Annotated in this window: 71 protein-coding genes and 3 pseudogenes (1 of these 74 cut by a window edge); 49 read left to right on the plus strand and 25 right to left on the minus strand. The window is 53.4% G+C overall.

Annotation, left to right across the window (positions count from 1 at the left end):
- The 23 genes and pseudogenes from L383_RS18340 to L383_RS18255 form a co-directional block, all read right to left on the minus strand.
- A protein-coding gene (locus L383_RS18340) for a MalY/PatB family protein (RefSeq protein ID WP_023332826.1) crosses the window boundary here: on the minus strand, positions 1-580 show its 5' end (the start). The gene continues 593 nt to the left of window position 1, outside the view; 580 of the gene's 1,173 nt are visible here — the first part of the coding sequence; the start codon lies at positions 578-580; its stop codon lies off the left edge, out of view.
- A gap of 48 nt (positions 581-628) precedes the next feature.
- Positions 629-2,035 (minus strand): annotated as a pseudogene (malX, locus tag L383_RS18335) (maltose/glucose-specific PTS transporter subunit IIBC); the annotation flags it as partial.
- Positions 2,036-2,079: 44 nt separating this feature from the next.
- Complete coding sequence (locus L383_RS18330; protein ID WP_023332828.1) at positions 2,080-3,360, minus strand: site-specific integrase; 1,281 nt, start codon at positions 3,358-3,360, stop codon at positions 2,080-2,082.
- Between the two features lie 32 nt (positions 3,361-3,392).
- Positions 3,393-3,641, minus strand: a complete 249-nt coding sequence (locus L383_RS18325) for an excisionase family protein (RefSeq protein ID WP_022650951.1) — start codon at positions 3,639-3,641, stop codon at positions 3,393-3,395.
- Positions 3,642-3,749: 108 nt separating this feature from the next.
- On the minus strand, positions 3,750-3,914 hold the full coding sequence (locus L383_RS26065; RefSeq protein ID WP_023332829.1) for a hypothetical protein: 165 nt from the start codon (positions 3,912-3,914) through the stop codon (positions 3,750-3,752).
- Between the two features lie 9 nt (positions 3,915-3,923).
- The gene (locus L383_RS18320) at positions 3,924-4,163 is read right to left on the minus strand and encodes a DUF4222 domain-containing protein (protein WP_023332830.1); all 240 of its coding nucleotides are present in this window, start codon (positions 4,161-4,163) and stop codon (positions 3,924-3,926) included.
- Positions 4,163-4,381 (minus strand): TraR/DksA family transcriptional regulator, encoded by a 219-nt coding sequence (locus L383_RS0123765; protein WP_032628885.1) that lies wholly within the window; start codon positions 4,379-4,381, stop codon positions 4,163-4,165. Before L383_RS0123765 ends, L383_RS18320 begins: the two co-directional genes overlap by 1 nt.
- 1 nt (position 4,382) lies before the next feature.
- Positions 4,383-4,808, minus strand: a complete 426-nt coding sequence (locus tag L383_RS18315) for a hypothetical protein (protein ID WP_023332831.1) — start codon at positions 4,806-4,808, stop codon at positions 4,383-4,385.
- Positions 4,809-5,126: 318 nt separating this feature from the next.
- A pseudogene (locus L383_RS26275) lies at positions 5,127-5,345 on the minus strand (hypothetical protein).
- Positions 5,342-6,307, minus strand: a complete 966-nt coding sequence (locus L383_RS18305) for a DNA cytosine methyltransferase (RefSeq protein ID WP_023332833.1) — start codon at positions 6,305-6,307, stop codon at positions 5,342-5,344. Before L383_RS18305 ends, L383_RS26275 begins: the two are co-directional and overlap by 4 nt.
- On the minus strand, positions 6,304-8,121 hold the full coding sequence (locus L383_RS0123775) for a phage N-6-adenine-methyltransferase (protein WP_082197294.1): 1,818 nt from the start codon (positions 8,119-8,121) through the stop codon (positions 6,304-6,306). The genes L383_RS18305 and L383_RS0123775 overlap by 4 nt, the downstream gene beginning before the upstream one ends.
- Positions 8,118-8,270: a DUF1317 family protein gene (locus tag L383_RS24805; protein WP_006809793.1), complete on the minus strand. Its 153-nt coding sequence runs from the start codon at positions 8,268-8,270 to the stop codon at positions 8,118-8,120. Before L383_RS24805 ends, L383_RS0123775 begins: the two co-directional genes overlap by 4 nt.
- Positions 8,271-8,281: 11 nt before the next feature.
- Entirely contained in the window at positions 8,282-8,992 is a 711-nt protein-coding gene (locus tag L383_RS18300) for a hypothetical protein (protein ID WP_032628887.1), read from the minus strand.
- Positions 8,993-9,003: 11 nt separating this feature from the next.
- Positions 9,004-9,669 (minus strand): hypothetical protein, encoded by a 666-nt coding sequence (locus L383_RS18295; protein ID WP_032628890.1) that lies wholly within the window; start codon positions 9,667-9,669, stop codon positions 9,004-9,006.
- Between the two features lie 3 nt (positions 9,670-9,672).
- A complete protein-coding gene (exoX, locus tag L383_RS18290; protein ID WP_032628892.1) occupies positions 9,673-10,329 on the minus strand; it encodes an exodeoxyribonuclease X in 657 nt (218 codons plus the stop codon).
- Entirely contained in the window at positions 10,313-10,468 is a 156-nt protein-coding gene (locus L383_RS26070) for a hypothetical protein (protein ID WP_162876078.1), read from the minus strand. Before L383_RS26070 ends, exoX begins: the two co-directional genes overlap by 17 nt.
- 464 nt (positions 10,469-10,932) lie before the next feature.
- Positions 10,933-11,139 carry a cell division protein FtsZ gene (locus L383_RS18280; protein ID WP_001752704.1) on the minus strand — a complete coding sequence of 69 codons (207 nt, stop codon included), beginning with the start codon at positions 11,137-11,139 and terminating at the stop codon, positions 10,933-10,935.
- On the minus strand, positions 11,136-11,294 hold the full coding sequence (locus L383_RS26075) for a hypothetical protein (RefSeq protein ID WP_023330205.1): 159 nt from the start codon (positions 11,292-11,294) through the stop codon (positions 11,136-11,138). The genes L383_RS18280 and L383_RS26075 overlap by 4 nt, the downstream gene beginning before the upstream one ends.
- Complete coding sequence (locus L383_RS18270) at positions 11,291-11,539, minus strand: DUF7446 family protein (RefSeq protein ID WP_022651079.1); 249 nt, start codon at positions 11,537-11,539, stop codon at positions 11,291-11,293. The genes L383_RS26075 and L383_RS18270 overlap by 4 nt, the downstream gene beginning before the upstream one ends.
- 140 nt (positions 11,540-11,679) lie before the next feature.
- Positions 11,680-11,832, minus strand: a complete 153-nt coding sequence (locus L383_RS25840; RefSeq protein ID WP_023330206.1) for a hypothetical protein — start codon at positions 11,830-11,832, stop codon at positions 11,680-11,682.
- A 59-nt stretch (positions 11,833-11,891) separates the two neighbouring features.
- Positions 11,892-12,080 carry a hypothetical protein gene (locus tag L383_RS18265; RefSeq protein WP_023330207.1) on the minus strand — a complete coding sequence of 63 codons (189 nt, stop codon included), beginning with the start codon at positions 12,078-12,080 and terminating at the stop codon, positions 11,892-11,894.
- 610 nt (positions 12,081-12,690) lie between these two features.
- A complete protein-coding gene (locus tag L383_RS18260; RefSeq protein WP_023330208.1) occupies positions 12,691-13,380 on the minus strand; it encodes a hypothetical protein in 690 nt (229 codons plus the stop codon).
- A 14-nt stretch (positions 13,381-13,394) separates the two neighbouring features.
- Positions 13,395-14,099 carry an XRE family transcriptional regulator gene (locus L383_RS18255; RefSeq protein ID WP_032628895.1) on the minus strand — a complete coding sequence of 235 codons (705 nt, stop codon included), beginning with the start codon at positions 14,097-14,099 and terminating at the stop codon, positions 13,395-13,397.
- A gap of 110 nt (positions 14,100-14,209) precedes the next feature.
- Between L383_RS18255 and L383_RS18250 the strand changes: the two genes are divergently transcribed.
- From L383_RS18250 to L383_RS25855, 21 genes are all read left to right on the plus strand, one after another.
- Positions 14,210-14,437: a transcriptional regulator gene (locus tag L383_RS18250; RefSeq protein WP_016042179.1), complete on the plus strand. Its 228-nt coding sequence runs from the start codon at positions 14,210-14,212 to the stop codon at positions 14,435-14,437.
- 29 nt (positions 14,438-14,466) lie between these two features.
- Positions 14,467-15,009, plus strand: coding sequence for a toxin YdaT domain-containing protein (locus L383_RS18245; protein ID WP_023330210.1), 543 nt, complete (start codon positions 14,467-14,469; stop codon positions 15,007-15,009).
- Positions 15,010-15,094: 85 nt separating this feature from the next.
- Complete coding sequence (locus tag L383_RS24525) at positions 15,095-15,787, plus strand: GIY-YIG nuclease family protein (protein ID WP_023330211.1); 693 nt, start codon at positions 15,095-15,097, stop codon at positions 15,785-15,787.
- On the plus strand, positions 15,787-16,650 hold the full coding sequence (locus tag L383_RS18240; RefSeq protein ID WP_023330212.1) for a hypothetical protein: 864 nt from the start codon (positions 15,787-15,789) through the stop codon (positions 16,648-16,650). The genes L383_RS24525 and L383_RS18240 overlap by 1 nt, the downstream gene beginning before the upstream one ends.
- Positions 16,647-17,336, plus strand: coding sequence for a replication protein P (locus tag L383_RS18235; protein ID WP_023330213.1), 690 nt, complete (start codon positions 16,647-16,649; stop codon positions 17,334-17,336). Before L383_RS18240 ends, L383_RS18235 begins: the two co-directional genes overlap by 4 nt.
- A 1-nt stretch (position 17,337) precedes the next feature.
- Positions 17,338-17,682 carry a winged helix-turn-helix transcriptional regulator gene (locus tag L383_RS18230; RefSeq protein WP_023330214.1) on the plus strand — a complete coding sequence of 115 codons (345 nt, stop codon included), beginning with the start codon at positions 17,338-17,340 and terminating at the stop codon, positions 17,680-17,682.
- Positions 17,679-17,876: a hypothetical protein gene (locus tag L383_RS18225; protein WP_016066205.1), complete on the plus strand. Its 198-nt coding sequence runs from the start codon at positions 17,679-17,681 to the stop codon at positions 17,874-17,876. The genes L383_RS18230 and L383_RS18225 overlap by 4 nt, the downstream gene beginning before the upstream one ends.
- The gene (locus tag L383_RS26280) at positions 17,873-18,382 is read left to right on the plus strand and encodes an ead/Ea22-like family protein (protein ID WP_023330215.1); all 510 of its coding nucleotides are present in this window, start codon (positions 17,873-17,875) and stop codon (positions 18,380-18,382) included. The genes L383_RS18225 and L383_RS26280 overlap by 4 nt, the downstream gene beginning before the upstream one ends.
- Positions 18,383-18,384: 2 nt before the next feature.
- Entirely contained in the window at positions 18,385-18,750 is a 366-nt protein-coding gene (locus tag L383_RS18220) for a hypothetical protein (RefSeq protein ID WP_023330216.1), read from the plus strand.
- A gap of 3 nt (positions 18,751-18,753) precedes the next feature.
- On the plus strand, positions 18,754-19,668 hold the full coding sequence (locus L383_RS26085; RefSeq protein WP_023330217.1) for a hypothetical protein: 915 nt from the start codon (positions 18,754-18,756) through the stop codon (positions 19,666-19,668).
- Between the two features lie 246 nt (positions 19,669-19,914).
- A complete protein-coding gene (locus tag L383_RS18215) occupies positions 19,915-20,352 on the plus strand; it encodes a recombination protein NinB (protein WP_023330218.1) in 438 nt (145 codons plus the stop codon).
- On the plus strand, positions 20,352-20,522 hold the full coding sequence (locus tag L383_RS18210; protein WP_023330219.1) for a NinE family protein: 171 nt from the start codon (positions 20,352-20,354) through the stop codon (positions 20,520-20,522). The genes L383_RS18215 and L383_RS18210 overlap by 1 nt, the downstream gene beginning before the upstream one ends.
- A complete protein-coding gene (locus L383_RS18205; RefSeq protein ID WP_014170199.1) occupies positions 20,515-20,805 on the plus strand; it encodes a DUF1364 domain-containing protein in 291 nt (96 codons plus the stop codon). The genes L383_RS18210 and L383_RS18205 overlap by 8 nt, the downstream gene beginning before the upstream one ends.
- The gene (rusA, locus tag L383_RS18200; protein WP_023330220.1) at positions 20,802-21,164 is read left to right on the plus strand and encodes a crossover junction endodeoxyribonuclease RusA; all 363 of its coding nucleotides are present in this window, start codon (positions 20,802-20,804) and stop codon (positions 21,162-21,164) included. Before L383_RS18205 ends, rusA begins: the two co-directional genes overlap by 4 nt.
- Positions 21,161-21,277, plus strand: a complete 117-nt coding sequence (locus tag L383_RS26285) for a hypothetical protein (protein ID WP_023330221.1) — start codon at positions 21,161-21,163, stop codon at positions 21,275-21,277. The genes rusA and L383_RS26285 overlap by 4 nt, the downstream gene beginning before the upstream one ends.
- Positions 21,277-22,086 (plus strand): antitermination protein Q, encoded by an 810-nt coding sequence (locus L383_RS18195; RefSeq protein ID WP_023330676.1) that lies wholly within the window; start codon positions 21,277-21,279, stop codon positions 22,084-22,086. Before L383_RS26285 ends, L383_RS18195 begins: the two co-directional genes overlap by 1 nt.
- A gap of 365 nt (positions 22,087-22,451) precedes the next feature.
- Entirely contained in the window at positions 22,452-22,757 is a 306-nt protein-coding gene (locus L383_RS18190; protein ID WP_129318762.1) for a phage holin family protein, read from the plus strand.
- Positions 22,744-23,184 (plus strand): lysozyme, encoded by a 441-nt coding sequence (locus tag L383_RS18185; protein ID WP_023330224.1) that lies wholly within the window; start codon positions 22,744-22,746, stop codon positions 23,182-23,184. Before L383_RS18190 ends, L383_RS18185 begins: the two co-directional genes overlap by 14 nt.
- Positions 23,181-23,654 carry a lysis protein gene (locus L383_RS25640; RefSeq protein ID WP_023330225.1) on the plus strand — a complete coding sequence of 158 codons (474 nt, stop codon included), beginning with the start codon at positions 23,181-23,183 and terminating at the stop codon, positions 23,652-23,654. The genes L383_RS18185 and L383_RS25640 overlap by 4 nt, the downstream gene beginning before the upstream one ends.
- 189 nt (positions 23,655-23,843) lie before the next feature.
- Positions 23,844-24,530, plus strand: coding sequence for a Rha family transcriptional regulator (locus tag L383_RS18175; RefSeq protein ID WP_006811069.1), 687 nt, complete (start codon positions 23,844-23,846; stop codon positions 24,528-24,530).
- 137 nt (positions 24,531-24,667) lie between these two features.
- On the plus strand, positions 24,668-24,829 hold the full coding sequence (locus L383_RS25855) for a hypothetical protein (protein WP_023303625.1): 162 nt from the start codon (positions 24,668-24,670) through the stop codon (positions 24,827-24,829).
- Here the strand turns inward: L383_RS25855 and L383_RS18170 are convergent.
- Positions 24,812-25,276 (minus strand): retropepsin-like aspartic protease, encoded by a 465-nt coding sequence (locus tag L383_RS18170; protein ID WP_023330226.1) that lies wholly within the window; start codon positions 25,274-25,276, stop codon positions 24,812-24,814. The genes L383_RS25855 and L383_RS18170 overlap by 18 nt on opposite strands.
- Before the next feature lie 217 nt (positions 25,277-25,493).
- On the opposite strand from L383_RS18170, the gene L383_RS18165 reads away from it, so the two are divergent.
- Positions 25,494-25,709 carry a hypothetical protein gene (locus L383_RS18165; protein ID WP_023330227.1) on the plus strand — a complete coding sequence of 72 codons (216 nt, stop codon included), beginning with the start codon at positions 25,494-25,496 and terminating at the stop codon, positions 25,707-25,709.
- A 57-nt stretch (positions 25,710-25,766) separates the two neighbouring features.
- Here L383_RS18165 and L383_RS18160 read toward each other — a convergent pair whose 3' ends face one another.
- A complete protein-coding gene (locus tag L383_RS18160) occupies positions 25,767-26,102 on the minus strand; it encodes a hypothetical protein (RefSeq protein ID WP_023330228.1) in 336 nt (111 codons plus the stop codon).
- A gap of 27 nt (positions 26,103-26,129) precedes the next feature.
- Here L383_RS18160 and L383_RS18155 point away from each other — a divergent pair, with 27 nt between their 5' ends.
- The 27 genes and pseudogenes from L383_RS18155 to L383_RS26295 all read left to right on the plus strand — a co-directional run bounded on the left by L383_RS18155 (position 26,130) and on the right by L383_RS26295 (position 50,466).
- Complete coding sequence (locus tag L383_RS18155; RefSeq protein WP_023330229.1) at positions 26,130-26,702, plus strand: terminase small subunit; 573 nt, start codon at positions 26,130-26,132, stop codon at positions 26,700-26,702.
- Positions 26,699-28,270, plus strand: a pseudogene (locus tag L383_RS0123800) (terminase). The gene L383_RS18155 and the pseudogene L383_RS0123800 overlap by 4 nt, the downstream one beginning before the upstream one ends.
- 4 nt (positions 28,271-28,274) lie before the next feature.
- Positions 28,275-29,678 (plus strand): DUF4055 domain-containing protein, encoded by a 1,404-nt coding sequence (locus tag L383_RS18150; protein ID WP_023330232.1) that lies wholly within the window; start codon positions 28,275-28,277, stop codon positions 29,676-29,678.
- A 1-nt stretch (position 29,679) separates the two neighbouring features.
- Positions 29,680-30,783, plus strand: a complete 1,104-nt coding sequence (locus L383_RS18145; protein ID WP_023330233.1) for a phage minor head protein — start codon at positions 29,680-29,682, stop codon at positions 30,781-30,783.
- A gap of 125 nt (positions 30,784-30,908) precedes the next feature.
- The gene (locus L383_RS18140) at positions 30,909-31,661 is read left to right on the plus strand and encodes a DUF6651 domain-containing protein (RefSeq protein ID WP_023330234.1); all 753 of its coding nucleotides are present in this window, start codon (positions 30,909-30,911) and stop codon (positions 31,659-31,661) included.
- Between the two features lie 17 nt (positions 31,662-31,678).
- Positions 31,679-32,815: a major capsid protein gene (locus tag L383_RS18135; RefSeq protein WP_023330235.1), complete on the plus strand. Its 1,137-nt coding sequence runs from the start codon at positions 31,679-31,681 to the stop codon at positions 32,813-32,815.
- 38 nt (positions 32,816-32,853) lie between these two features.
- Complete coding sequence (locus L383_RS18130) at positions 32,854-33,084, plus strand: hypothetical protein (RefSeq protein WP_023330236.1); 231 nt, start codon at positions 32,854-32,856, stop codon at positions 33,082-33,084.
- Between the two features lie 2 nt (positions 33,085-33,086).
- A complete protein-coding gene (locus L383_RS18125) occupies positions 33,087-33,569 on the plus strand; it encodes a DnaT-like ssDNA-binding protein (protein WP_023330237.1) in 483 nt (160 codons plus the stop codon).
- Position 33,570: 1 nt separating this feature from the next.
- Positions 33,571-33,924, plus strand: a complete 354-nt coding sequence (locus L383_RS18120; protein ID WP_023330238.1) for a hypothetical protein — start codon at positions 33,571-33,573, stop codon at positions 33,922-33,924.
- Between the two features lie 2 nt (positions 33,925-33,926).
- The gene (locus L383_RS18115; RefSeq protein ID WP_023330239.1) at positions 33,927-34,526 is read left to right on the plus strand and encodes a hypothetical protein; all 600 of its coding nucleotides are present in this window, start codon (positions 33,927-33,929) and stop codon (positions 34,524-34,526) included.
- The gene (locus L383_RS18110; protein WP_023330240.1) at positions 34,516-34,965 is read left to right on the plus strand and encodes a phage tail terminator-like protein; all 450 of its coding nucleotides are present in this window, start codon (positions 34,516-34,518) and stop codon (positions 34,963-34,965) included. The genes L383_RS18115 and L383_RS18110 overlap by 11 nt, the downstream gene beginning before the upstream one ends.
- A gap of 46 nt (positions 34,966-35,011) precedes the next feature.
- Complete coding sequence (locus tag L383_RS18105) at positions 35,012-35,944, plus strand: phage tail tube protein (protein WP_023330241.1); 933 nt, start codon at positions 35,012-35,014, stop codon at positions 35,942-35,944.
- A 43-nt stretch (positions 35,945-35,987) separates the two neighbouring features.
- On the plus strand, positions 35,988-36,323 hold the full coding sequence (locus L383_RS18100) for a hypothetical protein (protein WP_023330242.1): 336 nt from the start codon (positions 35,988-35,990) through the stop codon (positions 36,321-36,323).
- 121 nt (positions 36,324-36,444) lie between these two features.
- Positions 36,445-37,236 carry a phage tail tip fiber protein gene (locus L383_RS24535; RefSeq protein ID WP_023330243.1) on the plus strand — a complete coding sequence of 264 codons (792 nt, stop codon included), beginning with the start codon at positions 36,445-36,447 and terminating at the stop codon, positions 37,234-37,236.
- A 64-nt stretch (positions 37,237-37,300) separates the two neighbouring features.
- Positions 37,301-37,639: a phage tail assembly chaperone gene (locus L383_RS18095; protein ID WP_023330244.1), complete on the plus strand. Its 339-nt coding sequence runs from the start codon at positions 37,301-37,303 to the stop codon at positions 37,637-37,639.
- A gap of 62 nt (positions 37,640-37,701) precedes the next feature.
- Positions 37,702-37,944 carry a DUF1799 domain-containing protein gene (locus L383_RS18090; RefSeq protein WP_244905728.1) on the plus strand — a complete coding sequence of 81 codons (243 nt, stop codon included), beginning with the start codon at positions 37,702-37,704 and terminating at the stop codon, positions 37,942-37,944.
- A complete protein-coding gene (locus L383_RS18085) occupies positions 37,944-41,099 on the plus strand; it encodes a phage tail tape measure protein (RefSeq protein WP_023330246.1) in 3,156 nt (1,051 codons plus the stop codon). The genes L383_RS18090 and L383_RS18085 overlap by 1 nt, the downstream gene beginning before the upstream one ends.
- Before the next feature lie 56 nt (positions 41,100-41,155).
- Entirely contained in the window at positions 41,156-41,542 is a 387-nt protein-coding gene (locus L383_RS18080; RefSeq protein WP_127348274.1) for a hypothetical protein, read from the plus strand.
- Between the two features lie 85 nt (positions 41,543-41,627).
- The gene (locus L383_RS18075; RefSeq protein ID WP_023330248.1) at positions 41,628-41,978 is read left to right on the plus strand and encodes a phage tail protein; all 351 of its coding nucleotides are present in this window, start codon (positions 41,628-41,630) and stop codon (positions 41,976-41,978) included.
- A complete protein-coding gene (locus tag L383_RS18070; protein ID WP_023330249.1) occupies positions 41,978-42,748 on the plus strand; it encodes a phage minor tail protein L in 771 nt (256 codons plus the stop codon). Before L383_RS18075 ends, L383_RS18070 begins: the two co-directional genes overlap by 1 nt.
- 12 nt (positions 42,749-42,760) lie before the next feature.
- A complete protein-coding gene (locus L383_RS18065; protein WP_023330250.1) occupies positions 42,761-43,492 on the plus strand; it encodes a C40 family peptidase in 732 nt (243 codons plus the stop codon).
- The gene (locus L383_RS18060) at positions 43,480-44,079 is read left to right on the plus strand and encodes a tail assembly protein (protein ID WP_023330251.1); all 600 of its coding nucleotides are present in this window, start codon (positions 43,480-43,482) and stop codon (positions 44,077-44,079) included. Before L383_RS18065 ends, L383_RS18060 begins: the two co-directional genes overlap by 13 nt.
- A gap of 56 nt (positions 44,080-44,135) precedes the next feature.
- Positions 44,136-47,957, plus strand: a complete 3,822-nt coding sequence (locus L383_RS18055) for a TipJ family phage tail tip protein (protein ID WP_032628903.1) — start codon at positions 44,136-44,138, stop codon at positions 47,955-47,957.
- A 1-nt stretch (position 47,958) separates the two neighbouring features.
- Positions 47,959-48,261 carry a hypothetical protein gene (locus L383_RS0123810; protein ID WP_032628905.1) on the plus strand — a complete coding sequence of 101 codons (303 nt, stop codon included), beginning with the start codon at positions 47,959-47,961 and terminating at the stop codon, positions 48,259-48,261.
- Positions 48,261-48,935: a hypothetical protein gene (locus tag L383_RS18050; RefSeq protein ID WP_032628907.1), complete on the plus strand. Its 675-nt coding sequence runs from the start codon at positions 48,261-48,263 to the stop codon at positions 48,933-48,935. Before L383_RS0123810 ends, L383_RS18050 begins: the two co-directional genes overlap by 1 nt.
- A 111-nt stretch (positions 48,936-49,046) precedes the next feature.
- Positions 49,047-49,280 carry a phage exclusion lipoprotein Cor gene (locus L383_RS26290; RefSeq protein WP_032628910.1) on the plus strand — a complete coding sequence of 78 codons (234 nt, stop codon included), beginning with the start codon at positions 49,047-49,049 and terminating at the stop codon, positions 49,278-49,280.
- 58 nt (positions 49,281-49,338) lie between these two features.
- Entirely contained in the window at positions 49,339-50,466 is a 1,128-nt protein-coding gene (locus L383_RS26295; protein ID WP_237765896.1) for a tail fiber domain-containing protein, read from the plus strand.
- The last annotated feature ends 186 nt before the right edge of the window (positions 50,467-50,652 follow it).

Below are 50,652 nucleotides of genomic sequence, written 5' to 3' on the forward strand. Positions count from 1 at the left end.
GGCGCGCGCACAACTCTGCCATGTGGGTCAATTCTTCGCGGGTCCAGACCTTACCGGTTGGGTTTTGCGGGCTGCACAGGAGCAGGATTCTATTTTCCGGTTTCGCCAGTGCCGCTTCCAGAGCAGCCATATTGCCCAGCCAGCCAGAAGCATGCTTTTCCATCTCAACCGGCACCACATGACGCCCATTGCCTTCAATGGCTTTGTAAAACACATCGTATGCCGGGGTGTGCACCACCACGCCGTCGCCAGGAGCGGACCAGAGACGAATCAGCTCGGACACCATGTAGATGACGGAAGGGCCATACACGATGGTTTCGGTATCAATGTGGCTGTTAAAGCGCTGGCGGAACCAGTGCGCGACGGCGGCGAGAAATTCATCGTTTTTCCAGCGGCTGTAGCCAAACACGCCGTGGTTGATGCGCTGATGCAGCGCGTCAGTAATGCAGGGGGCGGTGGCGAAATCCATATCCGAGATGGTGAAGGGCAGCAGGTCGGCCGCGCCAAAACGGTCGGCGACGTAGTCCCACTGTGTACACCAGGTGCCGTGACGATCCACGACGGTAGAGAAATCAAACATCACGTGAGTCCTTAAAGTAAAACCCCCTCAGAGCGAGGGGGCGGGGCATCAGGCTTCTACTGTTCGCATCAGGGTTGCCAGCTCATCTTTCACCGACTGTACCTGCGGGCCGATAACCACCTGCAAATTGTGCTGATTTAACTGTACCACGCCGATCGCCCGGTTAGCTTTCAGGGCGTTGGTATCCACTTTTGACATATCCGCCACCGACAAACGCAGGCGGGTAATGCAGTTATCCAGCGAGGTAATGTTATCCGCACCGCCCAGCGCCGCCAGAATGGCAGGGGTGTTATAGCCGGATTTGCCCACGGTTCCTGCAACCGCCTGTTCGACGCTGGTGGCTGTTTCAACATCACGGCCTGGCGTTTTCAGGTTGAAGCGGGTAATGGCGAAGCGGAAGATGCCGTAGTACACCGCAAACCAGATGGCCGCCACGACCGGTACCAGATACCACTTGGTGGAAAGACCATGCAGGATACCGAACACCACGAAGTCAATCACGTTGCCGTCGGTATTACCGATGGTGACGCCCAGTACCGCCATGACGGTAAAGCCCAGACCGGTCAGCACGGCGTGGATGAGATACAGCACCGGCGCAACAAACAGGAACAGGAATTCGATAGGCTCAGTGGTCCCGCCGACGACGCAGGCGATCACGCCGGAGATCAGCAGCCCTTTAATTTTATGGCGGTTTTCCGGACGCGCGCAGTGGTACATCGCCAGTGCCGCACCCGGCAGGCCGCCAAGGAAGGCTGGCATTTTACCCTGAGACAGGAAGCGGGTGGCGCTTTCAGAGAAGCCATGAGTGGTCGGGCAGCTCAGCTGCGCCTGGAAGATGGTCAGCGCGCCGCTCACATCGTGACCGCACACCTCCATGGTTCCGCCCGCTTCGGTGAAGCGAATCAGGGCGACCAGGATATGCTGCAGGCCAAACGGCAGCAGCAGACGCTCACCGGTACCGAAGATCATCGGACCAAAATCGCCCGCGCCGTTAATGATGCGGCCAATACCGTTGATGCCCATTGCAAAGACTGGCCAGATCAGCGGAATGATCAAACCAAACAGACCCATCACCACCAGGGTAATAATTGGTACAAAGCGGGTACCGCCGAAGAAGGCCAGGGCATCCGGCAGGCGAATATTGTGGAAGCGCTCGTGCAGCATCCAGATAATCACCCCGGCGATCACCGCGCCGAGGATCCCGGTATCAATCGACTGGATACCAATCACGCTCTGAATGTTATTGGCTTTCAGCACGGCAGCGTCGGTGGTCGGCAGAATGCCTTTCGCGGTCAGCCAGAAGTTAACCGCCAGGTTCATCACTGCGTAACCCACAAAACCGGCAAACGCCGCCACACCTTTGTTCTCGCGCGCCAGACCCAGCGGGATAGCGATACAGAACATCACAGGCAGGAAGCTAAATGCGAAGGAGCCGACTTTACTCATCCAGATGAATCATGATTGAAGTGATATTAATATGTTAAATCAGATAGTTAAGGTTATGCGGTTTTTCTATGGGGCATCGGTGGGGCATTTTGAGTAAATGATGCGTTCAAAATGCCCACTTGGTCATGGTTATTCTCGGTCATCCATTTACCGTAAACCGTGAATAGCATTTGCGCTGACGAATGGCCCATCTGGTGCGCAACGAAATTTGGGTTCGCTCCGGCGACCAGTGCCCAGCACGCATATGTGTTCCTGGTTTCATAAGACCGTCTTTGTCGGACGCCTGCACGACGCAGGGCAGTGCGCCAGGCTGAATTAATGGATCCGGGGACGTAGCACATCGTCTTCTTACCGTTCATTGAAGTAATGGACGGCGAGAATATAAAGGTGCATTCATCGGTTCTCTTTTTTTTGTATTCCCGTAGGCTGACGCTTACCTTGTGGGATGCCATCATTCTGGTTAGTGGCATTTGCGCCTTGAGTGCATCAATTGCTGGCTGGGTCAGCTGTATTGTTCGAATCCCGGCGTTGGTTTTTGGCAGGGTGAAGTTTCCCTTCAGGGAATAGTTCCGTGACACTGTAACAGTCCAGTTGACAGTATCCACATCCTCCCAGGATAACGCGCTTAGTTCGCCATGCCTGACGCCTGTATTTACCGCAAAGATAACCATATTCTGAAACTGTAGTGTTGGGCAGGCCGCAACCACTCTCTGATACTCATCAGAAGTAAGAGGATCTGGAATGGGTCTTTCTTTTGCGAGAGGGGTAATACCTGCCATCAGATCGGTTTTCAGGTAGCCACTTTTGAAAGCAAAGCTCAGCATCCCGCCAAGGCATGCCATATAGCTATTGACTGTAGGAACGCTTCTTCCCTTTTTGGGTGGATGATTTAGGCCATGTCTGGTCTTCTGCCAGCCGTTCAGTAGCTCCTTCCTGGCGCTAAGGATATCTTCAGTGTTCAGGCTGCCGATATACCTGTGCTCACCAATTGTTTCGATAGTGGTTGTGAGGTGGCAATCGTAACGCCTCAACGTCCCGAGGCTAAGCTCCATCTCTTTAAGCCCAAGCCATTTCGATTTCAGTTCAAGTAGTGAGATTTGCTTTCTGACAGTGCTGAATTTCTCTGCGTTCGATGAATCAGGGAATTGCGAGGCATAATTGAATGTGCCTGTCTTTATCGCAAAGCAGACTGAAGCCCGAAGTTCGCCTGCCATTTTCCTGTTTTTTGGCGTGTCAGGAACGCCGAGATTTTCCCTGACACGCTTCCCCTGATATATGAACCATATGCGTAACGATTCGCCATGAACCTCTACGCCTGTTGGGTATGCTGCCATAATCATTCCTCGTTTGATGTGCCAAAGGACATTTAAGCAGATATTCTCCGGCGTTTCGCTGGGCTTTGGTGCTCGATCCAGTGGTTTATCTCATCGCGGTTATACATGATTGGGCTGTTTTGCTTAGGTGCCATATCAGGGGCAACATGGCGATAATGCTTTCCCTCCATCCAGGTAGACCGGCGGGCATGCTGAATCATGTGCTTTGACATGCCGGTTGTCGCAGTTAAAAGTTCCTCTGTGACCCATTTGTTCGGTACCAGTTGGATAATGTCGCTCATGGTTATCTCCAGGCAAAAAGAAGCCGCCCGTAGGCGGCAATAACATCAAGGGATGTGAGGCGGTGCTTTCGCACCCAATAGCCAGCTCATAACTGGCTATCAGTTGCGTCATGACTTCGATGCGCGGTAATCGTCTAACGCTTTAGCAATCGTCTCAATTGGGTCATGCTCCTGGCTGATAATTTCACGGATGCTTTCCTCGCTTGGGGTTATGCCTTCTCCATCGCCGAAGTAGAAGGCGAGTGCGTTCATAATTTCATCGTATGCTGACATAATCTCTCCTCATGCCGCACGCTGGGCGCGCAGCGATTTAATGTGCTCACTAGTCTCTAGTTCGGCGCGTATCTGCGCCGCCTCACGGTGATCGAGGTGCTCAAAATCATTGTTAAAACGGTCGATTGAAGCGGTGTTGATCCGGCCCTGCCTCCAGTAGCGTACTATCTGAGATGTGCAGCTGTGGATGATTACAGGCCAACCGTGCTGGTCAGCGTAAATCTGACCCCGCTGAATGAGTGCAAACATTAGGCACCTCGCTGCTTCTTCCTCAATTCGATAACACCCTGGTACTCCGCGCACGTCTGGCAGCCGGGAACGGCAGCGCGCCGCAGCGCCGGTATGTCCTCGCCGCACTCCGCGCAATGCTCAGCTGATACTGCGTTGCGGTTTACTCGGTGAGCAGAAAGGGCAGCGTTACGCTGAAGTTCTTCAATCTCTGCTGCGGTATCGATTATGTCGGCCATGTTAAGCGTCCCAGTTGATGCCAGCAGACACAAGCTGTCGGCAATGCCTAATGATTTGAGCGCGGTTGACGGTGCCAAGGCGCCACGGAGAACAATAAGGAGTGATGTCTATTTCTTCGTCCCAGCCAGCTTTATTGCGGGCATCCATCTCGCCCTCATGGTCGTGCGTCAGCATAATTAAATGGTCGTGGAGCACGAAAAAGGCATCGTAACTATCGCACTCGCCAGTCCAGTAATCAGGGGATCCCCAAAGGTGCCATTCGTCGTGATAAACCGTTCCATGACGGACTTCGAAATCACCATACTCAAGGGTGAAATCTGCGGCGTTAATGCTTCTTGGCCTTAGTTGAATAAGCAGCTCCATCGCCGATTTACTGAACTTCTTCTCAATGCGAGCCTTACGGTTTGAGAATTTGTAGCGAGCCATATTCAATGCTCCCGGAACTGTCGGTTAATTCGGTTGAAGGTAAACGCCAGCAATAAAAAAGGCCGCTTTAGCGACCTGGTGATTTGCGATTTCATGGCTGTATCCACCCCTTTCCTTTGACGTGCTGAATAACGCCAAGCTTCCTGAGTGACTGGAGCCGGCGGTCAAGAATACGGAAGACGTCCATTGGGTGCTTTCCTTCTGCTTCAGCAATGACAAGGCACTCCTGTCTCACGGAAGGGCTGAATAGCTCAGAAAAAGAGGTTGGCTGAGCACCGATAGCGCTTAACACCTCACTATCCAGTTTCGCGTATTTGATCACGATTCAACTCCGAATCGGCGATTAAGCCGCCCTGTGTATACGACGAACTCCAGGAGGCTAACTCCCAGAGCTTCAATTTTCTTGTGATGCTTGTTGATGATGGGAGGCACCGTTTCGTTCCAGTTCGGCTTTGGCTTCTTGCGCATGGCCTGCTGGATTTATTCGGTACAGCGGCGGCAGGCGGCGCGGATGGCATTTTCATTTGCTGGTGTCATAACCCCTCCATATAAGCCCGGACGAATTCTGCCGCAGCCTGCGCGTTTATGGCGTTGCCGTAGCCTTTGAGTCGGCCTGTGCGGTTGCTGCTTGCCACTCTTGCCACCCCGGACTCGACTCGTCCCAGGCGCGCGGCAGCCCCATTAACCAGCGGGAATGTGCCGGGTTCAACTGGACGCCATTTGCCATCTCGACAAAAGAGCCAGTCCGCATCTCGCCAAAAACCGTTAACCTCAAGGGCCCGCATGTGTACGCCTGGCGGGGTAGCTGATCCAGTCTCTCCTTTCCATCCCGCTGCGCTGTCATTCCCGCCGAGTCCTTCCAGTCGCGTGAGGTTGGTGTCACCCATGCCGCCAGCACTGCAAAGTCCTGAAGGTTTGGCTGGCGGCCAGCCTCCTTCCTCGCTATTACCTTTTTCCAGTCCTGGTAACAGTTTTTGACGTTGCTCGCTAATGGACTCGGCCACCCAATAAGCTCGTTCTCTGATGTGCGGCGCGCCGATGCTCGCTGACGTAAACGGCACAAGCCCGAAGGCGTATCCCATTCCTTCCAGGTCAGCTTGTACAAGGTCGAACCATGTGTTTGCGTTACCGCTTGCAACCTGTTCGCCAAAGACATGCTGAGGTCTGCGCTCGCTGATGAGGTGGAAGAAGTGGGGCCAAAGGTGCCGCTCGTCAGCAAACCCATCTCCTTTGCCTGCCGCGCTGAAAGGCTGGCACGGGCAGGAACCGGTCCAGACTGGTTTATCATCAGGCCATCCGGCGAGGCGCAGTGAATGCGACCAGACTCCAATTCCGGCGAAGAAGTGGCACTGCGTGAATCCTCGCAGATCGTCAGGTGTGACATCTTCAATACTCCTTTCATCAACTTCGCCCGGGGCGATATGTACGCCGACGATTAGGTTCCGCAGCCACTGCGCAGCGAACGGGTCGATTTCGTTGTAATAAGCTGCTGGCGTCATGCGGCCTCCCGGCGGGCGAGAAGTTTCGCCCCGAAAGCCATCAGCTCGTCCCGGTCCACAGTTGCGAAGTGGCAGTGTGTACGCGGGTACGGTCGCCAGATGATGAGCATCGACCCTTTATTGTTGCCGCTGACTGGCTTACCGGTGACCGGGTTGATAAATGCCAGCCGCCCGGCGGTGATAAAGCGAACTTCGCTGGCGGTCTGGATAGCCTCTTTGAACCAGCCAACCGATGTGTCTGCCGGAACCAGCATGACCGTGCCGATCTGATTGTTGCTCTCGGCGGCGGCCTTTTTCACAAACGGCGTGATGTCGCTGTATGGCGGGTTCAACCAGACGTAGCCGGGAATGCTCAGGTAATCAGCCCAGGGCGTTTCCAGCGTGTTCTGCTCGGCTGTGATGAACTTCCGGCACAGTGCGTTATGAGGAGCCGCGGCGGCATCCAGTTGGAAGCAGAACTCAGCATCAAGGGAAGTGAATAGTGCTGGTGGAGTGCGCCAGAGGTCGCGCTGGTCGAGCGGGGTTTTACTTCCGCCATAATCACCATTCGTCTTCTCGGCTGGAAGCGCTGCGGCGATGCGCTCACCAATCCAACGCATAACCGGTACTGCCATGCTATTTCCGATCGCTTTGTAGCGTGGCCCGTCCGGGCATTCATCAGCATTCTTCCCGCGCCAGCCGATCAGGGTGTGATTATCAGGGAAGCCCTGAAGGCGCTCACACTCAATCGGTGTTAGGCGGCGAACCTGCATACCCCACCCGATAGCTCCTACACCCATGCCAGCGCGGCCGCCATTCGGCGTCAACAGCGCGTTGGCTGTGCCGTCATTTCTCACTTCGACCGTACTTCCTTCTGATCGCCCTCGGATTGCCAATGTGAATGGTTCAGTAACTATCGCGTTTTCTTGTCCGTTGTTGCGGCCAAGTGTGTGCGCCAGTTCGCAATTGGTATCGGGATCCTGCGTACCGTGCACTGCGAAAGTCTCAGTATCAAAATCCAACCTGATTCCATGCGCGGTGCAGGCGGTCGCCACATCAATATGACCGGCAGTATTGCCACCGCCAAAAGCAATCAGGTGTCCAGCTTGTGCCTGATTGTCGTCTGCGCCACACGTTCCAACGCCTCGTGCAGTAAGGGCGGCAACAGCCTTTTGCGTTTCTCGGCGCGGCGCAGAATCCCGGCGCACGCTGTCGAGCTCAAAAAGTACCGCTGCGGGATCGAATCCTTTTCGAGCACTTGCGACAACGAACACACGGCGGCGTCGTTGGGCCACTCCGAAAAATTGAGCATCAAGGACGCGCCAGGCGATAACCCTTTTTGGTCCAGACACACAACCTGCGTGCGTCCATTTCCCCCCTGCTGGCTGCAACTCACAGCTTTCTCCGGCAAGTCCTGCCAGAAAGCACCCGAAGGCATTGTCTTTGCTGCTGAGTACGCCGGGGACGTTTTCCCAGACGATGATTGATTCTGGCTCACCGCGTTCGCGGCGCTTTGCGTCGATTGCATTGGCTAATTCCACGTAAGATAGGGTTAACTGCCCGCGGTCATCAGACAGGCCTTCACGTAAGCCGGCGATGCTGAATGCCTGGCAGGGCGTACCGCCGACCAGAACATCAGGCGCTTCAACTTCACCAGCGCGCACCGCATCGGCGATTTTGGTCATGTCGCCGAGGTTTGTTACTTCCGGCCAGTGATGGGCGAGGACTGCGGATGGGAATGGCTCTATTTCAGAGAACCAGGAAGGTTTCCAGCCGAGAGGTTCCCACGCTTTACTGGCAGCTTCGATGCCGCTGCACACGCTTCCGTATTTCATGCCGCCTCCTGCCTTTCCCGATATTCCTCAGCGAGCCGCTGCGCCTTTAATGGATTGCTGACCACTTCACCCCATGGCATTAGCCAGCCGTTACCAATGAAGGGAAGGCACAGTGTGCCAACCCTGATGTCGTCGTGAGCGTGAGTCATAACGAGGTGTCCTAGAATGGAATGTCGTCGTCGAACCGAGGGTTCTGGTTGTTATGCGAAACCTGACGGTTTGCCTGTTGCAGTCGGGAATCCGGTACCGAGTTTGGATCGGTCTGATTATTCCCCCATCCGCCATTGTTATTCGAAGGCGCACCCCAGCCACCGCGAGACGAATCGTGAGGTTTGCGGTCGTCTTTGTCTTTCATGGTGCGCTCAAGCGTAGCGATCGCTTCTGCTGGCGTTTTGTCGGTGAACTCTTTATAGGTCAGACGACTTCCCGGCTGGAAAACATGTCGGACTTCGAATTTGTAGCTGTCACTGCCATCTGTCTTGGTGGTGAGGATTTTTTGCAGGAATAAGCCGACACGCTTACCTTCAAGAGCAGGCAGGCACCATTCAGGACCGCTTTGCCCCTGGCGCTGTTGCGCCTGAGCGTCTTTAACCTGAGCAACCCACATAATTGCAGCAATCAGGCCCATACCGAATGTCTGGCTGCCGTCTCGACCGAGGAAGTTGATGCGCAGGAAATTTGCTTTCTGGCCGTCAGCGTCGAGCGAAAGAACAAGTGCCTGCGACTGTGATCCATCCTTGCCGAACTCATACACAGCGGAGGTGATCACGCCTTCGTATGCGCCGGTTTCAGAAATGCCAGCGGAGGATCCTGCTTTGAGTGCTGCTTCTGCCGACTGCTGGTTCCAGGTAAAGCTGATTGGTTGGTTCATCGTTATCTCTCTTATAAGTCAGTGAATTCAGAAATTGCGTTGTCGAACGCTGCCAGGTCGTTATCCATGTCAGTCACTTCCGGACCGAACAGGTCAGGAGGACACTTCACGGTGTCGTTGTCGTCGCCCTTCAACAGGAAAAGGTGTTTGCCGTCGCGCTTGATGATGCGCAGAACGATAGGGAAGTACCCTTCAGGAGTGAGCTTTTCGTTAAGCATCTTGCCGACGGTCTTCATCCTGATTTTTCCTTCGCTCTCTTCAGTGTGAGCGAGGAAATAGACGCGGTAGTCGTCCGGAAGCTGTGTGGCGGCTTCAATGATGCGCCAGGCGTGCTCCGCCATTTCGGTGAACTTGGTGTAGCCAGTCTCGTAGGCCCGGTCCATGTTCTCGTGCTGCATGACGGCCTGAAAATCATCGATAATCAGTATTTTTCGGCCACTCATCGCAGCGTTACGGATCACGTCAAGAAGATGCCGTCCATTGCGGATATCAACCACGTTCCCGCGCTGGATTGAGTTATCCGGCAGGCGTTTTCCGTGGAGCTTCCAGCCGTTATTACGGAACGGAAGGGCCTTACGAATACAGCGAGCGAGAATAGCGTTTTCCGGGTTAACGTTGCGGATGCTGTACGTCTTGCCATACCCGGAGTCGGCAAGGATGAGAGTCATCACCGCCATGAATTACCCCTTAAGCCAGTGTTTAATGGTGAAGAGAATGTCTTCGTCATCGCTGTTGCTGGACAACCAGCGGAGATAGCCAGGGTCGACCTTCGCAATCTCTTCGAACGTCAGGCCCTTGTGTTTGCCGAACCGGATAGCCTTAATCAGTGAAGGGCTGTTTGAAATGGCGCGCATTTCGCCAAACGTCCATTTCGCCAGGCGACCCATGTACAGAAGCAATTCAGCAGTTACGTAGCAGTCATACAGCGCGCGGTGCGCATACAGGCCTTCAGGCAGTTCAGGTTTCAGGCCCAGGCTGTAACGCAGGTACTGGTTACTGTGGCTTGGATGATCAGGGAGAAGAGCGCGGGCCAGCTTAGCGGTACAAATCCAGGGAGCGTCGATTTGCGGCAGCTTAGATTTATCGAACTTCGCGTTGTGTGCGACATAAGCCTGCGCGCCAAGGTAACGCCCGATAACCTCGCCAATCAGCGGGGCGTCAGCGACCATATCTTCAGTGATATGGTGGATAGCCATTGCCTCGAAGCTGATCGCTTCAGTGGGCTTCACAAAGTCGCTCATGGGATTGCAGATAACACCGTCGACAATATCAACGCTGGCTATCTCCAGCACACTGCCTTCCAGGCTGGTAGTTTCAGTATCAATAACTCGCAACATGCTTAATCTCCGTAAGGTGGTCGTTAACTGCGTCAAATTCTGCGAGCTGGTGGGCCAGTGATTCGAGGTCTGCCGGCTGCAGGTCATACAGCAGGCAGAGCATGGCAACCATCAGCAATCCGGTTTGCTGAGTCACCATCGCGTTCTCCGTGATGTCTTGGCGCGGGAAGGGTTCTGGCGGAAGAACCTCTCAGCACAGCCTTTGTCAGTGCAGAAATGCTTTTGTGACGTCGACATGTAGGTCGATACCGTCTGAACAGTGCAATCGCTCTTATGGCGCCGCGCACCGCAGTAAGCACACATTACAGAGCTGAGGTACTCGGTAGCCGAGTCGAGAATGATGCTTTCTGCAAAACTGCCGGGAACGCCACGGGAATCGACATACTCGATCATGTTCTCAGTTCTCCCGGCGCTGTTGGTGAATGACCCGCGCCCGGTAAGTTTGATAATTTGACCGCCGAGTTTCAGTCGGGATCCTTCTGGCAAACTTGCCAGACGTTCAGAGGTTAATCGCTCATAAGGTTGCATAAAGACTCCTTAAAAAGTGCGTGCGAAGGCCGCCCGCAAAAAGCCAGGCCGATCGGTTGAATAGGGTGGTTAATATCAGTGAACCATCGGCTCGCCGCGCTCATTCAGCAGCACAACGACGGAATCACTTTTGATGATGGTTTTTTCGAAGATGTTGAAGGCGTACAGGCCTTTCTCAACGTTCGCAGAGGCGCGATAAGTTTTGCCGTGGTGTTGCAGCATTGTGCCCGGTAAAACCTCGCTACGTGGCACTGATGCGGTGCCGTAGTGCATTCCAATCATACCTTCACCTCAACCTGTTCCAGGAGGCCAGCGATATGCATCTGCCAGCGGTTCAGCACCAGTTTTTCCCGCGGTGCCGATACCGACGTCAGCTGCCACTCGTTATCGTTGAGCTTTTTGGCGGTGTACTGCTTGCCGTTGTGGGTGACTGTCATGATGCCTCCCGCTTTTCTTTGATGTCGGCGCGGAGGTGAATCTCTTTCCCATCAGCTGTCGGGAATATCAGGATGTCATCACGAACCGCGAGAAGATGGGCCACTGCAAATAGCGCCTCATCTGTGACATCAAATTTCTCACCGGTGAACTCGCGAACGCCGGGCGCCAATTTGCTCGGCTTTGAACGACCCGCGAAAATTCGCTTCGTCAGGCCTGAAAAACCTACTGTGATTGGGTTGCTCATAAATCCTCTTGGCCTTATCGCGGCGAACGGAACGGTTAATACAAGACTTCTGCGCTAATGGGCGGTGGATGGCCGCCAGTTGTCATAACTAAGCCGCCTCGGTGAAGCGACTGAGGTATGAAAAAACCCGCCGTAGCGGGTTATTCTTGCTGACTAACAATTTCAATTTTCACGTTGAATCCTGGGTAGTCCCGAGCGGAGTCTAAATCCTCAAGGATTGCGCTGTGCAATTCGCCAGTCGACAAATTCGACTCTTCAAGCTCAGCAACTGTTACCCTTACAACAATCTCCATACCATTACCCTCTGTCGTTACCCGCTGACGGGCGTAAAAAAAGGCCGCCACTGGCAGCTTTAATCAATTTCTTCAACCGTGATTTTGCAAACGATGGCGTACCGCTTCACCGGGTCACCATCTGCGTCCTCTGGGCGTGCATATGAATCGCGTGTCATCAGATAACTAATGATGTCGCTAACCTCTGACATGTCGGGGCGCTTCGTAAACAGAGCATCAGCACCAATAATTGCGATTGTCTCTTTCATACTTCACCTCATGTGATTTGCCCGCTGACGCGGAAGAAATGCTTTGGCGATTGGATGGCCGGCGCTGATCTCCGGCTTACTGGTTAGAGCGCCCGCACTACCAGTGACGCTGTCTTGAGGCGCAGATTGGTTACTGCTTGCCATGAGCGCTGTGAATACATCGGTCGAGCATCAGCCTGCTCATTCATCCAATCCCAAAACATTCCCTGTATTGGTCAGCGCCAACTCTCTGCCAGTGTTGCCCGTTCTCACGCCGTTCTCGCTCTCGCGCGGGGATACTCTCTCACCGACCGGATCGCACCCGGTGATACAGCACGTTTACGTGTAGGGGTCATAACAGGTCATTGACGCTGTAAATCTGCATGTTGTTAAAAAGCAGGCGACTTGCTGTCCGCCGCTGGCTAACTTCGCTCAGCTGTCGATGTTTCGTTTCGATGAGTTAAAGATAACCTTAGTTATGGGTGATGGCAATAACCTAATTTATAATTATCATCACATAAGTTATAATCTACTGATAACTAAATGAATTTATTTTTGTAAAAAATGTGGCGGGGGGGGATTCCTGGCAATAAAAAACCCCGCAATGCGGGGCTTTCAATCAAGGTGGGGTTTAGAAATAACCACTGTCTTTGCAGACGGATAGCGTTGACAGGGTCTCGGCATCATCTCCGCCCATACCAATAAAGCCAGCGTGAGGTTTGCCATTGTTGATAAGCATGACCATGAAAGGAGTGTTTCCAGCATAGCCGCCATATGAGTTTTTGGAATTAACCAGGCCGCAGTAAGCGCCTTTCCCGTTGCTCACAAACTTAGAGTGCTTGAATCTGGCACTTTCTGGATCCTTCAATTGGTCTTTCACTGCTGCCTCAACAGCATTTATCTCCTGCTTCGTGAGAGACCTATATTTCCAGGCAGTTGCCGGTTTTTCGTTATCTGAATTGTTCGGCGATGGACTAACATCAATGCAGTTGGCCCATTGCTCAGTAATTCGAGCAATTCGGTCAGAGATAGCGAAATCAGTTTTAGAAAGGCTTGCCGCGAACACTTTTGTCTTGTCGTCAAGAAAAAGCATTCCATTTTTTTGTTCACTGATTATTGGTGAAATGATCACACCACCATTTGGACGTGTGGCTTTAAAGGATTTTCCATCAAATTCGACATTGCCTTTTCCGCCTGGAATCATTGGAGCATTAGCTCCATTACTGATGTCCGACTTAGCGTAATCGCAGCTCAGGGTGCTAGAGCCGATTGCGTTCGTAGTTAAAGCCAGTAAAGATAATGCTATTAGTTCTAATTTCATCCCTTCCCTCTTGATTACCAGATAGTAGATGTCCAGAACATGCGACCAATAATCTCTACACTCTCGATATCCGCTTCTTCATCAGGGTACTCTTCACTGTTGAAGCTGCGAATCACGATGCGGGTAGGACTCACACGATAAATGGATTTTAGCCTTTTCCATCCGTCCTGGCTTATTGCATAAACCTTGCCATCAACGATTTTTTTGTCGTTCGTGTTGATAGCGACCGTCGTCCCTTCCGGGATCATGGGCTCCATGCTATTTCCTGATGCCGGGAAGCACAGCACGCTATCTTTCTGGGCTCCCACCTTACGAAGGGTAGACTTCGCAAAACGAAGTTTGAATCCGTTATAGTCATCTTCCAAGCAGGAACCATCACCACACGCAAGTTCTATGTCTTTCAGATATGGCACTTCGACCTCGTCATCTGGCAGATCTGTTTTGCTATCCCAAGCGTCAACTTTACCCCATTCCGATTCTGGTGGGATAGCGGAGTCCTTGCGTCCTTCGTCCTTCATTGAGCCTATGCCCGAACTGAGCCATTCCGGACGCACGTTCAATGCATGAGCAAGCTCAACCATCTTACGGCTGCCTGTGGTTTTGCCTGATGTCATTTTCTGAATTGCAGGTTGAGATATGCCGACTTTCTCAGCCAGCTGCCCTTGGGATATGCCTGCGGCGCTCATAGCCGCGTTAAGTCGATCTGCGAATGTTTTCATAGCGCCAATATATAACTCAGGTTATGCAGAGTAAAATAACAAAGGTTATGGACAATACCCATAACTTGGGTTATCTTTTCATTAATCCAGTAATCGGATAGGTAAAATCCATGAACAAAGTTATTCAACGAGCTTTAGAAATCGTTGGCAGCCAGAAGCGACTCGCGGATATTTGCGGCGTTAGCCAGCCAGCGGTTCACAAGTGGCTTAACGGTGGTTCCGTGTCTCCGGAAAAAGTAACAGCCATCGTAAACGCTACTGGTGGCGAGATTAAGGCACACGAAATTCGACCTGATCTTCCCGACCTGTTTCCACACCCAGAAAACCATGCCGCTTAACGGCGGCCCTAACCACGAAAGGGAAAGCAATGCATTCACTTGCGTATCAACACAATACCGGAATACACCCGGGAGCGGTGATAAACCGCGCTCAAGCTAAGGCGGTGCCAGACCACGAAAAGATCCGCGATGCGGTCCGGGCATGGTCGTCGGCGCTGGACAATCAGGACGTCGTTTCTGCGCTGATCATCAACGAATACCGGGAGCAGGGCGGGACCGCTATCAGCTTCCCGGAAGACATCAGCAGGGCGCGCCAGAAACTTTTTCGCTTTCTGGATAACCGTTTCGACTCTGAGCAGTACCGCGAAAACGTCCGCCAGCTGACACCCGCAATCATGGCCGTTCTGCCTCTGGAGTATCGCCATCGACTTCTTCCCGAGGACAGTTTCATGTCCCGCTTAGCTCGACTTGAGAAGGAAACGAGCGAGGCGAAAGTGGCCGTTGCGATGAACGCTCCGCGTCACCAGAAGCTCAAGGAACTCAGTGAGGGGATTGTAGAGATGTTCCGTGTCGACCCGGACCTGACCGCGCCGCTGATGGCCATGGTCACTTCAATGCTGGGGGTTATGTGAGAGGCACCAGAAAAGAAAAAGCCCTTGAAGCGGTCACTTCAAAGGCCTTCCAAACACTGTGTTACGCCAAGTAACGGGAGTAATTATGGCAGAGAAATTGATGCATAACACGATGTTTTTGCCGCTCAGCCTGGAGAAAGAGAAGGTTAAGCATCTTGATCTTCCTGGCGGTCTCAGATCTCAAGGGTGGATTTACGCGCTCAAAAATCCATACATGCCGGGAATCTTCAAAATTGGAATGACAGTAAATGAGCCTGAAATGCGTGCTGCTCAGATTTCACAGGGCACTGGCATACCGGCGCCATTTGAAGTCCATAGCGCCTACTTTTCCGATAACCCGAGAGGCCATGAACAGGAGTTTCATCAATACCTGTCCAACTGCCGAATCAATCCTAGTCGTGAGTTTTTCAGATGTACTGAAGAAGAAATCGCTGAAGCAGCTGATGCAATCGGTTTAATCAGCCGTAGCGCCACGATAGAGGAACTTGCTGATTCTTATGACGTTATTTGCATTGAGCAGAGCGAACCTTTCTCTTTGCAAGAACTGTTTGACGATCTCGATATATCAGTTTTTGGCTGCCAGTACGCGGCGACAAAAAGATTGGTAGAAATTGGAAGGGAATACCTGCACCTCGTCAATAGGGGTGGTTGCTCGTTAGCGTTTATGGATGGGAGGGGAATACCTGTCGTCCGTGAGTACATTCAACATCGCGAAGCATACATTGCATCCCAAGAAGCTGCGGGTGTGTATGGTCCGCAGAAACCAGGAGGATTTTGATGGCTCGCTCACGAAACATCAAGCCAGGATTTTTCACGAACGACGAGCTTGCAGAATGTCAGCCACTGGCTCGCATTCTCTTCGCTGGTCTGTGGACTATTGCCGATAAAGAGGGTCGCCTGGATGACCGCCCTAAGAAAATTAAAGCCATGGTGCTGCCGTTCGATGATGTCGATTGTGATGCTTTATTGCAGCAGCTGCATCAGCATAAATTCATCAATCGTTACCAGGTGAAAGGCGATTCATACATTCAAGTTTCTAACTGGAAAAAACACCAGAACCCGCACTGCAAAGAAGCGGCAAGTGAGATACCAGAACCGTCTCAGAACCAAAATGGCACCGAACAAGAACAGTGCAATTCAGATGCAAAAGAGGAAAAGGAAGAAGAGGGAAAGCCTCAAGTCATTGAAAATAACGAAGCACAAGAAAAGCACGGTGCTAGTAAGGTGCAAGAACAGGTTAAGAACAGTTTAAATCCTGCTGATTCCCTTAACCTGATTCCTGATTCCCCTATCCCTGATCCTGATTCCTTGGTTAACACCCAAGCCGCTTACGCGTCTTGCGAAGAGGCCAATGCGGATATTCATGAGATATCGAGTCGGTACGCATTCGAGGGCCAAATCGTTCGGCTGAACCACAAGGACTATCAAGCATGGTTAAACCTGTACCCGCTGATAGACCTGAATTACGAACTTCAGAAGCTGGATATCGAGTTCACGCATGAGAAGCCAAAAAATTGGTTTATCACTGCCAGCCAGAAGCTGAGTTATCAGAACAAGCAAGCGGCAGTACGCGGCAAACCAGCCGCCAAGCCGGATCTGGACTTCAACAACACTGACTGGGCTTATGAGGTGATTCGATGAAATCTCTTGCAGAGCAGATGCGTAACCATGACCGCGAGCAGATGAGCCGCATGGCCCATAACCTGCCTGAGCAATATCAAGAGCGCGCGCCAGTCGAGCAGGTGGCTCAGGTATTCAACAAGCTGTTCAACGAGCTGCGCGCCGCGTTCCCGGCCAGTATGGCGAACTTCCGCACCCAGGAAGACCTGAACGAATTCCGCCGTCAGTGGCTGCTGGCGTTTCAGGAGAACGGGATCCACACCATGGCTCAGGTCGATGCCGGCATGCGTGTAGCTCGCCGCCAGGAGCGTCCATTCCTGCCGTCTCCGGGCCAGTTCGTCGCCTGGTGCAAACAGAGCGGCGGCGCGCTGGGTATCACCGTTGACCAGGTGATCACCGAATACTGGGACTGGCGTAATCGTTCGTTCGAGTTCACTTCCAGTGAGCAATTCCCCTGGTCGCAGCCGGTCATGTACCACATCTGCGTTGAACTGCGCCACCGCAGCACAGAGCGCCAGTTGACTCATGGTGAACTGGCACGCGAGGCGGGTGATCTGCTGGACATGTGGGAGAAGCGCGTCACCGAGGGTAAGCCAGTTCCGCCGGTACGCCGGGCGATTGCAGCACCGGCTGCCGAGCACGGGCCGACGCCGATCCAGCTGCTGCTGGCGAAGTACAACCGCAACAAGTCGAACGGGATGGTGTGAGATGACCATAACAATCCGTGAGCAGGTGCTGGCAGCCCTGCGCAATAACCCAGGACTGAACAACGCAAAACTGGCAGGGCTTATCGGCATGGACACCAAAAAGATATCGGGAACGGTGAGCACGCTGCTGGCCGACGGCCTGATTAGCTGCGAAGGAAAATACGGCCAGCGCCTTTACAGCCTGACCAGTTACGGCATGCGCTTCGCCCCTGACACGATACCGGGTATGAGGCAGGGCAAGTCGAAGTTAATTCAGCGGACGGACACAAACGTGATCTGCCAGGAGTGCCGCAACAGCGCGGCGATGAGAAGGGTATTGATGGTTTGGGGGAGGGTAGGGGTATGAAAATCGAAGATATCAAAAACGTTGCGGTGTTCTTCAATATGAACGGCAAGACAGTAGCGTTACGAATGGATGCTGAGCAGAAGCGGATCGTCGCATTAATGGCGCTTAACACGGCTGATGCTCGGGCAGAACTGATTGAAGTGCCGCACATGACTTTACCAGCAGACCCAGCCATGGAGGAGGCCGCCCAATGAGCAACATCGACAAACGCGCATTACGTGAAGCGGCGGCGAACGCAAAAATCGCTGGAGAGGCGCCAGTTATGCCGTTCGACCAGCGAATCACTGCACTGAACGACTTTCTGAAACATTGTACCCCTGAAACCGTGCTGGTGCTGCTGGATGAGATTGCTGAACTTGAGCAACGACATTGCGGAACAGCATTGCTTGAGCGAGAAGAAATGCACACCAAAACTCTGGGTAGGATGTTGGATGAGCTGGAAGCCAAGGACTCAACCATAGCCACTCAGCAGCAGGAAATACGAACTCTTCTTAATGCGTTAGAGCAAGCATCAGAGAAGAGAAATTCTGGCCTTCCTGACCAGAAGCGAATTATTGGTTGGCGAGCATCAGACTACACCGACGAGACATCTGACCCTGAGTTGGCTAAGAACTGGGCTGCAGCCATTGGTGTGCTGCCTATTTTTGAAGGCGACGTGAATACCAAGCTAAGCGCCGCCGCAGCCGCTAAAGGAGAGTGAGCATGGAACGTGAATATTTCATTCTGAGTACCGCACATACCCAGCGTGGCGACCCGTATATCACGCTGTGGGCAGCAGACAATAGCGGATATCGGTGCAGATGCCACACGGCAGGGCGTTATGCTGAAAGCCATGTGCTATCCAACCTCGGCTACTACAACAACGGCGTTCAGACTGTGGCGGTTCCGTGCGATGTCGCCGAGCAATTGTCTCACTCGGTCGCTAAAGGCTTCTTTGACGATAACGATGGTCGCTGGCTTCGTAATAACGCAGCGACCTGGAAAGAAATGCTGAAGCATGTCATTGCCGCGCCTAAGCACGTTCCGGCACCAGAATATCGCGGAGCACCGCGCAAGGTTGAGGGCTAACCCATGAGCACTATTACCAGAGAGTTCACCAAAGAGCAGTTACAGCAAATCGAAGCAGCAGCGAAAGAAGTCCTGTGGCCTGTCGTGTGGTCGGAAAAGAAAGCGCGAGAGCACTTCAGTGAAAAAATAACTCCCAAAGTGGTACTGAAGCTGGCGCGTATCGCGCTGGCATCGCTCGAAGCGGAGGCTGTTGGCGAGGTAGTCCTCGGTGAGTTTGACGATTGTGGATGCCACCCGGATGCAAGGGTGGAGTGCATAGCCGCTGATGGTCAGGCTGGCTGGGAGAATTTCAAAGATGGCACTCGGTTATACACCGCCCCTACAGTGCCGGTATCTGTGCCTGATGCGATGGAAATGGATGATGACTTTGACAGCGCGTTTGAACACGGAAAAGCTGTCGGCTGGAACGCCTATCGCGCAGCCATGCTTCAGGGTGCCAATGGCACCCTCACCAATGAGGGTACCATAACAGCCACGCAGTTTAAGCCGGTAGCAGACCTGTACGGCTTAACCTCACCAACTGGCGGTGAAACATCGTTCACTTTCGACGCTGTTGAAGCTCGCGATTTTATTGATGGCGGGTGGTCATGTCAGGAGTATGTGGAGCTTGGACGCTTTCAGGAGGCTGTGAGCGGCAACTCTCCGGTGATTCCGGGTTGCTCATGCCTAACCTGCCGCCCATTGACTTTTAGTGATAGCCGCTTTGTCGTCTGCCCTGAATGCGGCAACAAACGCTGCCCGCACGCCAATGACCACCGTAATGCATGCACCGGAAGTAATGAGCCAGGGCAGGAAGGTAGTGCGTATCCAGCAGCGCCGCAGCAGGAGGTAGAAAGCCAAATCAGGAAGGGTAAGACTGTGGCCATGGAAGAGTGGGAACTGGGGGCGAGGTTAACTAAGCATAGATTCAAACCATAGCTACCATACAAGCGAAATGGGAATCCCCATATCGACAGCCAGGGCCTCTCCGGAGGCCTTTTTCTCGCGTTGATTTTGTTGAATCAACCGTCCATAATCATGTCATCGGAGCCTGAACAACTCCGGTGACTTCTGCGCATTTAAGGGGACTTAAATGCGACCACAATCTGAACTCCTCACCTTGTCACAGATGCAGAAATGCACCTGCGATTTTCTTCATTCTGCGTTACCTCTCGGAGGTGGCGTATGAAACAGCCTGTTTTCTACCTCCGCGACGAACGCGTTCGCGATAACCTCATCGACTACATCAGGAAGCTGCCCGTTAACGACGCTCTGCCGCTCGTGGTGAAGTTTTCTGAGGCTGACCGCACTCTCGCCCAAAACGACCTCTTCCACGCTCTCTGTGGCGATACAGCGAAGCAATTGCAATGGGCTGGCAAGTCACGCGACCTCGCTTCATGGAAAGTCCTGTATGTCTCAGGCCATGCCATTGCCACCGGTAAGCCTGGTGAAGTGGTGCCGGGTCTGGAAGGGGAGTTCTGCGCCATCCGGGAAAGCACTGCGAAGATGGGCATCCGTCGCATGACCAGTCTCATCGAATACAGCCAGGCATTTGCTATGCAAAACGGCGTGCAACTCCGTGAAGTTCGCTACTCAGGTGATTACTTCGGGAGGGTTGCGTAATGGCTAGCCCTCTCGCACGCGTCATCACAAACGAAATCTTCCGCGTTCCGGCGCGCCGCCAGCGCAAGCCCGCGGTTAAGCCCTCCGACATCCCGACACTGAAAGACTACACATCCGACCTGGTCGATAAGAAATGGCTGCGTCTCGCGGCGAGGAGGGCGCATGGCTAATTTATGCAAAGCCGCACGCGGCCGCGAATGTCAGGTGCGTATCCCGGGCGTATGCAATGGAAACCCTGAAACCTCAGTACTGGCCCACATCCGAATTGCTGGCCTCTGCGGTACCGGAATCAAGCCGCCAGACCTGATCGCCACCATCGCATGCAGCAGTTGCCACGACGAGATTGATCGCCGCACCCGCTTGGTCGATGCGGAATATGCAAAGGAGTGCGCGCTGGAGGGCATGGCCCGCACACAGGTTATCTGGCTGAAAGAGGGGCTCGTAAAAGCATGAATGAATATCGCATCAGCCTCCCGTGGCCGCCGAGCAACAACCGCTACTACCGGCATAACCGCGGGCGCACGCACATCAGCACAGAGGGGCAGGCGTACCGCGACAGTGTCGCCAGAATCATCAAAGACTCAATGCTGGATATCGGCCTAGCTACACCCGTGAAAATACGTATTGAGTGCCATATGCCGGATCGCCGCCGCCGCGACCTGGACAATCTGCAAAAGGCCGCGTTCGACGCCCTGACGAAATCCGGGTTCTGGCTCGATGACCAGCAGGTCGACTACTACAGCGTGAAGAGGATGCCAATCGTGAAAGGCGGCAGGCTTGAACTGACCATCACCGAACTGGAGGTCGAATGAACCACACAGACTTCCTGCGGTACCAGGCAGAAAGCGTTAAGCGCGCCAACCTACCGCCAGTAGCAAAGCACAGCCAGACCAAAACCAACCAGCCACAGAAGGAAGCCGCATAATGAACCTCGAATCAATCGCTAAATACTTTGCGCCTAAATCACCGATGTTCAGTGACTCTCCTCACGCAACCGCATCAGACAGTCTCACCGGCACTGACGTTATGGCGGCGCTTGGCCTTGCTGGCCACAAGTGCGGGTTTGGTTTCGATCTTTACCTCTCGAAAATCGGCATTAGCAGCCCAGATATAGCACTGGAGAGACTCTATGAGCAGGCACGTAAGTTATCAGGTAAATTCAGAGCACTGTCTGAACTCGATGAATCAGCTCGGTCAGGCGTGCTTAAGGTTCTCTGCGCTTTTGCATACCAGGATTATTCAAGAAGTGCTGCCAGCACTCGAAAATGTGATTGCTGTGATGGTGGCGGATTTACAGAGGCGCAAGTGTTTACCAACAAGGTCTCATACCCATGGGGGAAACCGCCTTACTGGTCGAAAATGTCGCGTGCCGTTCGCCCAAGCGACTGGGAGAGCTGGACACAGGCGCGTGAGGTGGTGCGAGTTAAATGCAAGCCGTGTAACGGAAAAGGCGTTATCAGCAATTCGTGTCGCTGCCATGGCAAAGGTAAGGTGCTGGACAAGGCAGAAAGCGATCGCCAGGGCGTTCCGGTGATGAAAGCCTGTGACCGCTGCGGTGGAAGAGGTTACGCCAGACTGAAGTTCTCAACGGTGATAGAGGGAATTAATACTGTTGCGGAGATAAAGAAAACGGCGGCTTATGACCAACTTCAGCCGCTCTTTGAGGAACTTGTCGCCGAATGCCATAAGCAGGAGTCTATGGCTGATGCCATTCTCTCAAAAGTAACGAGATGAAAATAATTTTCTCTGATATTGAAAATATATAGGAAATAGGTATTGCATTTCGCGGAAAAACTGGATAGATTCATCTCTAACGCTGGGAATCCGTTCAGTCGTTCCGAAGCCAAAAAAATTCAAGCCCGAGGTTAGCGCCTTGGGCTTTTTTATTTGCGGTACGCCGCACACCGAACCCACTACCTGGGACCCTTCGGCCAGAGAGCCGGCATTGCCTTACCCTCATCTTCCTGGCTATTCGCCAGGTTTTTTATTCCAGGCTCCGGGAACCATCATCGACACGCCTACTTGTTAAATCGTCCCGAGGGCCTGATCCCTTACTACAAACAGCACCCCGTTCTTTCGGAGGTGATATGGCTAAACGTATGCAAGATAAAGAAAGCATTGCCGGAGTGTCATGGCTGATTGTCCTTGCTCTGTCATGCTGGGGCGGCCTGGTCCGATACCTTATTGACGTGAAGCAGAACAAAGCCGCCTGGAGCTGGGTCAATGCGCTGGCGCAAATTGCAGTGTCCGGCTTTACCGGTCTTATTGGTGGCCTAATCAGCGTTGAAAGCGGGCTTAGCCTTTACATGATCCTGGTTACTTCTGGTATCAGCGGGGCGATGGGGTCCGTGGCACTGACGTACTTCTGGGAACGTCTGACGGGGATGAAGAATGCAAACCAGTGATAAAGGCATTGCCCTGATCAAGCAGTTCGAAGGCTGCAAGCTCACCGCGTATCAGGACAGCGTCGGAGTGTGGACGATCGGCTATGGCTGGACCAAGCCTGTCGACGGCAAACCGATCCGAGCCGGGATGACGATTAAGCAGGAAACTGCAGAACGCCTGCTGAAGACCGGGCTGGTCAGCTATGAAAACGACGTGTCCCGCCTGGTCAAAGTTGACCTGACTCAGGGGCAATTCGATGCTCTGGTGTCGTTCACTTACAACCTCGGCGCCCGGTCACTGTCGACATCGACCCTTCTGCGAAAACTCAACGCCGGTGATTACGCTGGCGCTGCCGATGAGTTCCTGCGCTGGAATAAAGCTGGTGGTAAAGTCCTGAATGGGCTCACCCGTCGCCGGGAGGCAGAGCGGGCTCTGTTCCTGTCATGATTGGCGATATGGTCAAACGTTACTGGTTGCAGCTGCTGGTGGTGGCGTTAATCGGCGTGCTGGCGTTCTTCGTAAACCGGTACCGCGACAACGCCATCACCTACAAAGACCAGCGCGACAAAGCCACCAAGAGTCTCCGCCTGGCGAACGCCACCATCAAAGACATGCAGGTGCGTCAGCGCGATGTTGCTGCGCTGGATACCAAATACACGAAGGAATTGTCCGATGCGAAAAAAACCATTAACGATTTGCGTCGGGATGTCGATTCTGGCGCTAAACGGCTGCGCATCGCCGCAACCTGCCCTGGAGTGCCAAAAGCCACCTCCTCCACCGGCGTGGATGATGCAGGAGCCCCCGAACTTACTCCAGACGCTCGACGGAATTATTTCGATCACCGGGACGGAATCGCAACCGCTGACAAGATGATTCGCGGCATGCAGGACTACATCAAAGAGCAGTGTCTTAAATGATTCGTTACCCAAATAACAGAGCCTGACTTCGGTCGGGCTTTTTTATGCCCGCAGTAAACCGCGCATCGCAGCGCATAACAATCCCGAGTCTTTCAGAAAGCTGAGCCTGAGAACTGCCGTATATGGTGGCGACCATCTCGGGGCGGCTTTTCTGTGCGAACAGGCTCATCTTTCTAAAGGAACATCGCCATGCAATTAGTTGAAATCAAGAAGCTCGACCTGGTCACCAACTCGGCAGTGATCGCCAGTGGTGTCATGAAGGATCACAAGCCAGTGATTCAACTCATCAGGAAGTACAAAAGCGACCTCGAAGAGTTCGGAAGGGTGGAATTTGAAATGCGACCCTTTCAAACCGATGGAGGCATGCAGAAGCAGGAAATAGCACTGCTAAACGAACAGCAAACCACGCTGTTGATCACCTACATGCGAAACAATGAAGTTGTGCGTGAATTCAAAAAGCGCTTGGTATATGAATTCTTCACTATGCGCAGCGCGCTGGCGAAGAAGAAGATGGATCGCAACTCGGCGCGTCTGGAGTACAAGCCTATGACCGATGCCATCAAGCATGAGCGTGAGGCGCAGGGTAAGCAGATCGCCCCGCATCACTTCAGCAACGAAGCTGACCTGATTAACCGACTGGCGCTGGGCATGACGGCGGCCAAGTTCCGCGTGCATCACGAAATCGGGAAGAAAGAGCCGATCCGCGATTACCTGACGCCGGAACAAATTCACTGCATCACCGAGCTACAGCGCGCCAACACGGTATTCATCAGCATGGGGTGGGACTTCGAACAACGCAAAGAAGTGCTGCGCGGCATGTTCGAGCGTAATCACCGCCAGCCACTTATCGAAGAGCAGCACCGCTTGGCCGCATAACCACAAATCTGTGGTTTTTGAGAGCCACTTTCACAACGGCTTTCCATTACAAAGCTCACCTGCTGGTGGGCTTGATAATGGTATGTATTGTCTTCGGGAAGGCTTTGTAGATGTTAAGCGATTATTAAGAGGCAATCATGACTTTAGCTGAACGTGTAAAGAGAATTGAGAGCGAATTAAAAGATATTAAATCGCAACTCAATTCTGGTACCGATTCTAGGAAAACAGCAAAAGCAATGCCCTTATCCAGTCTTGCAAAAGAGGGAGGTATCCCTGGGGGGTTAGTTAAAAAATGTTAACTCAAATACTTGATTGGAAAAATCCATCGTAAGGGCGCCCATTTTAATTAGTTGCATTCCGAAAACGACTTGGAATTTTCTCCCGTTACTTACCAATGGTACTGAAGTCAATTCTGTTGAAAAAACTCTTTCGTCTTCAGTGAACGATATTACCGCGTGCCGAACTGTAGTTTCTATAGTTGAGGTGGCTCCGCTTACAGTTGTTTTTTCCGCGACTGGGAGTTTTAAATTGTCAGCAAAGTCTGAATCCACATAGCAAAGATCTGCTCCGGTATCTATAAGTGCGTAGGCACCAGCCTTCAATCCATTTGGTTTATAAACGTTTATATCTTTTGGGCTACTTGGCCATATTGTCAATGGAACTACGGGAATTGCATGCTCCGTGGGGGTATCTGATACCGATCCATCAATAGGGGAAATAAATTTGATTTTTACTTTGGTGATCATCCTTATTCCTTCGAAGAGTTATTCAGCCATCCCTCTGCGCATATGTGCGCCAGTGTCCCACCACTGACGGGCTGAATGCTTACCTTACCCAGGGTTAATGACAAGTAACACCCTGATATTCAAACAGTAGCCGCCATCGTGCGGTTTTTTATTGCCATCACCATGGGTAGGCTCATCGTAATGGCAATACCCTAACAAACGGATAAAGAGGCTCTCAATGTCCGACATCTACCAAATCACGCTAACCACCCAAACAGGCGAAACCTTCACGGGCAAGATGTCACGACGTCAGCCTGAGCTGGTGAACGGCTTTGTGCCGCTGGCGACCGAGACGGGCGAGTGGCTTTACTTCGCTCCTGACGACGTGAAGCGCGTGCAGTTCACGCCAGTACCGACAGAGCAGACCGAACAGTTAGACGAAATTGCAGGTTAGCCAAAACAAAGGCGACCACACCAATAGATCAGGCCGCCGATTAAAAATGTTTATGAATTACTCGCGCTGAATTCTTTCCCATTCAGCCTTGTAATGCTCCTTTTCGTCGACGCATGAAGGGCATAGCAGCCCTCCATAATACATTTCATTTTCAATAGCACCTTCGAGATCGTCACCCTCAAGTATGACTTGGCAGTCGTTATGATGTCCTCCAGGGTTGGTAACTCCATCACATTTCTCGGTTAAGAAAGGTTCTAAAACTGCCTGTTGCTTCGCGGTTAAGCTGTCGAATCCATTATCAACTGCTCTTTGGGCTAATCCTGGAACCATCGTATTTTGATTATGAAAACGATCATGTTTTAGCATCGCATCAAGAAGTGATTCTGTAGACATTAAAACTCCTTTTAACTTGGAATAAACATGGCACTCACTGACAAGCAAGAAATGTTCTGTCGCGAGTACCTCATCGATTTAAACGCCACTCAAGCGGCTATTCGGGCGGGGTACAGCGTCAAAACCGCAAACCGCATAGCTGCCCAGAACTTGTCAAAACTTGACATCCAAAACAGAATCGCCGAACTCAAAGCAAAGCGCAACGAGGACGTCGGCATTGATGCTGATTATGTGCTGCGGCGCTTAGTTGAAATCGACCAGATGGACGTTCTGGACATCCTGAATGACGACGGTAGCCTCAAAGCGATCAGCCTATGGCCCAGATCGTGGCGAACGACGCTCACCGGGCTCGATATCAGCACGACCATACAGAACTTCGACGAGGAAACGGCGGAAACCATCCTCAAAAAGATAAAGTGGCCTGACAAGGTGAAGAACCTTGAGTTGCTCGGCAAGCACGTTCGCGTGCAGGCCTTCAAAGAGCAGGTTGAGCAGAAAGTCGTAGCGACCCACAACGTCATGCTGGTACCGACTAGCGACAACGTGGATAGCTGGGAAGCGGCAGCACAGAAGCAGCAGAGCGAGGTTCTTGGTGGATGAATTACAAAGCCGTCTGGAAACCTCTGCCGGGATCGCAATCGCTCTCACTGAGCTGCCCCTGTAACGAAATTCTCTACGAGGGAACGCGCGGTCCGGGTAAAACTGCCGCGCAGCTGGCGCGTTTCCGTCGCCTCGTTGGCCTGGGCTATGGCTCGTTCTGGCGTGGCGTGATATTCGATACCGAGTATAAGAACCTTACCGACATCATCACCCAGTCGAAGCGTATGTACCGCCTGTTTAACGACGGTGCGCGTTATCTGGCGTCAGCATCTGAGCTGCGCTGGGTGTGGCCTACCGGTGAAGAGCTGTTGTTCCGCTTCGGGAAGGAAGAGGGCGACTACTGGGACTATCACGGTCAGGAGTTCCCGTTCATTGGCTTCAACGAGCTGACCAAGCAGCAGTCTGGTGAGTTCTACGAGATGATGTTCTCCTGCCGGCGCTCATCGTTCAGGCCGGAGAATTACCCACGGGAAGATGGCTCGCTGCTGAGGCCGATCCCACTGGAGACGTTCAGCACCACAAACCCGTTTGGCATTGGCCACACCTGGGTTAAGAAGCGCTTCATCGAGCCAGCGCCGCGCGGCACCATCATTCGCGAGACGCAAAAGGTGTTTAACCCGCAGACCGAACGCGAAGAGGACGTGACGCTTACCCGTGTTGCGATTCACGGCTCGTTCAAAGAGAACCCGTATCTGGATCCCCAGTACATAGCCACACTTATGGCCATCAAGGACCCGAACCGGCGCAAAGCATGGGTCGAGGGCTCATGGGATGTCACCAGCGGCGGGCGCTTTGACCATCTATGGAATGCCTCGCATCACGTCATTAAGCCGTTCCGCATTCCGGATAGTTGGACAGTTGACCGCTCCCACGACTGGGGTGAGTCGAAACCGTTCTCAAACCTTTGGTGGGCGCGTGCCGACGGCACCGCCGCCGAGCTGCCTGATGGTCGCCAGTTCTGCCCGCCGGCTGGGTCGCTGATCCTGATTGGCGAATGGTATGGCTGCCCGCCTGATGAACTGAATAAAGGCCTGAATATGTCATCCACAAACGTCGCAAAAGGTGTGGCTTGGGTGGATAAGCGGCTGGTGGGCGAAGAGCTTGCTGAGCCCGAGGAGATAAAACTCAACGGGGTAACTCAGGGGCAACTAAACATTTAGCCCGGCATCTGCAAGAAGGTAGTTCCCGGCCCTGCTGACGGTGCGATCTACAACACTGGCGATGACGAACTCTCCATTGCACAGAAAATGGAATCGCAGGGCGTCAAATGGGTGCCATCCAATAAAAAACCGGGATCGCGCGTGAACGGCGCGGCGCTATTTGCTGACATGCTCGAGGCCGTGATTGAAGGTAAAAAGCTGGAATCCGGCATCCCAGAGAAACCTGCATTTTACGTTTTCGACTATTGCCGTGGCTGGATAAGCCGTGTGCCGGTACTCGTGCGCGACAGCAAAAACCCTGACGATGTAGATACCCAGCAGGAAGACCACGACTGGGATGCTACACGATATGCCGTTCTGCATTCACCCCCGAAGAAAGTCGGCAAAGTCACCAACCTGAGGCTCTAACTCCATGCCTGACATTTCAACACCCAATCTGGACTATGGGAACATGGTCGAGGCGTGGGATATCAACGATGCCCTGATGGGCGGCACGCTCTATATGCGACAGCTTGGAGAGTCTTATCTCCCGCGCTGGCCAAAAGAAGACAAAGAGGACTACAAAAAACGCCTCGCCGTGGCCACGCTTCTGCCAGCCTACGAAGAGACCATTAAGCAAAACATCGGGCGTGTATTCGCCGAGCCCATTAAGCTTGCCGAGAATGTGCCTGATGAGCTGCGAGAGTATGCGAAAAACTTCGACCTTGAGGGGACGCGCCTGGACGTATGGGCGCAGGCATTCTTCGGTCTGGCGATGCAGTATGGACTCTCCCACGCGCTGGTGGATTATCCCAGGGTGGACACCGAAAAGGTGAAAACCAAAGCGGAAGAGAAAGCTACTGGCGCGCGCCCATACGTCACCATGCTCAATCCCCGGCAGGTGATCGGATGGAAGTCGAAAATGGTAGACGGCAAAGTGGTGCTGACCGAGCTGCGTATCAAAGAGGTAGTTATCGAGGACGGCGACGACTTCGGGCAGACAAAGGTCGAGCAAATTCGTTATCTGACACCTGGAATGGTGCAAATCTACCGCAAGTCGAAAGGTATCGATGGGGCGGCGAACTGGGAGAAGTTCGACGAATGGACAACATCTCGTAAGGACATAACACTGGTGACGCTCTACACCAAGCGCACCGGGTTTATGTGTGGTTCACCTCCACTGCTCAATATGGCTCTGCTGAACATCAAGCACTGGCAGAGTCAAAGCGAGCAGGACAACATCCTGCATGTCGCCAGGGTGCCGTTGCTCACGGTGTTCGGTTTGGAAGAGGGGCAAGAGCTGATAATTGGCTCGTCTTCAGCTACGTCGTTCACTGATCGGCAAAAGCAGGGTCTGGAGTACGTCGAGCATACAGGCTCCTCCATCGGTGCTGGTAAAGAGTCGCTGGCAGAACTTGTGGAGCAGATGCGCCAGGCTGGTGCGAAGCTGCTTCGTACGGAAAACACCTCTACCAAATCGGTAGACCAGACCTCTGAAGAGAAAATGCAAGAGCAGTCACCGCTCTACACCATGGCTACCAGCCTTGAAGATGCGATCGACAACATTCTGCAAATCATGGCCGAGTACATCGGCGAGAAAGATGGTGGCAACGTTGATGTTCGCACTGAGCTGGATATCGAATCGACCGTATTCAATCCGTCCGCCGCGCTTGCCATCCAGGCACTGCGCCAGGGTGGTGATATCCGTCGAGCTGATGCGATTAAATCGCTACAGAAGTTGAACATTATTGATGCCGATGCGGATCCTGATGTGGTTCTGAGCGAACTGCTGGCTGAGTCAGCATCTCTGACTGAACCGCCACCGGGCGAGGTGTGATATGGCTCGTTCGGTAAACGACAGGTTGCAGGACGAGACCATAGCTCACGGACTTTACGTGACGCGCTACGGGACGGGTGTTGCCCGACGAATGGTGGGGCTGCTTAACAGGATGGATGCTGATCTGGCTGCCCGGCTGCTTGTTCTGCTGGAGGGTAAGCGCGCTGATACCTACAGCGCTCGCCGCCTGGCTTCGCTGCTGGCTGGTGTGCGCGACCTGAATCAACAGGCCTATGAACCGGTGAATGCTGCGCTGGCACGTGAACTGACGCGCTACGTTGAATATGAGGTCGGTTATCAGTTTGACCTTTTTAGCAGCATCATTCCGAAGCAGATCCTCAGGCATGTACCGCTCCAGAGCATCGCGCCTGAGCAGGTTTACGCCTCAGCAGTGACTCAGCCATTCCAGGGGCGCTTGCTGAAGGAGTGGGGCCAGAAGCTTGAAACGGATCGGCTGGATAAAATCACCAACGCTGTGCGCACCGGTTTCCTTCAGGGTGAAACGGTAGATCAGATCGTTAAACGCGTTGCCGGAACGCCGAAACTCAATCGTGAAGATGGGGTGATTAACGCCTCCCGTCGCGACCTGGCGGTGGTGGCCCGCACGGCTGTAAATCACATGGCCGCTACTGCGCGTCAGGAGTTCGCACAGGGCAACAGCGATATCGTAAAGGCCAAACAGTGGTCCTCAACGCTGGACACTCATACCAGCCAGTGGTGCATTATCCGCGACCGAAAGCTTTACACGCTCGACGGCAAGCCGCTGGGGCATGAAATTCCGTATCTGCGCGGACCCGGCAAAATCCACTTTTGCTGCCGCTCCGGTGAAATCCTGATTACCAAATCGTGGGAAGAGATGCAGATAGCCTCTGGCGAACTGAGAAGCGCCACACGCGCTTCGATGGATGGACAGGTGCCATCGCATACCAGCTATGCCGAATGGCTCGTCAGGCAACCGTACGCACGGCAGGAGCAGGTGCTGGGCGTTACTCGCGCGCGGATGCTGCGTGACGGCAAAATCACCGTGCCTGAGATGTTCAATGATGCCGGGGAGTTTCTGACCCTGGACGAACTGCGCCGCGTGGATGCGTCGGCGTTCCAGTAACAAAAAACCAATCAATATCAGGCTGCCTTCGGGTGGCCTTTTTTACGCCTGCCGCTAAGCGGATGCGACGCGGTGACCGGGTCGGATGACCTATTACCAATGGCCGGAAGGCTGGAGCAAAAACAATGAAACTGAAACTTGATGCTAACGGAAATGTGGTCGTTGAAAACGGTATGCCTGTGTACATCCATGATGATGGCAAAGAAATCCCGTTCGACGCAGCCGCAGCGATGACCAAAATCACCTCCCTGAACGGTGAAGCTAAAACTCACCGTGAAGCGAAGGAGGCGGCGGAAGCCAGTCTCGCGAAATTCTCTGGCATCACCGACCCGGCCAAGGCGCTCGAAGCCCTGGAGATGATGACCAAAATCGACCAGAAAAAACTGATCGATGCTGGTGCCGTTGACCAGGTAAAGGCGGAGATCACCAAAGTTTTCCAACAGCAGCTGGACGAGGCGAACGGCAAGACCAAGCAGCTGGAAACTCAACTCTACGACGAGATGATCGGCGGCCGCTTCGGTGGCTCTAAGTTCATTTCCGAGAAGATGGCGATCCCGACTGAGTTCGTGCGTTCCTACTTCGGTCAGAACTTCAAAATCGAAGAAGGGAAGGTTGTGGCCTACGACGGCCAGGGCAATAAGGTGTTCTCTCGCACCAAGCCCGGCGAGTTAGCCAGCTTTGATGAGGCCCTGGAGTCTCTGGTCGAGTCGCATCCGCAGAAAGATTACATCCTCAAAGCGTCCGGTAATAGCGGCGGAGGTTCTCACCAGTCGCAGCACCAGGCCGGGCAAAAAACCATGAAACGCGATGCGTTTGATGCATTACCTCCAGCAGAGCAACAGGCTGTGATTGGCGGCGGCACAAGCATCGTTGATTAATCGAAAGGAATAAATACATGTCTAATACTTTGACTGGCCTGATCCCTACCATTTATACGGCGCTTAACCGCGTTTCACGTGAGCAGGTAGGTTTTATCCCGGCAGTGGCTCGTAACGCTAAGGCCGATGCTGCAGCTAAAGACCAGACCGTCACCGCGCCAGTGGCACCAAAAACCACCACGGTAGACATCACACCGGCACCGACCGCACCAAACGACGGAGATCAGAACATCGGCACCGTGGATGTCAAAATCACCAAATCAAAAATGGCTCCGGTCAAATGGAACGGTGAAGAACAGTTGGCGATGGGGCCATCAGGTAACTACGACGTTATCCTTGCCGATCAGTTTTCTCAGGCCTTCCGCGCGCTGAGCAACGAAATGGACGCAGACCTGGCTGCGCTGTTCTACAAATCTTCCCGTGCAGTTGGTGCACCAAAAGAGACGCCATTCAGCATTAAAGACGATCTGTCTGATGCAGCGCTGGCGCGTCAGATTTTAGTGGATAACGGTGCACCGACTACCGACATGCGCATGGTGCTGGGCGGCGAAGCGATGGCCTCAATTCGCGGAAAACAGTCGGTTCTGTTCAAAGCGAACGAAGCAGGTACCGATCAGCTTCTGCGTGAAGGTATTATTGGCCGCGTGATGGGCTTTAACCTGCACGAATCCGCCAACATCAAGCGCACCGCGAAAAGCACGGCGGCGGGCTATAAGGTCAACGGCGCGAAGAAAGAGGGCGACATCATTGTGGCCATCTCTGCGGGTACAGGTGGGATTGCAGTCGGTACTGCAGTGAAATTCGATGGTGATGACAATCAGTATCTGGTCGTTGCCGCCACTTCTTCCAGCATCACCATTGGTGCGCCGGGTCTGCGTCAGGATCTGGCAGACCAGGCAGCCGTCACCGTGCTGAGCGAGTTTGCGCCAAACATGGCATTCGACCGCAACGCATTCCTGCTGGCGTGCCGCACCCCGGCAATGCCAAAAGGCGGCGACACCGCCGACGATGTGATGAACGTGACCGACCCGGTATCCGGCATCACCTTCCAGATCGCGCTCTATCGCCAGTACCGTCAGGTGCGTTACGAGGTTGGCGTGGCATGGGGTGTGGCATCTGTTCAGCCTGAACACTCCACCATCATCATGGGTTAACCACTGGGGCTTCGGCCCCTTTTTTTTCAGGAGGCCCAATGGCCGGATTAACCAAAGAGCAGCGCGCGCAGCGTGAGGCTGAAAAGCTTGCTGAGCAAACTCCTGCCCAGCAGGAACAGCAGCAGGAACAGCAGCAGGAACAGCCAGGTATTGAGCTGGTGGTCATGGTGCGAGATACCCCAGAGTTCCCCGGTGGCCCGCTGAGCGCTGAGGTTCACCCTGACGAAGTGGATAACTGGCTGGCGCTGGACTGGCGTCTGGAGGGATAGCCATGCTGGTTGCCGATCCACATTCACCGGGCTTCAACACTTACGCCAGCGTTGCTGACCTGCGTGCGTTCGCGGCGGGGCGCGGCTACACCGTGCCTGCCGATGACGACGAGTGCGGCATGTTGTTGATGCAGGCGATGGACTTTCTGGAAGGGAAGGCCTGGTGCGGTCAGCGCTTCAGCACATCTCAGCCGCTGTCGTGGCCGCGCTCCGGCGTGCGCTTTGATGGCATTGACCTGCCGGATGACACCATCCCGCAGCGCCTCGTTGACGCACAGTGCCGCCTGGCTATCGAATCGCAGGAGATTGACCTCACGCCGTCGGTCTCCGGTGGCGGCGCGGTCATAGCTGAGAGCGTACAGGGGGCCGTCTCTGTGCAGTACGAGCCGGGAACGAATAAGGCCACTCCTTCATTCCCCTGGTTCTATTCCTCGCTGCGCGGGCTTGTGGTGGGCGGCAACCAGGTCCGGATCGAAAGGGGGTAGCATGGCAATCGACTATCGCCGCATGCGCGCCACGGCAACGCGGCTGCTGACGGAGAACGGCAAAGCCTACCAACTGACTCGCGGCGGAACCACCACCCGCGATCAGTACGGGAAAGAGATTACCACCGAGCCTGTTATCGCGACCGTTACCGGCGTTATCACTGAATACTCCACTCGTGAAATCGACGGCTCTCTGATTGCTACAGGCGATAAGAAACTGGCGGCCACGTTTGAAACGGAAGTGCGCATTGGCGACCTCATTGATATCGACGGCAAAAAGTGGCGCGTGGTTCAGCCGAATCCGGTTAAGCCCGCAGATGTGCTGATCTCCTACAACATCCAGCTGAGGACCTGATTATGACCAGTTCTGCAAATCAGCCGTTCCTGGCTGCCATTGAATTGTTCGTGGATAGCTCGAAGCAGGAGATGGACGAGGTGGTGCGCCGGACGGGTATAAAAATCCTCGCTCAGCTGGTGGAGATGTCCCCGGTAGGCCAGCCTGATATCTGGCAGGTCAACCAGACTGCTACGGCATACAACACTGCGGTGCGGGAGCATAACGCGACCCTGCGTGATAATCCCGACAACCTGACCAAATCAGGACGGCTTAAGCGTGGCCTGAGAGTTAACGACTCGATGGACATCAAAAAGCCAGATGGCTATGTCGGGGGGCGCTTCAAGAACAACTGGTATGTGGGGCTTGATAGCCAGCCAACAGAGTCGAACGATACCCCAGACGCTTCCGGCCAGGGATCTAACTCCCGCGGGATGGCGGTGCTTGAGGTGTTCAGAGTGGGACAGGTCAGCTCGATTTACTTCACCAACAACCTGTCGTATGCCCAGGAGCTGGAAAACGGTCATTCCACCCAGGCGCCGGGCGGGATGGTGGGTATTACAGCTATCGACGCCGCGCAGTTATTCCGTGAGGCAATGAGCGAGGTGCGCAATGGTCGCTGACCAGTCAATGCGTATCGCTGACCTGCTGGAAGGTCGCGTCGCGGTTATCTGCTCCTCGCTCGGGCTGCCGGTGGCCTGGCCAAACATCGCGTTTACTCCACCAGATGATGCGCCTTACGGGCGTGTTTACGTTCTGCCTGCGCAAACTGTGGGGCAGGATCTGGAAGGTCAGTTGCGTACATATCAGGGCATTCTCCAGATCAACATCATCGCGCCGGCAGGCGGCGGGGTGACGCTGGCAAGGGGGCTGGCAAAGTCTGTTGCCGATGCCTTCCATGAAGGGCTGCCGCTGGTGGACGGCGATTTGACCGTCTACATCAACGGCCCGCCGCAGGTGCGCACGCCGATACAGGATCGCCCGACATCTGCACCAAACGGCAGTAGCGGCTCCATCACCTACACCACCCCCGTCAGCATGCAGTACCGCGCTGATTACTGACCCGCCGCCCGGCGGGTTTTTTATTACCTAAATTCAGGAGAGTGCTATGGCATTCGCAATCCCTAACGGCTCGCGTGTGAACGTGGCCAAGGCCTATCAAGCCCCAATCACCTTTACCGCAGCCTCTAACGCGACGGAATGCGAACTGACCGTTGCATCGGCCTCCGGCATTCTGGCCGGTGACGTAGTTCAGGTGAGTTCCGGCTGGTTAAAGCTCGATAACATGGTGCTGCGCGTCAAATCGGTGACCAGTAATAAAATCGTGCTGGAAGCATTCGATACTACCGACACCACCAAATTCCCGGCAGGCACTGGCGCGGGCACGCTGCGTAAAATCGACTCATGGATCACCATGCCTCAGGTGATGACACTGTCAACTGAAGGTGGTGACCAGCAGACCATCAGCGTGCAGTTCCTGGAAGATGATAAAGCGCGAACCATCCCAACGTTTAAAAACGCGGTGGTTCAGGTTTACACCTTTGCGCATGACCCTCAACTGGCGATCTACAAACGCCTCATTGACCTGGATGACTCCAGCGACACCACCGCGGTCTGGTTCCATAACCCACGCGGCAAAGCTGATCGTTTCTACTCAGCCAAAGTATCGTTCCAGCGCGTACCGCGCACGGAAATCAACGCCGTGGAAAGTAACGAGGCGCGCATGAACTTCGAATCGGACATGCAGATTTACCCGATCGCCGATTCATCCGTTACGCCGCTGGCGTTCCTGACCGACCTGCCGGCCACCAAATCGGTTGCCACAGGCACAGCGCTGGATCTGGCGGTGGTAATGAAGGGCGGCTCAGCACCTTACACCTACGTTTGGAAGAAAGGCAGCACCGCTATTCCGGGCAAAACCGCTTCGACGCTCAACATTTCGTCCGTCGCGTCCGGGGATGCTGGCGTTTACACCTGTGAAGTCACCGACGCCGCGGGCAAAACCATCACCTCTGCTGCGTGTACTGTCACGGTCAGCTAACCAATCAGGCCCGGTAAGCCGGGCTTTTTTTTTGGAGTAACCCATGAGCGGAACAATTGAGATTAGTGAGGTTGGGATGACAGTCAATATGGCTGGTGGCGGGAAAATAGTTATCGGCAATTGGGGTGATGGCCCAGTAAATACAATAACCGCTCGGCCACCCCTTACCCCGGAAGAGGGGCTTTACGGTCACGGGCTATGTCTCCTGCCTGATGGATGGGAAGATCTAAGCGGTGATGGACACTGGCAACATCACCTCACTAAATCTTTGCGTCATCTTTGGCCGTCGTTCAGCAGGGAACAGAAGATGGCTATCGCTTACTCCATCAGCGAACTGTCAGATGAGCTGACGAACACCGCATACGAAGGCTCCAGGTAAAAACACATCTGCGCATCGCACGCGCACATCGAAGAAAGTCTTTCAGCTGTGAGCCTGGGCAAACCGTTAACTTTCGGCGGATTTGCCGTGCGACAGGCTCACGTCTAAAAGGAAAATTAAAATGTCAGAACCTTCAATCGTCCCTTACGTAAAAACCACTCCCAAACCTTTTGGTGTGGACGTCGAATGGAAATGGCCGGGTGGCTGCGCGGTGCTAGAACTGCAATGCCTTCATGAAGATGGCCGACTTATGAAAAAACGCATCTTCTGGCCAGCTACCGTATGCCTTATTTCCGGCCTCAAAGCTGGTGAGAGATTGCAGGTGCGCCTGCGTCCAATTGCAGAAGATGGCTCAGCACGAGATTGGCGAGCCGGTGACTGGATCGAAGGGGTTTCTTCTGTCGATGTCGGAGAAATTGTAGAGGCGCTGGACGAAGAGATCCGTAACAGCTGCGCACTTCATGGCCTTAAAGGTGGCTGGTTTGTCGATAAAACCGGCAAGGCTTACATCCACGAAGCGCTGATTGGCGATGGCGTAGTGTCTCAAAACTACAGCGTTAAATTAAACGTCGCCGGCAAAGGCAAGCCGCACGAAGCTGGCATGACCCTCGGTGTTGAAGGTGAGCATAGCAAGGTTGAGTTTCTGGCCGATCGCTTTAAGGTACATGAAGCCGCTTCATCCATCATCGAGAACGCCGTCGCAACAAGCGCGAAGACGAAGATTAGGCTTGGCGATGAAATGAAACAGGCCATCATTGATGCCGTGCGTGAAAGCGATTTGTTCGCAGCCCTCCAGGCAAAGATTGATGCGCAGACAGCTTCAGTAGTTGGCCTGCAACAGGCGATGCACGAAGCGGTGAACGATGCTCTCCTCAATGCGCTCAAGCCAGGCGGTCTGCTGTACAAACGATAACCCCCCATCACGCACTCGAATATTCAACCCGCTACGGCGGGTTTTTCTTTTCTAAGGAACCGAAATGACTAAGTTCTCACTCATCCCCACTCCTACATTTTCTGTGACCGCGAGCATTCCGCGCGCTGGCGCCGAAGACGGCAAACTGACTTTCACTTTCCGCCATAAGACACTGGAAGAGCTGCGCTCTATGGACGAAAAGCTGCAAAAGTCCGCTGAAGGTAAAAAGGGTGCTATCGAGCCGCAGGCCGACTACCTCATGGAAATTGTCGAGGGGTGGGCACTACCTGACGAGTTCACCCGCGACAACGTTATTGTCCTTCTTCAGAACTACCCGCGCGCGTTCGACAGCATCGGTCTGGCCTACACCAAAGAGCTGATGGGTATCCGCGAAAAAAACTGAGGCAGGTCGCCGCAGCGTTGTATACGCCGGGGCCGACTCTCGCGGAGCTGAGCGCTTTTGGTTTGACGCCTGAGGACGTGGAGGAAGAGGTGGGGATCCTGCCATCCATATGGGAGGCCTTTACTGTCTTCTCCGCCCTGGCGACCCAATGGCGCGTAGGCGCGAGCGGTGCGACCGGTCTTGATTACAACGTTCTCCCCTGGATGTTCGAGTTACACGGGGTTGAGGATGCGGCGGCCTGCATGGCTGACCTTCAGATTATGGAAAGCGAGGCTCTCAAGGTAATGCATAAGGAGACGAAATAATGACAGACCAGATCGCCTCGATTACTTTGCGGGCCGATGTTTCTGACCTGAAAACAGCCAGCAACGAACTGGATAAACTCGGCCAGGCGGCGGCCGGTGCTGTAGATAAAGCAGATGATCTGAATAGCGTGTTTCGCGCTGGCGCTGAATCTGCGAAGCAAGGCAGTGAAGGTCTCAAGGAGCAGCAGAACGCGCTCAAAGGGCTGCTGGAGAATATCGACCCGGTTACCAAAGCCTTAAACCGGCTGGATGAGCAGCAAGAATCGCTGCGGAAATTCCAGGCCAAAGGTTTCCTGGATACCGATACCTTCCAGGCTTACAACAAAATCCTGGATGACACCCGCCTCAAGCTGACCGACACCGGAGAAGCCGCGGCGCGTGCTCAGGCCGAATTAGCCGCTACCCAGGCGGCAGAGAAGCAGTCCGCAGCGTTAAAGAATCTCCTGGGTTCCATCGACCCGACAATCCGTGCGTTCAACTCACTGGATGAACAGCACGCACAGCTGGTGGCCCATTTTGAAGCAGGCCGCATTAACGGCGCGCAGTTCGAGCACTTCAACACAATCCTTAACCAGACGCGTGAGCGCCTCTCTGGTGTCGCTGACATACTGCCAGAGGCGCTATCCCGGCAGGAAACTGCTGCCCGTCGTGCTGGAATTTCCGTTGGCCAGTACAGCGCCGCGCTGCGCACTCTGCCGGCGCAGTTCACCGATATCGCGACACAGCTGGCTGGAGGCCAATCCCCTTTCCTGATCTTGCTCCAGCAAGGCGGGCAAATTAAGGATTCTTTTGGTGGATTAGGCCCAATGCTCCAGGCTTTGCGGGACGCATTGTTTGGGTTTAACGAAGAGAGCAGAGAAACATCCGAGTCGGCAGCAGGCATTAGTGACGCTGCTGAAGGACTTAACAACACCAGTGAGGCAGCGGAGAAGCTGGGGCGGGCGGGTGGCCTGTTAAATACCTTTAACCTTGCGATTGCTGGCTCGGTGGGTTTGCTGGCTCTTCTGGCTGGGGCTGCCTACAGTTCATCCCAGCAGTTCGACAATGTTGCCAGATCGCTCATTTTGATGGGCGGGGCTGGCTTTTCCTCCATGCAGCAACTGAACGACGCGGCAAAAGATGTTGCTGATAACGCTGGTGCTTCTTTGGCTGAGTCTGTTGATACCCTGGTCCAACTAAACGACACCGGGAAGTATACCGCCGACCAGATGACCAAAATTGCCAAATCCATTCTGGCTATGGGTGATGCAGGGCTGGATACGAAGGCTGCGCTGGCGGATTTTTCACGACTGGCAAACGATCCTATTAAAGCCCTGGCGAGCTTGAACCAGCAATATGGCTTTGTTGATGAAGCCATGATGAAGCACCTCATTACCCTGGAGAAAACGAAGGGGAAAACAGCAGCGGCAAACGAAGCTATAACGCTTTTTGCCGACACCATGGAGGATCGCAGTAATAAAATTGTAGAGGCTACCGATAATATCGGGCAGGCGTGGAACGGGCTTAAAGCTTTCTCCTCCGACATTTTCGGTCAAATCGGGGTTACCGTGCGCGCCTGGGGAAACCAGATCATCGATATCTTCGAACTTGTTAAAGCTTCGATTAAAGACCTCTTCCTCAACATTACTTCACTGGACGCCAAATTCACCGGCACTATTGCTGGCTGGGCTGAAAAAATCCCTGGTGGCGGGGCGCTGGCTAATTTTCTTGGCATGGATGTAGAGGCCATGAAAAAGGCCGGGGATGAAGCGGACAAAGAAATTGAGGCGAATAAAAAACGCTATAACGAACTTTGGAAGCGCGTCACTGCGCCTAACGCACAGGCAAACTATGAGGCTGAAGCGCGAGGGGCCAACGTAAAAGGCGATGGCGGAACAAGTCGAGAATCGAGAGACGCAGTCTCTAAGCTTGCACAAGACTCAGCCAAAAAGACCAAAGAGGCGAAAGCCACTCTGGAAGCTGGCGATCGCACCCTGGAGAACTACCGCGCCCAGGCCAGAACGTTAACTGAAACGCTCGAGACCCTCCGGCAAACAGGCGAAACCCACGCTAAAAACACCGAGTTCAGTAAACAGCAATCTCGATTTGCTGAATTGGATGAGGCAGCCAAAACCCGCGCGCTGACTGCTCAGGAAAAATCTTTACTGTCGAGCCGTGAGGCGATTCTGAACGCCGCCAAGGTGGTTGATCAAAAGAACAAGGAAGTAGAGGCGCAGCAGAAGATTAACGGCCTGGCGCAGCAAGCGAATAAATACGTCACGCAGATGACGGAAAAAACCGATGCATTGCGTGATAGTGCAGGCCTCAGCAGTCGGCAAACGCAGCGCATGATGGAAGAGGCGCAGCTTCGCCAGGGCTGGCTCAACGGTGGCGGTAAGCTTGACGATGCCGGTTATAAAAAAGAACTGGCGGCTCTCAGGAAATATTATGCCGAAGAGGATAAATTACGGGGCGACTGGAAAGCAGGGGCTGTTGCTGGCTGGAATGAATATCTGGATGCCGCTACCAACACCTACGACGCAGTGAAGAACGTTGCCAGTTCCACGCTGACCGGCCTGAGCAACATGCTTACTGAGCTTATGACAACTGGCACAGCGTCAGTTAAAGAGTTCGGCAAATCTATGCTCAAGATGATCCTCGAGATAACCAACCAACTTATAGTGGCCTATACAGTACAGGCCGCGATGGGCTGGATAAGCGGTGGCAGTAAAGGCTGGGGCACACCAGGGGGATCATATGCTAACGCTGCTGCTGGCGTAACGTTCAATGCCAAAGGCGGCGTGTATGATTCATCCGGGTTAAGTAAGTATGTGAATGGCGTCTACGATTCTCCTCAATACTTCACGTTCCAGGGGGCGTCGAAGTTTGCCAAAGGTGGCGTCTTTGGAGAAGCTGGGCCGGAAGCTATTATGCCGTTAGCTAAAGATTCAGCAGGGCGGTTGGGAGTGCGTGCCCAGGGCGGTGGCGGTATGGCTCCGGTTATTAATACCACCGTTAACGTTGATGCTGGTGGTTCTGCAACTGCTCAGTCTTCCAGCTCAGGTGATGCTATGGGCCGTACCCTTGCTGATGAAATGCAGAACGCTGCGTTGCAGGTTATCCAGAAGCACCTTAAGCCTGGAGGCATGATCTACAACTTCAGTAAAGGCAGGTAGTGTTTGCGTCGTCCCCTGGTTAATATGATGAAAACCATAAAAATCAGGGGATGATTGTGTTAAAAAAAATCTTTAAGAAGATCTTAAGAACCATTGGACTATTACTGCTTCTGATTGTAGTGATTATTGTTGCAGCGCTGGTTAACAAACCTTCAGAACAAGAAAAGAAGCAAAAAGAAGCCAAGGAACTTACGGATAAAAAACTGGATGAGCTTCGCGATGCCTGTGAAGCTTACGTAAGGATGTCAGTCATTAACAAAAGCACCCTGGATATGTCGGTGTTTGGCTCGAACAGATGGCTCGGTGACGACGGTAAGTTTTACGCCACGCAGGAGTTTAGCGCCAAAAATAAATTTGGTCTTGAGCAGAAATTCAGGGCTGAATGTATTGAAGACAAGGATGGGAAGACTGATTACCGGCTTGTAGAAATGAATGGAAGTTAAACCAAAATGGTTTGATATCTTTCCCTCCCATGCTTTCAACCAATATTAAGCCTCGCACATGCGGGGCTTTTTTTATGGAGTAAATATGGCAGTTGAAACATATAGCTGGCGCTCTCAGCTCGGTGCTGGCGCGATTGAATATAGCCAGACGGTGCGCGCGGCGCAGTTCGGCGATGGCTATGAGCAGGTGGCTGAGAATGGCATCAACTCCACAGCCATTCAGGTGCCGATGAAGCATACAGGAGCAGAGGCTGAGGTTGATGCAGTCCGTGATTTCCTCCTGGCTCATACCGTGAAGGCCTTCATCATCACGCCGCCGGGAGAAGAGAAGGGGCTTTACCGTGTAGTCGCAGATTCTGTGCGGAAAAATCAGATCAGCAGCAAATTCGCTGAGCTGACATTCACTATCAAACGGGCTTATGGGGTGTATGCATAATGGCATTAGTCGATCAGGCGGCAATGCTGGCGCCGGGTGGCAGGGTCCGCCTGGTTGAAGTTGACGCCTCAGAGTTCAGTGGCGGGATCCACCGATTCCACTACGCACCTTTCCCCCATACACCCGAAGAGATCGATGTTGCCAATGGAGATGAACAAAAGCTTGGACCCAAGCCAATCGTCTTCGGAGGCAACACCTACGATTTTTGGCCGTTTCAGGTTTCAGGCCTGGAGCTTTCAACAGACCAGGCGGCGGAGCCCACCCTCAGCGTCTCAAACCTTGACGGCCATATCACTGCGCTGTGCCTGCAATTTAAGGACATGGTTAACGCCAAAGTGGGCATTATCGATACCTATGCGGTCTATCTCGATGCTGTGAATTACCATGGTGGCGTAAACCCTGCAGCTGACTCGTCAATGTTCACCCTTCAGACTTTCTGGCTTGACACCAAAACCTCCGAAGACGACGAAGTGGTTTCATGGTCACTCAGTAGCCCCGCAGACTTGCAGGGGCTTGTTATCCCAACCAGACAAATCACCTCGCTCTGCGAATGGGCGCTACGCGGGCAGTACCGGAGCGGCGATGGATGCACCTATAACGGCACTGCGTATTTCGACGCTAAAGGGAATCAGGTATCAGATCCTGCCCTTGATGTGTGTGGTGGTTGCCTCAGTGACTGCCGTAAACGATTTGGCGCTGACCTGGCAGACCCTGACGCGGCCATCCTCGATTTCGGCGGTTTCCCGGCCACAGTACTTTTCACGCGATAACCGGACATCTCAATGAACAAAACCATAATGGCAGCTATCCGGGCGCATGCACTGGAGGAATCCCCGCGTGAGTGCTGTGGCTTCGTTATTCAGTCTGGCCGTCGCCAGCGCTACATTCCCGTGCCGAATACGCACGAAAATCCGACAGAACATTTTCGCATCGACGGCGAGCACTGGGCTAACGCCGAAGATATCGGGACGATTATTCGCGTCATCCACTCCCACCCTGGCGACGGTGCCCGGCCTATTCCGTCCGATCTGGACCGACAACAGTGCAATAACTCCGGCGTGATATGGGGTATTTACGCTCCGGACAGCGATGAATACGCCGAGATAATGCCGGAGGCGGTGCCACTTATTGGGCGTCCGTTTATCCTGGGCTCGAATGACTGCTGGGGGCTGATTATGGACTGGCATGCCATCCAGGGCGTCACGCTGAACGATTTTCGCGTCGATTACCCATGGTGGGAAAGCCAGTACCCCGACAATCTCTATTTCGAAAACTGGGAGCGGGAAGGGTTCGCTGAGTGCGATCCGGCACCAGGCTGTATGGTCATCATGCAGGTTGAATCCGATAAGTGGAACCATGCGGGCATCATCACTGAAGAGGGAGAACTGCTCCATCACCTTTACGGCCAGCCTTCATGTATTACCCCGTATGCCCGAGGCTATTTCAAAGACCGCACGATGATCTGCGTTCGTCACAAAGACCTGCCACAGGAGATAAAGCCATGGCGCGTTTAACCACTATTCGTCTGTATGGCGCACTGGGCGCCAGGTTCGGGCGCGTGCACAAACTGGCAGTGCAGACATCTGCCGAAGCGGTCAAAGCCCTGTGTATCAACTTCGATGGGCTGGAAGACTATCTGATGAATGCCAAAAAAAATGGCATGACCTTCGCGGTGTTTCGCGGTAAGCGCAACATAGGCGTGCAGGACTTCCAGGAGCTGGCAGGCGATAGCGATATTCGCATAGCGCCAGTTATGGAAGGGGCGAAGAAGGCCGGCATGTTCCAGACAATCCTCGGCGCCGTGATGGTTGTTGCTGGTGTTATTACTGGAGTGGCAACCGGCTGGACGGGCGCAGGTTTGACATTTGGGGCCGGACTTATCATGTCGGGCGCGTCAATGATGGCGGGCGGTATTTACCAGATGCTTTCGCCCCAGCCCAAAGGGTTACAGGGTCGCGATGACCCGGACAACAAGCCCAGTTATGCCTTCGGCGGCGCGGTTAACTCTTTGGCGATGGGTAATCCGGTCCCGCTGCTGTACGGCGAGCGCGAGATTGGCGGCGGGATCATCAGTGCCGGCATCGTCGCCGAAGACATTTAATATTTCCTTCTCTGACCAATAAGCACCCAATCGGGTGCTTTTTTTATGGACGCAATATGGAAACCATCACTGGTGCAAAAGGTGGCAGTCAGAAGCAACACACGCCCGTTGAACAGCCAGATTCAGCACAGTCCATGGCGCGCTGCCGCATGTTGCTGGCGCTCGGTGAAGGTGAGTTTGCTGGTGGCCTGGATGCGACCCGGATATTCCTGGACGGTACGCCGCTGGGAAACTCAGACGGAACGATGAACTTTGAAAACGTTTCCTGGGAATTTCGGCCAGGAACACAGACCCAGACGCCGATTCCGGGTTTCCCCGCAGTGGAGAACGAAACTACAGTCGGCGTATCGCTGACAAAAGCCACGCCCTGGACGCGCGCGCTGAGCAACACCCAGATTGACGCTGTGCTAGTTCGCATTGGTATTCCGGGTTTGCAGCAGCAGGAAAACGACGCGGATATTGTCGGCACTACCGTAAAGTACCATATCGATCTTGCTGTAGATGGTGGTGCGTTCTCTACGGTCATGACAAGAACTGTCACAGAGAAACTCAGTTCGCTCTATGAACTAACCCACCGTATTAATCTTCCCAAAGCCAGCACTGGCTGGCAAATTCGCGTGGTACGCGACACTGACGACAGCACCAGTCAGATGTTACAGAATAAAACGCAGGTACAGGCAATCACTGAGGTGATTGATGCGCGCCTGCGCTATCCCCATACGGCGCTGCTGTATGTGTCGTTCAACGCCAAATCGTTCAACAATATCCCGAAGGTTTCCTGTAAACCTAAGGGGCGCATTATCCGCATCCCTTCGAATTACGATCCGATAGCCCGAACCTATAGCGGCACATGGGACGGGACGTTTAAGTGGGGCTGGACGAATAACCCAGCATGGATCTGGTTCGATGTGCTCACTGAGCCGCGTTTCGGACTTGGCCGCCGCGTGACGCCAGAAATGCTCGATAAATGGGAGCTTTATCGCATAGCGCAGCGCTGTGATCAGCTTGTACCAGATGGAAAAGGCGGTAGCGGCACAGAGCCGCGCTTCATGTTTGACGTGTACATTCAGGCGCAGGCCGACGCCTGGCAGGTGATCAAGGATATCGCCGCAGGCTTTAACGGCATGACGTTCTGGGGAAACAACATGTTCAATGTTGTCTCAGACATGCCGGCGGACACGTCGAAGCTTCAGATACTGACGCGCGCCTCGGTAGTGGGTAAACCGGTCTACTCGAGCGGCAGTGAGAAAACCCGCTTTTCAAGCGCGCTGATCAACTTCAGCGACCCGGATAACCATTATCAGGACCGCACCACGGCGGTTATGTTTCCGGACCTGGTTAAACAATTCAAGTTTAAGCAGACGCAAATCACTGCGATCGGCTGTACCCGCGAGAGTGAGGCTCAGCGCCGTGGCGGGTGGGCTGTGTACTCCAACTCACTTGACCGGATTATCACGCTACAGACCGGGCTTGATGGCTATGTCTACGTGCCGGGCACCGTGTTTGCATTTGCCGACGAACGCCTTTCAGGACGTGTTTATGGCGGGCGTATAACCGGATATAACGCCGGGTTGAAAGCTGTGACAACCGATCGTGGTACCAGTGCCGTTGCGGGTGACACACTGATGATCCGCACACGGGGCGGTACCGTTGAAAGCAGGGTGATCCAGGCCGTAAACGGCACGCAGCTGGTGGTCGCCACACCTTTCACGGCAGAGCCGTTACCCAATGCTGTATTCGTCATTGATGCCGGGCAGTTACGCCTGCAATACTTCCGCGTTACGAACCTGAGATTTGATGATGAAGAAAACACCTTCACAATCACCGGGGCCGAATATAACGCATCAAAATATGATGCGGTCGACAACAATGCCCGCCTGGACACGCCGCCAATCAGTCTGATACCAACCGGCCTCGTAAACCAGCCGACCAACATCGCGGTAGCGAGCTATGACGCAGTGCGCCAGGGGCAGCGAGTGGCTACCCTGACGGCATCCTGGGATGCGCCGGTCGACAAGAACGGCAAACCACAGGCGGATGTCATAGCCTATCGGGTGCAGTGGAAGCGCGGCGACAATGAGTGGGTTAACGTACCGGAGACCGGTCTTCGCAATATCGAAGTGCCTGGCATTTTCGAGGGTGATTATCTGGTCCGTGTACGCGCGATCAACTCCGGCGGTGCGTCGAGTCTCTGGGCAACTTCCGCGATTACACACCTGAAGGGACGCGCGGGTGATGTACCCAAACCTGTCGGGCTTAAAGCCTCCGAAGACGTCGTATTCGGAATTAACGTCACCTGGGGATTCCCGGCGAATACCGGCGACACCCTGAGCACTGAGCTGCAATACAGCATTGCCGCTGACGGTTCGAATCCGATGCTTTTGGCATCTGTACCGTATCCGCAGAAACTTTATCAGCAGATGGGGCTGAAGGCAGGGCAGGAATTCTGGTACCAGGCACGGCTTGTTGACAGGATCGGGAATCAGAGCGGATGGACCGACTGGGTGCGAGGACAGGCCAGCATCGACGTTTCCGATATCACCGATGCAATCCTGGAGGACATCAAAAGTTCTGAAGTCTTCAAGGACCTAATTGAGGATGCAGTAGCCAGCAGCGAGAAACTGGCCGAACTTTCTGACGCGATTAAGAAGAACGCCGATGGTCTGGCTGCAGCAGTAGGTTCGAATAAGCAGACAGCAGAAGCAATCATTGGCAACGCCCTGGCTATTGCTGATGTTGTTGTGCGCCAGACTGCGCAGCAGGGGGCTAACTCTGCGAAATTCGAACAGCTCCGGGAGGTGATCGCCACTGAGACGGAAGCGCGCGTCACGGATGTTACTCGCCTTGAGGCAAAAACTGCGCAGAATGAAGCCGGAATTACTGATGTTCGCCAGGCTTTAGCAACGGAAACTGAAGCTCGCGCTTCTGCGGTAAGTCAATTGACGGCTGCCACTCAGGCCGCATCTGACAAAGCTGATTCAGCAGCTGCTGTAGGTGCTCAGAATACAGCATCAATCACTGACCTTAGCCAGGTTGTCACGGACCTCGATTCCTCAATGGCATCACGCCTGGAAGAGCTGGGTGCACAAACTGATAAGGCCAGCGGCGGTATTCAGAACAATGCTATCGCGCTGATCACCAGTACGCTCGCGCAGGTTAACCAGCGCAACCTCCTGAGCGTCCAATATGGAGATAACAAAGCCAGTATCGATCGAGTAGACAATGTGATGGCCGACGCCAGTAAAGCTGTCGCTGAGTCATTGCGCACCTTGGATTCCAGCACCGGTGGAAACACCGCGAATGTCACTGACTTGTCAAAGACGCTCGCTGACTTCACTCAGGTGTCTGCTACGCAAATCAACTCGCTGAAGGTCACGGTTAACGGTCAGTCTGCAGCGATTATCCAGAACAGCCAGGTATCAGCGGACATCAATAACAACCTGAATGCGATGTACAGCATCAAGGTTGCCGTGGATGCGAACGGAAAACAGTATGCTGCTGGTATGGGGATTGGTGCTCAGAATACGCCAGCGGGTATGCAGTCGCAGGTGCTCTTCCTGGCAGACCGCTTCGCTGTGATGACTCAGGCTGGCGGCGCCGTGACTCTTCCGTTTGTTATCCAGAACGGGCAGGTGTTCATCCGTGACACCTTCATTCAGGACGGCACTATCAGCAACGCAAAGATTGGTAATTTTATCCAGTCGAATAATTATGTTGCTGGCTCTGTTGGGTGGAAACTGGATAAGTCCGGGACGTTTGAGAACTACGGTTCGACAGCCGGGGAAGGGGCCATGAAGCAGACCAACCAGACAATCAGCGTCAAAGACGGCAGTAACGTTCTCAGGGTGCAGGTTGGCCGATTAACGGGGGTGTTCTGATATGGCTTACGGAATACAGACCTGGGATGCTTCAGGAAAACCTAACAACTATGGCATCAAACCCGTTTCCGTCGTTGGGCGAATACAGCTGGCTGCCGGGCAAACCTCCGGCAGCTGGTCTTTTACGGTGCCCTCAGGAATGAAAGTTGGTTTTGTTCTTTCACTTGATGAAGGAGGTAACAGCGTAGGGCGGCGCATTGTCGCGTCAGGGGGCACAATAACCGTAAGCGCAGCATCTTCTGTAGGCCTGGGTAATTATCCGGCCTCAAAGTGTGAAGTGGTCGTTTTCATGGAGAAAGCATAATGGCCGAATTTGGCGCGATGATATTAATGGACAATGGGAACCCATTTGTAACGCCCCAGTCAACGCCTTTTTGTCTTTACGGCAAGTACACTTTCAACTCCTCTGCTAATGGCAGTTCGCAGCAGGTTGCTCAGAATATTGCATTAAATGCTGACTACCCTGTGATGGTATTTATCAGGACCACAAATACCGCCCAGCCCACGCCAGTAATATCTTACCGGAACGGCGGAAATGTATATGTCGCGGGGGTTAATCCCTATAACCAGAGCTTCACGTTAACCGCATATATATTTGCCATATTTCCCCAGGCGTTACCTAAATGGGGGATGGCCATCTGGGATGCGGCAGGAAAGCTGGTGCTCACTAATGAGTCCCGGGTATTGTCAGACCTACAGACAATTGGAACGCCTGGCGCAAACGGCGGGATAAATATCGATCAGACACTTAGCGGGTCATGGGCTGTTGCACCTGCACAGCTTGGCCAGAGCATCGTTGTGAATAACTCAACCCAGCCTCCGACAGTTTATACCATTAATGCTTATTCGGCGTGCAGGTTTGACGGGGCCAATACAAGGATAAACGCAGGGGGGACCTCCACTGGTACAGGCTCTCCGGGAGGGGGAACGAATACTGGGATTTCCTTAACCGCGATAAATACAGCGGCCTATGACTGATTGATCGTTTTTGGCGATCAATAACTGATAATTGATCTATCCAATCAATTATACCCACCTCTTTCATATTGGTATTGTCTAAGTTCATGAATACCTCTGGATATCATCAAAATGATTAAGCGACTTATCTGTTTGGCTGGGGCTGTCATGCTTTCAGGCTGTGCTGGCGTACTCGAGAAACAGGGACCAGTTTGCAGCGGCACGGCCATCGTTGGTGGTCAGGAAAATACGGTTCAGATTTACGGTGTGCGCAAACAAAACAATCAGACGCAGTACCGGGCTGGATACCCATTCAGCTGGCGCTGGGTAAGTGCGAACACATTTACCGAAACAACCTGCAAATAACCCATAACGTTTAAATAAAACCTCGCCACGGCGGGGTTTTTTATTACCTGGAGATAATATGATTTATACCACTGGCACTATTGCCATCAGCGGAAATACCCTTACAGGTACCGGCACAAACTTTACTGCTGCGGGCTCACTTATTCGTAACGGCTGTACTGTTATCGCCCTGACAAGCCCGGCGCAGGTTTTCCAGATTACCGCGATTGGAAGCGCAACCTCTCTTACCGTTACGCCAGCTGCTAACCCTGCCGTACCTTCTGGATCTAAATACGCCATTCTTCTGAGCGACAGCCTTAGCGTTGACGGTCTGGCGCAGGACATTGCTGAAACCTTCACGATGTACCAGCGCTACATGAGCGGATTTGCTGATGTGATGAACGGTACTACAGACGTCACTATCACGATTAACGGTGTGGCCGTTACCGTACCGGGTCAGAAATCGCTGGCGAAGAAAGGGGCTAACAGCGATATAACCAGCCTAAGCGGCCTGACTACCGCGCTCAGTATCAGCCAGGGCGGTACAGGTGCAAAGAATGCTGCTGACGCTCGCACAAACCTCGGTTTGGGAAGTGCCGCCACCAAAGATGTTGGCCCCAATACTGGTAATGTCCTGGGAGTTGGATATTTTGGTTTCGGAACTCCAACTATTAACGTTTTAGGAAGTACAGAATCAGGGTTTTATGGTATTGACAGCTCTGGTACTTCCTGGGCGCCGCAAGCAGGATCTGGAATTGTATGCGGGTATGACCCAACTCGCCGACAGCAAATATTTACAGGAGTATCCGGCAATCTTTTTGTCAGGAACCTGGCTAGTGCTGCTATGAATACTCCTTCGTCCACCATTCCATGGACACAGATGCAGTCTGTTGGAACATCAGATATTAATTTTAAACACGTCAACGGCGATCTCGATGTTGCTGATTCTCTTGAAAACATCTGTCAAATGGAGTTTAAGCGATTCTACTATCTTGATGATGATGAGCAGACAGAGCGCCGTGGCGTAATTGCTCAGCAGATCGAACAAATCGACAAGCAATATGTTCACTCTGCTGAGGGCGTAGGGAAAATGACGCTCGACCTTAACCCGCTGATGATGGATGCCCTGGCAGCCATAAAGGCACTTAACGCAAAGGTAGTAGAGCTTAGTAAACAGGTTGATGAGCTAAAACAGGGTGGAGCTTGATATACCTGAAGACAGCATGTTGAAACTGCTTCGCTAAGAAAACCGCCGCCCGTCTTAAGAAAGAACTGGCGGCGGCTGGTTGCTCAGTGTTCATGCCCGAGCAAACGTGGGGAATATTAACCGAGTAAAATTTAAAGGCCAACCTGGCGAACTGTCGGAAACTCAGAAACCAGCCACATATCGGAA

Origin of the sequence: Enterobacter sp. MGH 37 (assembly GCF_000534515.1) — a bacterium.
GTDB classification, from domain to species: domain Bacteria; phylum Pseudomonadota; class Gammaproteobacteria; order Enterobacterales; family Enterobacteriaceae; genus Enterobacter; species Enterobacter kobei.

What these genes read in the sequence shown, in the direction of transcription:
- L383_RS18330 (WP_023332828.1), bottom strand. Translation starts at nt 3,360, where the DNA reads ATGGCAGCATACCCAACAGGCGTAGAGGTTCATGGCGAATCGTTACGC.
- L383_RS18325 (WP_022650951.1), bottom strand. Translation starts at nt 3,641, where the DNA reads ATGAGCGACATTATCCAACTGGTACCGAACAAATGGGTCACAGAGGAA.
- L383_RS26065 (WP_023332829.1), bottom strand. Translation starts at nt 3,914, where the DNA reads ATGTCAGCATACGATGAAATTATGAACGCACTCGCCTTCTACTTCGGC.
- L383_RS18320 (WP_023332830.1), bottom strand. Translation starts at nt 4,163, where the DNA reads ATGTTTGCACTCATTCAGCGGGGTCAGATTTACGCTGACCAGCACGGT.
- L383_RS0123765 (WP_032628885.1), bottom strand. Translation starts at nt 4,381, where the DNA reads ATGGCCGACATAATCGATACCGCAGCAGAGATTGAAGAACTTCAGCGT.
- L383_RS18315 (WP_023332831.1), bottom strand. Translation starts at nt 4,808, where the DNA reads ATGGCTCGCTACAAATTCTCAAACCGTAAGGCTCGCATTGAGAAGAAG.
- L383_RS18305 (WP_023332833.1), bottom strand. Translation starts at nt 6,307, where the DNA reads ATGACGCCAGCAGCTTATTACAACGAAATCGACCCGTTCGCTGCGCAG.
- L383_RS0123775 (WP_082197294.1), bottom strand. Translation starts at nt 8,121, where the DNA reads ATGAAATACGGAAGCGTGTGCAGCGGCATCGAAGCTGCCAGTAAAGCG.
- L383_RS24805 (WP_006809793.1), bottom strand. Translation starts at nt 8,270, where the DNA reads ATGACTCACGCTCACGACGACATCAGGGTTGGCACACTGTGCCTTCCC.
- L383_RS18300 (WP_032628887.1), bottom strand. Translation starts at nt 8,992, where the DNA reads ATGAACCAACCAATCAGCTTTACCTGGAACCAGCAGTCGGCAGAAGCA.
- L383_RS18295 (WP_032628890.1), bottom strand. Translation starts at nt 9,669, where the DNA reads ATGGCGGTGATGACTCTCATCCTTGCCGACTCCGGGTATGGCAAGACG.
- exoX (WP_032628892.1), bottom strand. Translation starts at nt 10,329, where the DNA reads ATGTTGCGAGTTATTGATACTGAAACTACCAGCCTGGAAGGCAGTGTG.
- L383_RS26070 (WP_162876078.1), bottom strand. Translation starts at nt 10,468, where the DNA reads ATGGTGACTCAGCAAACCGGATTGCTGATGGTTGCCATGCTCTGCCTG.
- L383_RS18280 (WP_001752704.1), bottom strand. Translation starts at nt 11,139, where the DNA reads ATGATTGGAATGCACTACGGCACCGCATCAGTGCCACGTAGCGAGGTT.
- L383_RS26075 (WP_023330205.1), bottom strand. Translation starts at nt 11,294, where the DNA reads ATGACAGTCACCCACAACGGCAAGCAGTACACCGCCAAAAAGCTCAAC.
- L383_RS18270 (WP_022651079.1), bottom strand. Translation starts at nt 11,539, where the DNA reads ATGAGCAACCCAATCACAGTAGGTTTTTCAGGCCTGACGAAGCGAATT.
- L383_RS25840 (WP_023330206.1), bottom strand. Translation starts at nt 11,832, where the DNA reads ATGGAGATTGTTGTAAGGGTAACAGTTGCTGAGCTTGAAGAGTCGAAT.
- L383_RS18265 (WP_023330207.1), bottom strand. Translation starts at nt 12,080, where the DNA reads ATGAAAGAGACAATCGCAATTATTGGTGCTGATGCTCTGTTTACGAAG.
- L383_RS18260 (WP_023330208.1), bottom strand. Translation starts at nt 13,380, where the DNA reads ATGAAATTAGAACTAATAGCATTATCTTTACTGGCTTTAACTACGAAC.
- L383_RS18255 (WP_032628895.1), bottom strand. Translation starts at nt 14,099, where the DNA reads ATGAAAACATTCGCAGATCGACTTAACGCGGCTATGAGCGCCGCAGGC.
- L383_RS18250 (WP_016042179.1), top strand. Translation starts at nt 14,210, where the DNA reads ATGAACAAAGTTATTCAACGAGCTTTAGAAATCGTTGGCAGCCAGAAG.
- L383_RS18245 (WP_023330210.1), top strand. Translation starts at nt 14,467, where the DNA reads ATGCATTCACTTGCGTATCAACACAATACCGGAATACACCCGGGAGCG.
- L383_RS24525 (WP_023330211.1), top strand. Translation starts at nt 15,095, where the DNA reads ATGGCAGAGAAATTGATGCATAACACGATGTTTTTGCCGCTCAGCCTG.
- L383_RS18240 (WP_023330212.1), top strand. Translation starts at nt 15,787, where the DNA reads ATGGCTCGCTCACGAAACATCAAGCCAGGATTTTTCACGAACGACGAG.
- L383_RS18235 (WP_023330213.1), top strand. Translation starts at nt 16,647, where the DNA reads ATGAAATCTCTTGCAGAGCAGATGCGTAACCATGACCGCGAGCAGATG.
- L383_RS18230 (WP_023330214.1), top strand. Translation starts at nt 17,338, where the DNA reads ATGACCATAACAATCCGTGAGCAGGTGCTGGCAGCCCTGCGCAATAAC.
- L383_RS18225 (WP_016066205.1), top strand. Translation starts at nt 17,679, where the DNA reads ATGAAAATCGAAGATATCAAAAACGTTGCGGTGTTCTTCAATATGAAC.
- L383_RS26280 (WP_023330215.1), top strand. Translation starts at nt 17,873, where the DNA reads ATGAGCAACATCGACAAACGCGCATTACGTGAAGCGGCGGCGAACGCA.
- L383_RS18220 (WP_023330216.1), top strand. Translation starts at nt 18,385, where the DNA reads ATGGAACGTGAATATTTCATTCTGAGTACCGCACATACCCAGCGTGGC.
- L383_RS26085 (WP_023330217.1), top strand. Translation starts at nt 18,754, where the DNA reads ATGAGCACTATTACCAGAGAGTTCACCAAAGAGCAGTTACAGCAAATC.
- L383_RS18215 (WP_023330218.1), top strand. Translation starts at nt 19,915, where the DNA reads ATGAAACAGCCTGTTTTCTACCTCCGCGACGAACGCGTTCGCGATAAC.
- L383_RS18210 (WP_023330219.1), top strand. Translation starts at nt 20,352, where the DNA reads ATGGCTAGCCCTCTCGCACGCGTCATCACAAACGAAATCTTCCGCGTT.
- L383_RS18205 (WP_014170199.1), top strand. Translation starts at nt 20,515, where the DNA reads ATGGCTAATTTATGCAAAGCCGCACGCGGCCGCGAATGTCAGGTGCGT.
- rusA (WP_023330220.1), top strand. Translation starts at nt 20,802, where the DNA reads ATGAATGAATATCGCATCAGCCTCCCGTGGCCGCCGAGCAACAACCGC.
- L383_RS26285 (WP_023330221.1), top strand. Translation starts at nt 21,161, where the DNA reads ATGAACCACACAGACTTCCTGCGGTACCAGGCAGAAAGCGTTAAGCGC.
- L383_RS18195 (WP_023330676.1), top strand. Translation starts at nt 21,277, where the DNA reads ATGAACCTCGAATCAATCGCTAAATACTTTGCGCCTAAATCACCGATG.
- L383_RS18190 (WP_129318762.1), top strand. Translation starts at nt 22,452, where the DNA reads ATGCAAGATAAAGAAAGCATTGCCGGAGTGTCATGGCTGATTGTCCTT.
- L383_RS18185 (WP_023330224.1), top strand. Translation starts at nt 22,744, where the DNA reads ATGCAAACCAGTGATAAAGGCATTGCCCTGATCAAGCAGTTCGAAGGC.
- L383_RS25640 (WP_023330225.1), top strand. Translation starts at nt 23,181, where the DNA reads ATGATTGGCGATATGGTCAAACGTTACTGGTTGCAGCTGCTGGTGGTG.
- L383_RS18175 (WP_006811069.1), top strand. Translation starts at nt 23,844, where the DNA reads ATGCAATTAGTTGAAATCAAGAAGCTCGACCTGGTCACCAACTCGGCA.
- L383_RS25855 (WP_023303625.1), top strand. Translation starts at nt 24,668, where the DNA reads ATGACTTTAGCTGAACGTGTAAAGAGAATTGAGAGCGAATTAAAAGAT.
- L383_RS18170 (WP_023330226.1), bottom strand. Translation starts at nt 25,276, where the DNA reads ATGATCACCAAAGTAAAAATCAAATTTATTTCCCCTATTGATGGATCG.
- L383_RS18165 (WP_023330227.1), top strand. Translation starts at nt 25,494, where the DNA reads ATGTCCGACATCTACCAAATCACGCTAACCACCCAAACAGGCGAAACC.
- L383_RS18160 (WP_023330228.1), bottom strand. Translation starts at nt 26,102, where the DNA reads ATGTCTACAGAATCACTTCTTGATGCGATGCTAAAACATGATCGTTTT.
- L383_RS18155 (WP_023330229.1), top strand. Translation starts at nt 26,130, where the DNA reads ATGGCACTCACTGACAAGCAAGAAATGTTCTGTCGCGAGTACCTCATC.
- L383_RS18150 (WP_023330232.1), top strand. Translation starts at nt 28,275, where the DNA reads ATGCCTGACATTTCAACACCCAATCTGGACTATGGGAACATGGTCGAG.
- L383_RS18145 (WP_023330233.1), top strand. Translation starts at nt 29,680, where the DNA reads ATGGCTCGTTCGGTAAACGACAGGTTGCAGGACGAGACCATAGCTCAC.
- L383_RS18140 (WP_023330234.1), top strand. Translation starts at nt 30,909, where the DNA reads ATGAAACTGAAACTTGATGCTAACGGAAATGTGGTCGTTGAAAACGGT.
- L383_RS18135 (WP_023330235.1), top strand. Translation starts at nt 31,679, where the DNA reads ATGTCTAATACTTTGACTGGCCTGATCCCTACCATTTATACGGCGCTT.
- L383_RS18130 (WP_023330236.1), top strand. Translation starts at nt 32,854, where the DNA reads ATGGCCGGATTAACCAAAGAGCAGCGCGCGCAGCGTGAGGCTGAAAAG.
- L383_RS18125 (WP_023330237.1), top strand. Translation starts at nt 33,087, where the DNA reads ATGCTGGTTGCCGATCCACATTCACCGGGCTTCAACACTTACGCCAGC.
- L383_RS18120 (WP_023330238.1), top strand. Translation starts at nt 33,571, where the DNA reads ATGGCAATCGACTATCGCCGCATGCGCGCCACGGCAACGCGGCTGCTG.
- L383_RS18115 (WP_023330239.1), top strand. Translation starts at nt 33,927, where the DNA reads ATGACCAGTTCTGCAAATCAGCCGTTCCTGGCTGCCATTGAATTGTTC.
- L383_RS18110 (WP_023330240.1), top strand. Translation starts at nt 34,516, where the DNA reads ATGGTCGCTGACCAGTCAATGCGTATCGCTGACCTGCTGGAAGGTCGC.
- L383_RS18105 (WP_023330241.1), top strand. Translation starts at nt 35,012, where the DNA reads ATGGCATTCGCAATCCCTAACGGCTCGCGTGTGAACGTGGCCAAGGCC.
- L383_RS18100 (WP_023330242.1), top strand. Translation starts at nt 35,988, where the DNA reads ATGAGCGGAACAATTGAGATTAGTGAGGTTGGGATGACAGTCAATATG.
- L383_RS24535 (WP_023330243.1), top strand. Translation starts at nt 36,445, where the DNA reads ATGTCAGAACCTTCAATCGTCCCTTACGTAAAAACCACTCCCAAACCT.
- L383_RS18095 (WP_023330244.1), top strand. Translation starts at nt 37,301, where the DNA reads ATGACTAAGTTCTCACTCATCCCCACTCCTACATTTTCTGTGACCGCG.
- L383_RS18085 (WP_023330246.1), top strand. Translation starts at nt 37,944, where the DNA reads ATGACAGACCAGATCGCCTCGATTACTTTGCGGGCCGATGTTTCTGAC.
- L383_RS18075 (WP_023330248.1), top strand. Translation starts at nt 41,628, where the DNA reads ATGGCAGTTGAAACATATAGCTGGCGCTCTCAGCTCGGTGCTGGCGCG.
- L383_RS18070 (WP_023330249.1), top strand. Translation starts at nt 41,978, where the DNA reads ATGGCATTAGTCGATCAGGCGGCAATGCTGGCGCCGGGTGGCAGGGTC.
- L383_RS18065 (WP_023330250.1), top strand. Translation starts at nt 42,761, where the DNA reads ATGAACAAAACCATAATGGCAGCTATCCGGGCGCATGCACTGGAGGAA.
- L383_RS18060 (WP_023330251.1), top strand. Translation starts at nt 43,480, where the DNA reads ATGGCGCGTTTAACCACTATTCGTCTGTATGGCGCACTGGGCGCCAGG.
- L383_RS18055 (WP_032628903.1), top strand. Translation starts at nt 44,136, where the DNA reads ATGGAAACCATCACTGGTGCAAAAGGTGGCAGTCAGAAGCAACACACG.
- L383_RS0123810 (WP_032628905.1), top strand. Translation starts at nt 47,959, where the DNA reads ATGGCTTACGGAATACAGACCTGGGATGCTTCAGGAAAACCTAACAAC.
- L383_RS18050 (WP_032628907.1), top strand. Translation starts at nt 48,261, where the DNA reads ATGGCCGAATTTGGCGCGATGATATTAATGGACAATGGGAACCCATTT.
- L383_RS26290 (WP_032628910.1), top strand. Translation starts at nt 49,047, where the DNA reads ATGATTAAGCGACTTATCTGTTTGGCTGGGGCTGTCATGCTTTCAGGC.
- L383_RS26295 (WP_237765896.1), top strand. Translation starts at nt 49,339, where the DNA reads ATGATTTATACCACTGGCACTATTGCCATCAGCGGAAATACCCTTACA.